The organism is Candidatus Accumulibacter phosphatis (genome assembly GCF_012939955.1).
Lineage (GTDB): Bacteria > Pseudomonadota > Gammaproteobacteria > Burkholderiales > Rhodocyclaceae > Accumulibacter > Accumulibacter delftensis.
The window spans coordinates 1-56,631 of the sequence record NZ_SPMY01000030.1; the positions used below are offsets into that span (position 1 = coordinate 1).

51 protein-coding genes and 4 pseudogenes (1 of these 55 only partly in view) are annotated in these 56,631 nt (G+C 63.8%); 32 read left to right on the top strand and 23 right to left on the bottom strand.

The genetic code is table 11. The features are described 5' to 3' along the window. The first annotated feature begins 91 nt into the window (after nucleotides 1–91). The 5 genes from E4Q23_RS11355 to E4Q23_RS11375 all read left to right on the top strand — a co-directional run bounded on the left by E4Q23_RS11355 (nucleotide 92) and on the right by E4Q23_RS11375 (nucleotide 5,569). Nucleotides 92–553 carry a YccF domain-containing protein gene (locus E4Q23_RS11355; protein WP_169066743.1) on the top strand — a complete coding sequence of 154 codons (462 nt, stop codon included), beginning with the start codon at nucleotides 92–94 and terminating at the stop codon, nucleotides 551–553. Nucleotides 554–843: 290 nt separating this feature from the next. Further along, entirely contained in the window at nucleotides 844–1,002 is a 159-nt protein-coding gene (locus tag E4Q23_RS11360; RefSeq protein ID WP_169066744.1) for a hypothetical protein, read from the top strand. A gap of 71 nt (nucleotides 1,003–1,073) precedes the next feature. After that, nucleotides 1,074–1,580: a hypothetical protein gene (locus E4Q23_RS11365; protein ID WP_169066745.1), complete on the top strand. Its 507-nt coding sequence runs from the start codon at nucleotides 1,074–1,076 to the stop codon at nucleotides 1,578–1,580. A gap of 99 nt (nucleotides 1,581–1,679) precedes the next feature. Then, nucleotides 1,680–2,909 carry a metallophosphoesterase family protein gene (locus E4Q23_RS11370; protein ID WP_169066746.1) on the top strand — a complete coding sequence of 410 codons (1,230 nt, stop codon included), beginning with the start codon at nucleotides 1,680–1,682 and terminating at the stop codon, nucleotides 2,907–2,909. Next, a complete protein-coding gene (locus E4Q23_RS11375) occupies nucleotides 2,906–5,569 on the top strand; it encodes an AAA family ATPase (protein ID WP_169066747.1) in 2,664 nt (887 codons plus the stop codon). The genes E4Q23_RS11370 and E4Q23_RS11375 overlap by 4 nt, the downstream gene beginning before the upstream one ends. A 61-nt stretch (nucleotides 5,570–5,630) precedes the next feature. Here the strand turns inward: E4Q23_RS11375 and E4Q23_RS11380 are convergent, their stop codons facing one another. Beyond that, nucleotides 5,631–5,981: a heavy metal-binding domain-containing protein gene (locus E4Q23_RS11380; protein WP_169066748.1), complete on the bottom strand. Its 351-nt coding sequence runs from the start codon at nucleotides 5,979–5,981 to the stop codon at nucleotides 5,631–5,633. Nucleotides 5,982–6,642: 661 nt separating this feature from the next. On the opposite strand from E4Q23_RS11380, the gene E4Q23_RS11385 reads away from it, so the two are divergent. Next, the gene (locus E4Q23_RS11385) at nucleotides 6,643–7,317 is read left to right on the top strand and encodes a lytic transglycosylase domain-containing protein (protein WP_248595390.1); all 675 of its coding nucleotides are present in this window, start codon (nucleotides 6,643–6,645) and stop codon (nucleotides 7,315–7,317) included. Between the two features lie 364 nt (nucleotides 7,318–7,681). Here E4Q23_RS11385 and E4Q23_RS11390 read toward each other — a convergent pair whose 3' ends face one another. Both E4Q23_RS11390 and E4Q23_RS11395 read right to left on the bottom strand, forming a co-directional pair. Then, a complete protein-coding gene (locus E4Q23_RS11390) occupies nucleotides 7,682–8,629 on the bottom strand; it encodes a 2-hydroxyacid dehydrogenase (RefSeq protein WP_169066749.1) in 948 nt (315 codons plus the stop codon). Nucleotides 8,630–9,138: 509 nt separating this feature from the next. Then, a complete protein-coding gene (locus E4Q23_RS11395; RefSeq protein ID WP_169066750.1) occupies nucleotides 9,139–9,369 on the bottom strand; it encodes a DUF2789 domain-containing protein in 231 nt (76 codons plus the stop codon). Nucleotides 9,370–9,837: 468 nt separating this feature from the next. On the opposite strand from E4Q23_RS11395, the gene E4Q23_RS11400 reads away from it, so the two are divergent. After that, nucleotides 9,838–10,761, top strand: a complete 924-nt coding sequence (locus E4Q23_RS11400; RefSeq protein ID WP_169066751.1) for an SHOCT domain-containing protein — start codon at nucleotides 9,838–9,840, stop codon at nucleotides 10,759–10,761. A 295-nt stretch (nucleotides 10,762–11,056) separates the two neighbouring features. On the opposite strand, the pseudogene E4Q23_RS23835 reads toward E4Q23_RS11400, so the two are convergent. Next, nucleotides 11,057–11,742: pseudogene (locus E4Q23_RS23835) on the bottom strand (hypothetical protein); the annotation flags it as partial. 174 nt (nucleotides 11,743–11,916) lie between these two features. On the opposite strand from E4Q23_RS23835, the pseudogene E4Q23_RS11410 reads away from it, so the two are divergent. From E4Q23_RS11410 to E4Q23_RS11445, 8 genes and pseudogenes are all read left to right on the top strand, one after another. Continuing rightward, a pseudogene (locus E4Q23_RS11410) lies at nucleotides 11,917–12,153 on the top strand (tyrosine-type recombinase/integrase); the annotation flags it as partial. Nucleotides 12,154–12,366: 213 nt separating this feature from the next. Continuing rightward, a complete protein-coding gene (locus E4Q23_RS11415; protein ID WP_169066753.1) occupies nucleotides 12,367–13,560 on the top strand; it encodes a nuclease-related domain-containing protein in 1,194 nt (397 codons plus the stop codon). Further along, nucleotides 13,545–16,295 (top strand): protein kinase domain-containing protein, encoded by a 2,751-nt coding sequence (locus E4Q23_RS11420; RefSeq protein WP_169066754.1) that lies wholly within the window; start codon nucleotides 13,545–13,547, stop codon nucleotides 16,293–16,295. Before E4Q23_RS11415 ends, E4Q23_RS11420 begins: the two co-directional genes overlap by 16 nt. Beyond that, complete coding sequence (locus E4Q23_RS11425) at nucleotides 16,292–18,070, top strand: hypothetical protein (RefSeq protein WP_169066755.1); 1,779 nt, start codon at nucleotides 16,292–16,294, stop codon at nucleotides 18,068–18,070. The genes E4Q23_RS11420 and E4Q23_RS11425 overlap by 4 nt, the downstream gene beginning before the upstream one ends. A gap of 33 nt (nucleotides 18,071–18,103) precedes the next feature. Next, a complete protein-coding gene (locus E4Q23_RS11430) occupies nucleotides 18,104–18,712 on the top strand; it encodes a nucleotidyltransferase domain-containing protein (protein ID WP_169066756.1) in 609 nt (202 codons plus the stop codon). Then, complete coding sequence (locus tag E4Q23_RS11435; RefSeq protein ID WP_169066757.1) at nucleotides 18,666–19,088, top strand: DNA-binding protein; 423 nt, start codon at nucleotides 18,666–18,668, stop codon at nucleotides 19,086–19,088. Before E4Q23_RS11430 ends, E4Q23_RS11435 begins: the two co-directional genes overlap by 47 nt. 1 nt (nucleotide 19,089) lies before the next feature. Continuing rightward, entirely contained in the window at nucleotides 19,090–23,019 is a 3,930-nt protein-coding gene (locus E4Q23_RS11440; protein ID WP_169066758.1) for a hypothetical protein, read from the top strand. Further along, nucleotides 23,020–24,048 carry an ATP-binding protein gene (locus E4Q23_RS11445; RefSeq protein ID WP_169066759.1) on the top strand — a complete coding sequence of 343 codons (1,029 nt, stop codon included), beginning with the start codon at nucleotides 23,020–23,022 and terminating at the stop codon, nucleotides 24,046–24,048. A gap of 87 nt (nucleotides 24,049–24,135) precedes the next feature. On the opposite strand, the gene E4Q23_RS11450 is transcribed toward E4Q23_RS11445, so the two are convergent. Genes E4Q23_RS11450 through E4Q23_RS11465 form a run of 4 tightly spaced genes read right to left on the bottom strand, consistent with a single transcriptional unit; the run spans nucleotide 24,136 to nucleotide 26,909 of the window. Next, nucleotides 24,136–24,546, bottom strand: a complete 411-nt coding sequence (locus E4Q23_RS11450; RefSeq protein ID WP_169066760.1) for a DUF2784 domain-containing protein — start codon at nucleotides 24,544–24,546, stop codon at nucleotides 24,136–24,138. 26 nt (nucleotides 24,547–24,572) lie between these two features. Then, entirely contained in the window at nucleotides 24,573–24,980 is a 408-nt protein-coding gene (locus tag E4Q23_RS11455; RefSeq protein ID WP_169066761.1) for an RNA-binding S4 domain-containing protein, read from the bottom strand. 25 nt (nucleotides 24,981–25,005) lie between these two features. Continuing rightward, nucleotides 25,006–25,572, bottom strand: a complete 567-nt coding sequence (locus tag E4Q23_RS11460) for a response regulator transcription factor (RefSeq protein WP_169066762.1) — start codon at nucleotides 25,570–25,572, stop codon at nucleotides 25,006–25,008. Between the two features lie 20 nt (nucleotides 25,573–25,592). Further along, on the bottom strand, nucleotides 25,593–26,909 hold the full coding sequence (locus E4Q23_RS11465; RefSeq protein WP_336511674.1) for an ATP-binding protein: 1,317 nt from the start codon (nucleotides 26,907–26,909) through the stop codon (nucleotides 25,593–25,595). Nucleotides 26,910–27,347: 438 nt separating this feature from the next. Between E4Q23_RS11465 and E4Q23_RS11470 the strand changes: the two genes are divergently transcribed. The 3 genes from E4Q23_RS11470 to E4Q23_RS11480 are packed head-to-tail and all read left to right on the top strand — an operon-like array spanning nucleotide 27,348 to nucleotide 29,798. Further along, nucleotides 27,348–27,638, top strand: a complete 291-nt coding sequence (locus tag E4Q23_RS11470; RefSeq protein ID WP_169066764.1) for a FeoA family protein — start codon at nucleotides 27,348–27,350, stop codon at nucleotides 27,636–27,638. Further along, the gene (feoB, locus tag E4Q23_RS11475; protein ID WP_169066765.1) at nucleotides 27,635–29,533 is read left to right on the top strand and encodes a ferrous iron transporter B; all 1,899 of its coding nucleotides are present in this window, start codon (nucleotides 27,635–27,637) and stop codon (nucleotides 29,531–29,533) included. The genes E4Q23_RS11470 and feoB overlap by 4 nt, the downstream gene beginning before the upstream one ends. Further along, nucleotides 29,526–29,798, top strand: coding sequence for a DUF6587 family protein (locus E4Q23_RS11480; protein ID WP_169066766.1), 273 nt, complete (start codon nucleotides 29,526–29,528; stop codon nucleotides 29,796–29,798). Before feoB ends, E4Q23_RS11480 begins: the two co-directional genes overlap by 8 nt. Nucleotides 29,799–29,837: 39 nt before the next feature. Here E4Q23_RS11480 and cyaY read toward each other — a convergent pair whose 3' ends face one another. Next, entirely contained in the window at nucleotides 29,838–30,158 is a 321-nt protein-coding gene (gene cyaY / locus E4Q23_RS11485) for an iron donor protein CyaY (RefSeq protein ID WP_169066767.1), read from the bottom strand. A gap of 36 nt (nucleotides 30,159–30,194) precedes the next feature. Here cyaY and lptM point away from each other — a divergent pair, with 36 nt between their 5' ends. After that, the gene (lptM, locus tag E4Q23_RS23840; protein ID WP_248595392.1) at nucleotides 30,195–30,371 is read left to right on the top strand and encodes an LPS translocon maturation chaperone LptM; all 177 of its coding nucleotides are present in this window, start codon (nucleotides 30,195–30,197) and stop codon (nucleotides 30,369–30,371) included. Continuing rightward, complete coding sequence (gene lysA, locus E4Q23_RS11490; RefSeq protein WP_169066768.1) at nucleotides 30,368–31,648, top strand: diaminopimelate decarboxylase; 1,281 nt, start codon at nucleotides 30,368–30,370, stop codon at nucleotides 31,646–31,648. Before lptM ends, lysA begins: the two co-directional genes overlap by 4 nt. 63 nt (nucleotides 31,649–31,711) lie before the next feature. Here lysA and gpmI read toward each other — a convergent pair. Both gpmI and E4Q23_RS11500 read right to left on the bottom strand, forming a co-directional pair. Continuing rightward, nucleotides 31,712–33,353, bottom strand: a pseudogene (gene gpmI / locus E4Q23_RS11495) (2,3-bisphosphoglycerate-independent phosphoglycerate mutase). Nucleotides 33,354–33,582: 229 nt separating this feature from the next. After that, entirely contained in the window at nucleotides 33,583–34,317 is a 735-nt protein-coding gene (locus E4Q23_RS11500; RefSeq protein ID WP_169066769.1) for a hypothetical protein, read from the bottom strand. Between the two features lie 515 nt (nucleotides 34,318–34,832). Between E4Q23_RS11500 and E4Q23_RS11505 the strand changes: the two genes are divergently transcribed. The 3 genes from E4Q23_RS11505 (at nucleotide 34,833) to E4Q23_RS11515 (ending at nucleotide 38,572) form a co-directional block, all read left to right on the top strand. Then, complete coding sequence (locus tag E4Q23_RS11505) at nucleotides 34,833–37,559, top strand: cation-transporting P-type ATPase (RefSeq protein ID WP_169066770.1); 2,727 nt, start codon at nucleotides 34,833–34,835, stop codon at nucleotides 37,557–37,559. Between the two features lie 32 nt (nucleotides 37,560–37,591). Next, nucleotides 37,592–38,008, top strand: a complete 417-nt coding sequence (locus E4Q23_RS11510; protein WP_169066771.1) for a hypothetical protein — start codon at nucleotides 37,592–37,594, stop codon at nucleotides 38,006–38,008. Between the two features lie 108 nt (nucleotides 38,009–38,116). Next, nucleotides 38,117–38,572, top strand: a complete 456-nt coding sequence (locus tag E4Q23_RS11515; protein ID WP_169066772.1) for a YaiI/YqxD family protein — start codon at nucleotides 38,117–38,119, stop codon at nucleotides 38,570–38,572. Nucleotides 38,573–38,593: 21 nt separating this feature from the next. Here the strand turns inward: E4Q23_RS11515 and E4Q23_RS11520 are convergent, their stop codons facing one another. Beyond that, nucleotides 38,594–39,934, bottom strand: coding sequence for a TRAFs-binding domain-containing protein (locus E4Q23_RS11520; RefSeq protein WP_169066773.1), 1,341 nt, complete (start codon nucleotides 39,932–39,934; stop codon nucleotides 38,594–38,596). A 232-nt stretch (nucleotides 39,935–40,166) separates the two neighbouring features. Further along, nucleotides 40,167–41,282, bottom strand: a complete 1,116-nt coding sequence (locus E4Q23_RS11525) for a hypothetical protein (RefSeq protein ID WP_169066774.1) — start codon at nucleotides 41,280–41,282, stop codon at nucleotides 40,167–40,169. 84 nt (nucleotides 41,283–41,366) lie between these two features. Between E4Q23_RS11525 and E4Q23_RS23845 the strand changes: the two are divergent. From E4Q23_RS23845 to E4Q23_RS11555, 6 genes and pseudogenes are all read left to right on the top strand, one after another. Further along, nucleotides 41,367–41,683, top strand: a pseudogene (locus E4Q23_RS23845) (type II toxin-antitoxin system RelE/ParE family toxin). After that, entirely contained in the window at nucleotides 41,683–42,000 is a 318-nt protein-coding gene (locus E4Q23_RS11535) for a DNA-binding protein (RefSeq protein ID WP_423753342.1), read from the top strand. Before E4Q23_RS23845 ends, E4Q23_RS11535 begins: the two are co-directional and overlap by 1 nt. A gap of 25 nt (nucleotides 42,001–42,025) precedes the next feature. Beyond that, complete coding sequence (locus E4Q23_RS11540) at nucleotides 42,026–42,259, top strand: hypothetical protein (protein WP_169066776.1); 234 nt, start codon at nucleotides 42,026–42,028, stop codon at nucleotides 42,257–42,259. 264 nt (nucleotides 42,260–42,523) lie between these two features. Then, nucleotides 42,524–43,957, top strand: coding sequence for a DEAD/DEAH box helicase (locus E4Q23_RS11545; RefSeq protein ID WP_248595393.1), 1,434 nt, complete (start codon nucleotides 42,524–42,526; stop codon nucleotides 43,955–43,957). A gap of 102 nt (nucleotides 43,958–44,059) precedes the next feature. Then, a complete protein-coding gene (locus E4Q23_RS11550; protein ID WP_169066778.1) occupies nucleotides 44,060–44,467 on the top strand; it encodes a YchJ family protein in 408 nt (135 codons plus the stop codon). A gap of 6 nt (nucleotides 44,468–44,473) precedes the next feature. Beyond that, nucleotides 44,474–45,325: a pseudouridine synthase gene (locus tag E4Q23_RS11555; protein WP_211203732.1), complete on the top strand. Its 852-nt coding sequence runs from the start codon at nucleotides 44,474–44,476 to the stop codon at nucleotides 45,323–45,325. Between the two features lie 60 nt (nucleotides 45,326–45,385). Here the strand turns inward: E4Q23_RS11555 and E4Q23_RS11560 are convergent, their stop codons facing one another. Continuing rightward, nucleotides 45,386–46,369, bottom strand: a complete 984-nt coding sequence (locus E4Q23_RS11560; RefSeq protein WP_169066779.1) for a CapA family protein — start codon at nucleotides 46,367–46,369, stop codon at nucleotides 45,386–45,388. Then, nucleotides 46,366–46,815: a hypothetical protein gene (locus E4Q23_RS11565; protein WP_169066780.1), complete on the bottom strand. Its 450-nt coding sequence runs from the start codon at nucleotides 46,813–46,815 to the stop codon at nucleotides 46,366–46,368. Before E4Q23_RS11565 ends, E4Q23_RS11560 begins: the two co-directional genes overlap by 4 nt. A 206-nt stretch (nucleotides 46,816–47,021) precedes the next feature. On the opposite strand from E4Q23_RS11565, the gene E4Q23_RS11570 reads away from it, so the two are divergent. Next, nucleotides 47,022–47,516 carry an OmpA family protein gene (locus tag E4Q23_RS11570; protein ID WP_169066781.1) on the top strand — a complete coding sequence of 165 codons (495 nt, stop codon included), beginning with the start codon at nucleotides 47,022–47,024 and terminating at the stop codon, nucleotides 47,514–47,516. A gap of 420 nt (nucleotides 47,517–47,936) precedes the next feature. Here the strand turns inward: E4Q23_RS11570 and prpC are convergent, their stop codons facing one another. Beyond that, a complete protein-coding gene (gene prpC / locus E4Q23_RS11575) occupies nucleotides 47,937–49,109 on the bottom strand; it encodes a bifunctional 2-methylcitrate synthase/citrate synthase (protein WP_211203733.1) in 1,173 nt (390 codons plus the stop codon). A 136-nt stretch (nucleotides 49,110–49,245) separates the two neighbouring features. Further along, entirely contained in the window at nucleotides 49,246–49,845 is a 600-nt protein-coding gene (locus E4Q23_RS11580) for a septal ring lytic transglycosylase RlpA family protein (protein WP_248595394.1), read from the bottom strand. 237 nt (nucleotides 49,846–50,082) lie between these two features. Between E4Q23_RS11580 and E4Q23_RS11585 the strand changes: the two genes are divergently transcribed. Continuing rightward, nucleotides 50,083–50,601 carry a YqaA family protein gene (locus E4Q23_RS11585; protein ID WP_169066783.1) on the top strand — a complete coding sequence of 173 codons (519 nt, stop codon included), beginning with the start codon at nucleotides 50,083–50,085 and terminating at the stop codon, nucleotides 50,599–50,601. A gap of 67 nt (nucleotides 50,602–50,668) precedes the next feature. Here the strand turns inward: E4Q23_RS11585 and lipA are convergent, their stop codons facing one another. The 5 genes from lipA to E4Q23_RS11610 form a co-directional block, all read right to left on the bottom strand. Next, nucleotides 50,669–51,670 carry a lipoyl synthase gene (lipA, locus tag E4Q23_RS11590; protein WP_169066784.1) on the bottom strand — a complete coding sequence of 334 codons (1,002 nt, stop codon included), beginning with the start codon at nucleotides 51,668–51,670 and terminating at the stop codon, nucleotides 50,669–50,671. Beyond that, nucleotides 51,667–52,227, bottom strand: a complete 561-nt coding sequence (gene lipB / locus E4Q23_RS11595) for a lipoyl(octanoyl) transferase LipB (protein ID WP_248595397.1) — start codon at nucleotides 52,225–52,227, stop codon at nucleotides 51,667–51,669. The genes lipA and lipB overlap by 4 nt, the downstream gene beginning before the upstream one ends. Nucleotides 52,228–52,391: 164 nt before the next feature. Continuing rightward, nucleotides 52,392–52,661, bottom strand: a complete 270-nt coding sequence (locus E4Q23_RS11600) for a YbeD family protein (protein ID WP_169066786.1) — start codon at nucleotides 52,659–52,661, stop codon at nucleotides 52,392–52,394. Next, on the bottom strand, nucleotides 52,654–53,529 hold the full coding sequence (locus tag E4Q23_RS11605) for a D-amino acid aminotransferase (protein WP_169066787.1): 876 nt from the start codon (nucleotides 53,527–53,529) through the stop codon (nucleotides 52,654–52,656). The genes E4Q23_RS11600 and E4Q23_RS11605 overlap by 8 nt, the downstream gene beginning before the upstream one ends. 34 nt (nucleotides 53,530–53,563) lie before the next feature. Continuing rightward, nucleotides 53,564–54,697 (bottom strand): D-alanyl-D-alanine carboxypeptidase family protein, encoded by a 1,134-nt coding sequence (locus E4Q23_RS11610; RefSeq protein ID WP_169066788.1) that lies wholly within the window; start codon nucleotides 54,695–54,697, stop codon nucleotides 53,564–53,566. Between the two features lie 194 nt (nucleotides 54,698–54,891). Between E4Q23_RS11610 and E4Q23_RS11615 the strand changes: the two genes are divergently transcribed. Then, a complete protein-coding gene (locus E4Q23_RS11615; RefSeq protein ID WP_272873670.1) occupies nucleotides 54,892–55,818 on the top strand; it encodes a GAF domain-containing protein in 927 nt (308 codons plus the stop codon). On the opposite strand, the gene E4Q23_RS11620 is transcribed toward E4Q23_RS11615, so the two are convergent. Continuing rightward, nucleotides 55,819–56,631 carry the 3' portion of a septal ring lytic transglycosylase RlpA family protein gene (locus tag E4Q23_RS11620; RefSeq protein WP_291996848.1) on the bottom strand. It continues 228 nt past the right edge of the window, so the window shows 813 of its 1,041 coding nt (coding positions 229–1,041); its start codon lies beyond the right edge, outside the window — the gene reads right to left on this strand; the stop codon is at nucleotides 55,819–55,821. It lies immediately after the preceding gene.

Genomic DNA, 56,631 nt, shown 5'->3' on the forward strand with positions numbered 1-56,631 from the left:
TTCCTCCTCCCTCCGCCCCCTTCTCCCGCGAGGGAGAAGGGAGTTTCGTGAGTCGCTTGCGCGACTTTCACATTAAGGAAAGGCAAGAGCCATGCGCGCAATCGGGAATCTTCTCTGGTTCATTTTTGGTGGCCTGGTCATGGGCCTCGCCTGGTGGCTCGTTGGCCTGATCGCCCTGCTGACCATCGTCGGCATCCCGTGGGCCAAGGCCGCCTTCGTGATGGGGCAATTCTCCTTCTTTCCCTTCGGCAAGGAAGCGATCAGTCGGCAAGAGCTCCACCAGCAAGAGGACATCGGCACCGGCGCGCTCGGCATGCTTGGCAACGTCATCTGGTTTGTCTTTGCCGGGGTCTGGCTGGCGATTGGCCACCTCACTTCTGCGCTAGCGTGCTTCCTGACAATCATTGGCATTCCGTTCGCCATTCAGCATCTGAAGCTTGCCGGCATTGCGCTGGCGCCGATCGGCAAGACCATCGTCACCACGGAGCTTGCGGACGCGGCGCGGGCGACCCAGGCGAGCGCCACAGTGGCACAGCTTCGCAGCGATGCTTAGGCGATTTCTGTCAAAGAACCTACCATCTAGCTTGTCTTTTCGCCCGTCTTCTGTGTTACGACAACAGTTACACAGTTCGACCATGCGCCTGTTGTCGCGCCTTGAAGCCGACCGAAAATCCGGCGCAATCTGGTACGTTCTTTTCCGGCAATCGCCTTAGAACTTGTCCGGGCTCACCAACGTGCAAACTTAAGCAATCGGCGAAACAGGCCCTTTAGGCGGCGCTCACTACTTTCGCGTCACCATCGCGTTCATACTGCGTCTTTTCTCGACCCTCAAGAGGAATGACCATGACCGTTTGCCCGATTGCCATCGTCGCTGGTTGCCAGAAATGCCCAGCCTTCAAGATCTGCCCGCTCAAGAGCGTACTCGGCGATCAGCCGGGTGCCGGCGAGCAGGGCGCCACGAGCAGTAGCGCAGCCGCGCAGGAAAAGGACGGCAAGAAGTAAGCAGCCGCCGACTGAGCAAGGATAAAAACCTGGCGTCGCACCGCGCTGCCGGCGCGGGATAGAATTCAGCCATGACAGCAAACGACAGCAATGAAGAGAGCGAAGCCGAGCTGCCAACGGCGGTGAATGAGCCGCGCCTGTGGATCAATAATGGCTGGACCGCCCGCGTCATCAAAAACGAAGACGGCGAAGGATGGGCCGTGGAAATGATCAAGGAAGGCGAAGCCGAGCCCGCCCTGGTCGGCCCATGGACCATGGGTCGCGACAAGAAGAATCCGAAACCGCTCGACGTATCGGCGTTCAACACCCTGGTGAAAACCGCGTCGGAAGTCCTCCGCCGCCACGAACAGCAGCTCTACGCGCAGTATCACAAGAGCATCACGATAGACGCCCCTTCCGGGCGAATCAAAGTGACGCTGGACATCGTTCCCGACGAATACGATCCGCATGCCCTGCTCGGCGCCTGTGACGATTTCGGCGAACAAATGGCACAGGTCCGGGTATCGCCTGGCTTCAAGCTCACCATGAGCAGCGCCAGCGCCTGGATCGACAATGACTTCCGCCGACCGGGCGCCTGAGGGCTGGCTTGCCCGCCGCGGCTGCGCGGGGGAGCCATGACCATCGGACTCATCGGCTTGATCAAGCACTCCTCGACCCGTGCCTTCAGGAACACCTGAATGCTCAGACTGTTGCACACCGCCGACTGGCAGATCGGCAAACTCTTCGGACAGTTCGAGCCTGACCAGGCGGCACTGCTCGCCGACGCTCGCTACAAGGCCGTTGAGCGCCTGGCGACACTGGCCAGCGAACAGGCCCTTGACCTGGTGCTGGTCGCCGGTGATGTTTTCGACGCCCAGGGCGTTGCCGACCGGACCATCCACCGCCTGTTCAACGCCCTGGCCGCCTTTTCCGGCCGCTGGGTCATGCTGCCGGGAAACCATGACGCCGCGCTCTCCGAATCGGTGTGGACCCGCGCCGCACGCCTGCACGCGATTCCCGGCAAGGTCACGCTGTGCCTGACGCCCGAGCCCCTGCTTCTGGAAGAGCTTGGCGTCGCGATCCTGCCCGCGCCGCTAACCCAGCGCAACACCTTCAGCGATCTCAGCGAGTGGTTCGCCAGCGCCGAAACGCCGCCGGAAATGCTGCGCATCGGCCTCGCCCATGGCAGCGTCCAGGGAATCCTCGCCGAGGCGATCGACTCGGCCAACCCCATCGCCGCCGGCCGCGCCGAACAGGCGGGGCTCGACTACCTGGCCCTCGGCGACTGGCATGGCACCCGCCAGGTGGACGCACGCACCTGGTACAGCGGCACGCCGGAGAGCGATCGCTTCCGCGCCAACCAGTCCGGTCAGGCGCTGCTCGTCGAATTGGCCGGAAGGCAAGCACTACCCGCGGTGACGCCGCTGAACATCGGACGGCATTGCTGGCGATCGGATGCCCTGACGCTGCAGGTGCCAAGCGATGTCGAGCAGGCGCTGCAGCATATTGCGAAATTTTCCACCGACGACGTCGTGCAGCTGAGCCTCTCCGGGCAGACCGACCTGGCCGGCCACCGCCGCCTGCGCAACGCCATTGGCCAAGCCGAGGGCCGCGTGCATAGCCTGCTGGCCGACCTTTCCGCGCTGCGTCTCGAACCAACGGCCGACGACATCGACGCCCTGCAAGCCGACGGCTACCTCGGCGAGGTCGTCGACGAGCTGCGCACGCAGCAAGAGGGAAGCAACGCAGAAGTCGCCCGCGACGCCCTGACGCTGCTGGCCGGAATTCTCGACGAGCGGCGAAGAGACGCTGGAAGAGCGGCCAATGCGGAGGCCAGCGTGGGGGCTAGGGCAGGGACCGCCGCGGATCCCGGCGCAGGCACCAGAGCAGGCGGCCCTGCGGGCATCATTGCTGGCGGCGCCTTGTGAAGCTCAGCCGCATTCGCATCGAACAGTTCCGGCAGTTCCGGCAGGCGCTGGAGATCCGCGATCTCGACGCCGGCATCAACCTTTTCACCGGCGCCAACGAAGCGGGCAAGAGCACCATCGTCGCGGCACTGCGCGCTGCTTTCTTCGAGCGCCACCGCTCCGGAAGCGTCGATGATTTTCGCCCCTGGGGCGATTCGTCGGCATCGCCCAGCGTCGAACTCGATTTCACGCTTGGCCACCAGGATTACCGCCTGACCAAGAGCTTCCTCGGCAAGAAGCGCTGCGAACTGCAAGCCGGTAGCCAACACCTGGATGGTGCCGACGCCGAAGACCACCTCGCCGACTTGCTCGGCTTTCGCTACGCCGGACGTGGCGCCAGTGCCGCCGAACACTGGGGCATCCCGGGCCTGTTATGGATCCCGCAGGGCGGCGCGCAGGAGGTCCGGGAAGCGGTGGCGCATGCCACTGACCATCTGCGCAGCGCCCTGAACGAATCGCTTGGCGAAGTCGCCAGCAGTGGCGGCGACGAAGTGATGGCCACCGTCGAGGCCGCACGCAACGAATTGCTCACTCCGGCGACCGGCGCTGTCCGCGGCATATACGCCGTAGCCATCAGGCACGAAGCCGCTCTGGCAAGCGAGCTTGACGCACTCACCACCGCGATCGCCAGCTACCGTCAGAAGGTCGATAGGCTGAGCTCGCTGCGCCGCGAACACGCGATCGACGAAGACGAGAAGCCCTGGCTGCACTTTCGCAAAGAGCATCAGGCGGCCATCGACAAACTTGCGGCCATCCAGCGCATCGAAGAGACACAAGCCGCCGAGAAGCAGCGCGCCACCCAGATCGATGGGCAGATCAAGCTGCTGCGCGAACAACTCGCCAGTTTCGCCGCCCGCAAGCAAGAAGCCGAGACGCGGGCGACAGCGCTCGAAAAAGCTCGCCAGGAACAGTCGAGCAACGCAGCGCTCGTCGTGCAGTGCTTGGAGAAACGCGTCGAGGCGAGCGTGCGTTACGAGGCTGTGCGCGAGATCTTGCGCCTGGCGCGCCAGGAAGACACGCGCCGCAGTCTGGCGCGAGAGCTCGACGAGATCCGGCAGAAAGCGGCAAGCGCGGCGATCGCTCTGGCCAAGGCCGAGGCCGAACAGACCACCCTGCTCGAACGTCAGCGTCTGGCAGCCGCCGCGGAGATCAGGCCCGCCGACCTTGAAAGTCTGCGCCAGCAGCACCGGCAGATCAGGGAACTGCACATCCACCGGGCCGCTGCCGCAACCCGCCTGCGCTTCACCCTCGACGACGAACGCCGCATGGTGATCGGCGACGAGTCACTCAGCGGCAGCGGCGAACGTCTGCTGCTCGCAGCAACAGAAATTACCCTGCCCGGCTTCGGCAAGCTCGAGATCGCGCCCGGCGGCAGCGACCTCACGCAACTCGGACGCCAGGAAAGCGAACTAAGCGACCGCCAAGCGGCGCTGTTGCAGCGGCTGGGGCTCACTTCTCTGGACGACGCCGAAGCCCGCCAGCAGATCTACAGCGAGCGACTCGGCGAAGTCAAAACAGCCACCGCGACGCTGAAGGCCCTGGCCCCCAAGGGGGGCGACGCGCTGCGCAGCGAACTGGCCAGCCAACAGGCGCGCGGCGGCGACGTCGAAGCCAAGTTGCGCCAACTACCGCCGGCCGTCGACGGCTCCTCCTCCGCCGCCGCCTTGCCATCGGTAGGCGAAGCGGAGGCGGCCGAAGAAGGCGCCGGGAAATCACTGACGCAGATCAGCGAGCAGCTGCACCAGGCGCAGCTCGCCGCAGCCAACGCCCAGACAAACTGTGAATCGGCGGCGCGCGAACTGGCCGCTGCCAGAGCGCTCCTCGATGCCCCCGACCGCGCGGCACGCGAGGCAACAGCGAGTCGTGATCTGGTGGACGCACTCGCCGAGCGGAGCACCCTGACTGCCCGCATTGCCGCCTTGCAGCAGCAGGTCGGCGAAGCGCGGCCGGACATCCTCAAGCAGGATGTCGAACGCTTCGGCAAGAGCGCCGAGCAGCACGAAAAGCGCTTCGGCGAGCGCCGTGACACGCTCTTGCGCCTGGAAGTGGAGTTGCAAGCCGCCGGCGCGCAAGGCCTGGAAGAGCGCAGCGCCAAACTGGCGCGCGATCTGGCGCAAGCGCAGCGCCGCGGCGAAGAACTGCGTCGGCGTGCCAGCGCCCTCGACCATCTCCTGCAACTGCTACGCGACAAACGTCGGGCGCTGACCCGCAAGCTGCAGGCACCGCTGCAAAAACACCTCAACCGCTACCTGCAATTGCTCTTCGCCCAGGCCAGCCTGGAAATCGACGAGAACCTCAGCCCCGGCCCGCTGACCCGCGTAGGCGCCAAGGGCAGCGAGTCGGGCGCCTTCGAAGCGCTGAGCTTCGGCGCCCGCGAACAGATGGGCGTCATCAGCCGCCTGGCCTACGCCGACCTGCTGCAGGAAGCCGGCCGCCCGACACTGATCATCCTCGACGACGCCCTGGTGCACAGCGACGACGAGCGCCTGGCGCAGATGAAACGGGTCTTGTTCGACGCTGCGACGCGGCACCAGATCCTGCTGTTCACTTGTCATCCCGCGAACTGGCGCGACCTTGGGGTCGGAGCCAGGTCGCTGGAGACGCTCCGGGCGGCGTGCTGAGGAAGCGAGAGGAGCAAGGCCGTGGCTACCGACGAGGCCGCTGCGGCAACCTTGCACCCGCTCAAGCGATGCGCACCGCCGTTCCGCTGACCGCCACCATCAACATTCCGTTGGTCTCGCCAAGCACTTCGTAATCAAAGTCCAGTCCGACAACGCCGTTGGCGCCCATCTCCTTGGCGGCCTCGATCATGTCTTCCAGCGCCGCATCGCGGGCGCCGGAAAGGGCGCGCTCGTAGCCACCGGCACGACCACCCACCACGTCGCGAACCGACGAGAACAAATCCCTGAAAATGTTGGCGCCGATGATCGCCTCGCCATTCACGACACCCAGGTATTTCTCGATGCGCATACTGTCCGTTGCCGGCACCGTCACGAGTAAGAAATCCTTGTCCGCCTTCGAAAACCAGCCCATGCTGCCTCCTTGGTCAATCCTGCGTTGTTGAATCGATAGCGGAGAAAGCCTCACGGCCTCCGCGCACCCCTTGTCGCCGGAGGAGTGGGATAGGTATCCGGCGCTTCCACTATTGGCCAGCGGAGTCACGGAGGAAGGGACTCACCTCTGACCCCGCGACACTCTTCCGCGGTTCTGCTCGAAGCTGCGGATGGTATGACCTGCCCTCATGTAATGTAATGTACCCCAAATCGGCGGCCGATCTCGAGCATCGCCGCTCGCCACGGGAAGTCACGCTGGTCGCAGAAGCAGCCTCGGCAGAGCAGCTCGTGACCGAGGGCGAATCATGCCTTGTGGCGCGGAACCCTGTCCGCATGGCGGTCGGCGCGGCCCAGGAAGGGTCAATGGCGACGGAAATTGAGCCTGCCCGGCTTCTTTTCAAGAGCAGTCCACAGCGCTGCGCTTGCCTGCTCTGGCTGCTTGCGCGCTATCATGGTGCGCTCCGCAGGCCTTCTGCCGCGACAATCATGCGCCGCATGGCAGTCGGCAGCCGCACGAACGGCGTGGCGCGAAGGCTACGACAAGGCAGGTAGCTAGCGAATGCAGATTCTCGGTTTTCTTCTCGGGCTTGCCCTCAGCCTCGTTTCGGCGGGCGTCCAAGCCAACATCTATGGTTACGTCGATGAGCATGGCGTGGCGCATCTTGCCACCGAAAAAAATCGACGCTCGCTATAAACTGTTCGCGCGCGGCGATGCACTACAGTCGTCTTCCTCGCCGGTAATGGACGCCGAAAGACGCGCGCTGCTGCGCTATTTGTCCCGACATCCCAATCTGAAGAAATTCGAGCCTTTCCTGAAAGCGGCGAGCAAGGAATTCGCTGTCGATACCGCCTTGCTCAAGGCAGTCATGGCGGCCGAATCGGGTTTCGATCCCGCTGCGATTTCCCCCAAGGGAGCCATTGGCCTGATGCAAATCATGCCTGCCACTGCCGAGCGCTATGGCTTGCGCGCTGACCAGCAGAAGACCATTGCAGAAAAGCTGACCGACCCGGGAACCAATATCCGTTTGGGCGCGCGCTACCTGCGTGACCTGCAGCGCATGTTTCCAGATCAGCAAGACCTGGTGCTGGCTTCGTACAATGCCGGCGAAGGCGCCGTCCAGCAGTACAAGAACACCATTCCGCCGTACCCGGAAACTCGCAATTACGTGCAACTGGTCACGCAGATCTATCAGTGGTATCAACCCACGCCAGCGACACCAAGACTAAAAGCCAGCGTCTTCAGCACGGGAGTCAAGAGCAAGCGCCTGTCCATGACCATTCCCGCAAAAGGCGCGAAAGAAAACAAGGTCGACTAAATCAGGGCGGCGCTTCATGGCGCGCGGAACCAGGCAAGTTTGCCAATTTTGCCAAGCTGTCGCAGCTTTCGACACGGGCGATGCCCATTGAGCGCCTGTCCTCTAACCTACCCGCTGCTTGGCGGTTCGCCCTGCTCGCAGTTCGCCTTCCGGAAGCAGTTCTTCTTTCCCCTTTCTCCGCGGACAGCCCAAGCTGGCCAACAAATGGCGGCCAGTCACTTTTTCGAGAAGCCCGGACCAAAACAGGCAAAAAGCAAGACCTGACCCTGCGAGTGCACTACTGCGAGTGCACCGCGAATGCATATCACCGCCAGCCACAAGCGAGCGAAGCCAGAGCGAGCGGCCTTCCTGAGCACACGGCCATTCAATACCCGCGCACGGCGTCGACAGACGCTGGAAGTTCGCCGGTGTCACGATAGCGGCGAATGTTGTCCGCCACGATCCGTGACGCTGTTTCCCGATCCGTCTGAGCCGAACAGTGCGGCAAGACGGTGACCCGGGGATGTCGCCACTGCCATTGATCTGTCGGTAGCGGTTCGCGCGCGAAGACATCCAAAACCACATGTTCAAGCCGTCCGCTGTCCAGAACCGCGCGCAAATCCTCATCGACGATAATCGGTCCGCGGGCAAAGTTGATCAGTGAGGCCCCGGTTGGCAATCGCGCCAGGCGATCCGCGCTGAGCAAGCCTCGAGTTTCGAGGGTGAGCGGCAACAGGCAAATCAGGATGTCGGTCCTGGCGAGCATCCCCGCAAGCCCGGCGTCGCCAGCAAAGCATTCGACGCCGGGCAGAAATCTCTGCTGCCGACTCCAGCCGCAGACCTTGAAGCCGGCGGCCAGCAGGCGTTCGGCGCTGGCTGATCCCAGGGCGCCCAGGCCAAGCAGGCCCAGGGTTCGCTGTTGAGGCCGGATATAGGGGCGTGGCTGCCAGAGTTGTTGTGCTTGTTGCCGCGCATAGGCGGGCATTTCCCGGTGCAGGAAAAGGCTCCAGGCCAGGACGGCTTCGGCCATGGTCGCAGCCAGTTGCGGGTCAAGCAGGCGGACGATATGCAGCCGGGAGTTCTCCGGATCGGCAAGCAGGCGCTCGACCCCCGCCCAGACGCTATGCACCCAGCACAATCTTGGCAGCCGGCGCAGATCAGCCGGGTCAGGGTTGGCGACAATGGCCAGCCTTGCCTCGCTCCTGGCCTCTTCGTTCAAGTCCTTGAAGGTGACGATGCGTTCGTCCGGCATCGCAGCCCGCAACGCACCTACCCACTCCGCGGCTTCCGGCGACTCGTTGGCGGCAAGGAAAGGGATGGGTGCATTGGACATTCTTGCGGCATCGCTCCTGCGGGAAAACCAGCCTATCAAGCGGCAACGGCTACGCGGCCCTGTCGGGCTTGCTGAAAGCCCCGTCAGGCATGGTGAATGGAGAATAGTGAACGGAGAACACGGCTCCACACCAGCCCCCAGGTCATTGCGAGGAGGCGCAGCCGACGTGGCAATCCAGTTCCATGCCCTCACTATTTCCCGCCGCATTGACATAGTGGCAACGCGAAAAGCCAAACCGCCGGATTGCCACGTCGGCTGCGCCTCCTGGCAATGACGGGGGGGCGGGAGAGGGTTGCCAAAAGTGTCATCAAGAAGGCAAAACTACAGTAGCGGCGCGATTACGCTTCTTGCCCCGGCAGGCTTTGGTCTCGCGCGAATGACAGGGCCTAACGGTCGTGACATGTCGCGATACGCCAGATCATGAAAGTGATGACCGTCTTCCCTCTTTCCCAGCCCTTCTCCCGCAAGGGGCGAAGGGAGATTGGTGAGTCGCGCAGGCAACTTTCATATCAACGCAGCCTGCCATTCAGTTCATCGATCACCCCTGCCCAATCGGCATCCTCGATGATCTCCTCCTTCAGAAAGCTTCGCTGCGAATCCGTCCAGAATGAGGCACGGTAAAGAGCAATCTCATTCCCCAAGGGGCGGTGGCGGCTGATGAATTCTTCGATGGCAGCTGGATCGGCGGGAAGCCCGAGCTGTGCGAAGAGATTGCTCATGGTGTGCAGGTTAGCGTCCATCCGATACCTCCTGTTAGTGTGAAAGTCGCGCAAGCGACTCACGAAATTCCCTTCTCGCCTCGCGGGAGAAGGGTCGGGGAAGAGGGCGAAACGGTCATGACTTTCATGATCCGGGGTATCTCGACATGTCATGACCGTTAGTGTGTCGCCAGGGCTGAAAGCCAGCGAACAATGAGACGGGATCGGGACCAAACAGTTCCAATATTGCGCGCCAACCGGGCCGGCGGAAAGCTGAGCGTTCTGTCGTCGCGGCTGAAGCGGTTCGACTTGCAAGGCGCGTTCCCCTGCGCCCGTTATGCACCGGCGGACGAGCGAGCGATTGCGCAGCTCATGGGGATCGGCGTAAACTCGCGTTCCGCCGTTCCCACGGCACCACCAGTACCCGCGCATTCGCCTGAGCTGCCCCTGCACTCGGCTCGCTCCGTCCAGGCATGTTCAGCGGTGTCGGTTGCAAGATCAAGGCTCAGCATGCGACAACTTTCCCCCAGCGGCCAGCAGGCCATCGACAATATTGCCCAGCGCCATGGCTTCAGCGCCAACGCCGTGCACAGCATGCTCGAGTCGGTGATCAACGGCAACGGCAGCATGGCGCAATTCTCTCATCCCGAATTCTCCGGCTCCGGTCAATGGATGCGTGGCGGCATGATCATGGTCTCGGACATGTTCGACAACTATCTCAAAGGGCGCATTGGCGGGCTGTGCGACGAACTGTCGAACCTGGTCGCCAGCCAGCCGGACCTGATTCGCAGTGGCAGCTTCCAGTCGCAAAGCCAGGGCAACCAGGGCGGCTACAACGCGGGGCAAGCACAGTGCAATTTCGGCGGCGGGCAGCAACAGCAGAGCGGCGCGGGGCCAATTGGAGCGGTCAGCCTGTTCGTACCGCCCGCGCCCGGCAGCTCTGGCGAATGGTGGCCGGGCGAGCTGCGCAGCCCGAGCAGCACGGGTGCGCAGAACGGTGTTCGCTATGCCTACTTCGCGCAGGCGCGGCGCCTGGCCATCGATGTCGGCGGCACGGTCACCGTCTATGACACGCTCGACCACCAGATCGGCGGCTTCTCGCAGCAGCAATCGGTCGGTGGCACGCTGAGCTTCAGCAGCCAGTATGGGCTGATCGACGTCGCGAGCCTGCCGGTAGTCTTGCCGACCGAACAGCCGCCGGGATCGCCTTCCGCGCCGATACCATCGCTACCATCGATACCAACGACACCATTGACGCCACCGGCAGCGCCCGTTCATCAGGAGAGCAAGGCGTCGCAGGCAGCCATGCCAGCAATGGGTAAGGAACAGGATATCTTCGCGGTAATCGAGAAGCTTGCCGACCTCCGGGCCAAGGGGATCCTCAGCGACGAAGAGTTCTCGGCCAAGAAAACAGAATTGCTGAGCCGACTATGATCCCGCTCGTGCGCCCGGCGCTACTGGAGCCGCTGCGCGACAAGGCGGCTGAGCAGGCTTCATTCTTGACTGCAGCCCCTTGACGGCAGAGCCGCCTCAAGAGGGGAGCGGTTGCTTGGAATCAGCAGGCGGGCTGGCGTGTGCCGCGCGAGAAGATTCGAACGCCCCCTTGACCAGGCTCGGCGAGTGGGCAAGCCCGTGGCTGCCGCCCATTGCCCGCCGGTCATCTCTGTAGAGCGGCTGGCTTCTATTCCGCCTGTACGTCCGAATGAACGTGGTCGCACAATTCCGGCTCCTACTGCCCCGTTTGCGTCTGCTCGTCGACCATCTGATCCTGGACCATCTGCTCGTCGACACGCGGGTAAAGCGCTGCCGCCTGCGGCGAACTGCTGGTGCTGTCAGGCATCACGACATGGTGTAGCGGCGCGTCCGCCACCTCGTGCTGACCCGGCACAGCTGCACAGGCCACGCGACGATTACTGCGCGACCACAGCGGCGGCTCTGGCAATACGGCCAGCGGCAGCGAGGCCAGCGCCAACAGCATACTGCCGCGCCCGATCAACCAGACCCGGCCGTACCGATCCGACAGTCTGCCAGGGGGCCACTTGACCAGCATGCCACCCGAAATGCGCCTTTACATGACAAGCCACCAGTTCCGTGAACAGCTTTATACGCTTCTCGTACAGCGGCGCCGTGTGGCGAGCGGCGGGGTACAAATTGCGGGTCAGGGCAACCGGCTCCAAGCACAGCGAAAAGCATAAAGCCACCAACATCAGCAGCTCGATACCAAGCATCCGGGGATGCGACCAGCACCAGGCGCCCCAAAACCAGGCCAAGATAAGAAGCCGCCATGTACCCGGAAAACGCCTGGCCAGGCTGATCGACACTGGACTCCTCGTTGAGCCAGCTTTCGATCACCATGTACTGGCACATCATGCACGTGACGACGAGCGTGCGCAGCGGCAACCACACCGGCAACCAAGCCTTGATGTACCGAAAATTGCCAATCCGATCCGCCTGGACAGTTCATCCCCGCGCCTGCGGGGAGCGCCTCATTGACGTAGCTGTAGGCCACCGGCCGCCTGCTCGAAAACGCCGATGAAAGCCTGCTGGCGATGCGACCAGGCCATGTACGAGTTCTTCTACTCCTCCGGCCTGCGCCTGGCACGACGCGGCCTGGCGCAAGCCCTGCCGGCACGGGTCCACCCGCACATGCTGCGCCACTCCTTTGCCTCGCATGTCCTGCAATCGGCGGGGGACTTACGCGCGGTCCAGGAAATGCTCGATCACGCCAGCATCGCCTCGACGCAGGTCTACACGCACCTCGACTTCCAGCACCTGGCCGCGGCCTACGACAAGGCGCATCCGCGCGCGAAGCGGAAGACGGATTAGTGCCGACCGTCCGAAAGCGACCTTAGCGAAGCAATACTGAGCGGGGAGTCGGCGGGAGGCCGCGCCTTTGCCGCGAAAGGAGGTGCCGCAGATACATCGCCCTGCTCAGTGGAGCAATGCTGCTCTTGCCCGACGAACAAGGCTCCCTGTTTTTTTCTGTCCGTCCACTTCCCGCTAACGCCACCGCTTACAATCCATCCGGGTTGAGTACCAATGTTTCCGGAGGCGGTATGGCAACATCAGGCTTCAGACACATTCCCTGCGGAGCGCCGGTCAACGCGAGCGAGGGGCTCGCAATCGAAAAAAGTCAAGAGCAAGCTACAAGGCCTCCAAGGCCCTTGGGTGCTGCTCTCCAATATCAGCCATTCCAGCCATGCCATGCGCCTTTCCGACGAGATCGATCAGGTCGTCATCGGCCCTCAGGGGGTGTTCGTGGTTGAGGTCAAGCATTGGGACTCGGCTTGGCTCAGGCAGAACCCTCATGTCGCCGAGGGCGAAGCCGATCGCATCAACGACAAGGCCAAGCGTGTCGCCGGGAAACTGAAAACCGCCTTCGATCCCGGCTTCGTCGCTCCTCGCTTCTTGCTCACACGCGGCGGAAAAGGCATGCAGGCAGGACAGCGCATCAATGTGCGTGGCGTTCAGGTATTTGGGCTCAGCGAGTTGCATGATCTGGTCAATGCCGATGGGGCCTCGCAATTGGCTCCCGAGAACATCGAACGTGCCGCCTTGCTCCTGGAACCGGCAGCGCGGGTCGCGCTGACCGGCGACCTGCGCAGCTTCGCCGGGCTGATCAATCTGGAGCGCTTACCAACGCCAGATGCCCCATTCCACCGCACCTATCGCGGCCAGCATCCCACCCGGCGCGACAAGGTGATCCTGCATCTCTATGACCTTTCCGCCACTGACGAAAAAGACGCAGAGAACCGCGCCCGGCGTGAGTATGAAGTCCTGCAGCAGTGGCAGAAGTCGCCCTACCTGCCCAGTTTGCTTGATTCGTTTCAGGAGGCCGAACGTTTTCCTGGCGAGTTGTATTGGTTTTCTCTGATTGATCCCGCCGCCCCCACACTTGCCCATCGCGCGGAGGATCCGGATTGGAGTCTCAATGACCGATTGCGCTACGCGCGCGAAGCGCTCTTGGCTCTGGGCAAATTTCATCAGCCTGACGACCAAGGGCTGCAGCGTATCCTTCATCGCCACATCACTCCGCGCACCTGCGGGTCCGTCACAACGGCTGCCCTCTGTTTACGGATTTCAGCCTGGCCCGCCTTGATCAGGCGCGGACCATTTCGGTGGCCCGCATGGACTTCGGCGAGGACACTCGGTTTGTTGCTCCGGAAGTCCGTCAAGGCGGGTTGGGTGCTGCGGACGCCCGCTCAGACGTGTTTGCCTTGTGTGCCAGCCTGATGACGCTGTTCCCGCCGGACGAGCCCCGTGCCCGGGATACGCGTGAATTCCTTGAGCAAGGCTGTGCTCTGAATCCCGAGGGACGCGAGTCACTTGCCGAACTGGCGTCTGTGCTGGAACGAAATACCGCGCCACTTGCCAAGCCAAAGCCCGAACTTCCAGCGCCAGAATACTGGGACGAAGACACGGTAGTGCCTTTCCAGCGCGCCCAGTTCAAGATCATCAGTCGTCTTGGGCGTGGCGGCATCGGCCAGACCTTCAAAGTCATCGAGGTGGATGCACAGTCCGATGAAGTCTATGGAAGCTACGTCGCAAAACTGATCCATCACCAGAGCGATGCCGAACTCGCCTTGCGCGCCTATCGAAAAGCGCGCGCTTATACCGTTCACCCGCACCTTTCCGCCATCCACGAAATCGCCCCCGAGTGGCAGCCAAACCGCTTCGTCGCCTTGATGAAATGGGTGGAAGGCATGCCGTTGTCAGATCTTGCCGGCGTACTCGCCTTGCATGCTGAAGAGTTGGGCGAAACCAGTCTGCAAGACTTGCTGCTACGTTGGTTGCGCGATCTAAGCAACGCCCTTTGGGCACTGCATCAGGTTGGTCTGGTGCATGGCGACGTCAGCCCGCGTAACATCATCGTCCAGGGTGGGGAAGTGGTGCTCACTGATTACGACACGGTCACTGAAAGCGGCAGCCAGGTACGCAGCCGAAATCCCTTGTACGCCAGCCATGGCGTCGAAAGCACGGCTTCGATTCAGCCAGGCGATGATCTTTTCGCCTTGGCCGCCAGTTTCTTCCATGTGCTGTTCGACAAGACTCCCTTTGACTTCGCTGGGCAGCGCATCAAGAACCGCGGTCTGAATTGGGAAGACGTGGAAATCACCGGGGTCGAGCAAGCAATGGAGTTCATGAGGCGCGCGACCACGCCCATCGAGGGCGAACGATTCGAAGACGCCCGCGCGGCACTCTCGTTTCTCGCGGGAGCGACTACCCGGGAAGTCGGCGACCTGCCGGTCACGCCGACGTTCTCCGCCAACACGGCACCGAGGCTGGCCGAACTGCTCTCGGCCTACCCCGGCTCGCGCCATGGGAACAGCGAAACGCGCGGCCTCGACTCCGTCTTCGCTGCTAGCACCTACGTGGAAACACGTCTGGATGAGGTTCTGCGGCAGGAGATCGAAGACGATCGGGTCAAACTCGCGATCCTTTTTGGCAATGCCGGCGACGGCAAAACGGCGTTCCTGCAACATCTGCTGGCGGCCTTGGGTATGCCGGATGTCCACTCTTCGCAGCGCGTGCAGGAACGGCGTCTGCTTGATGGGCGCATGTTGAAAGTCAATCTCGACGGCTCAGCTGCGTGGCGGGGTCAGTCGGCCAACGCGCTGCTCGACCAATTTTTCCAGCCCTGTCATGAGCTGGGTTTCGATGGCGCCGCACGCCATCCGCGGATTCTCGCGATCAACAGTGGCAAGCTGCTCGAATGGCTGGATACCCAGGAGGATACGCCGCTGAGCGAACAACTCTCCGCGGCCCTGTTCAAGAACGAAGAGGACGATCACGCGGTGATCGATCCGCGCATTCGCCTGATTGACCTCAACCAGCGTTCCCTGGTGGGAGGAATTGCCGATGGCGCGCTGCGCGTTGAGTTCCTCAATGCCCTGCTGGACCGCTTTCTTGGCGTTAGCCAGGATCCGGATCCCTGGGCGCGCTGCGCCAGCTGCACCGCCCAACACCGTTGCACCGCCAGGTATTCGGTGCGGACATTGCGCGACCTGGGTACCGGCCCACGCCTGCGGGCCCGAATGGCGGATGTACTGCAAGCCGCTCATCTGCGCGGCGAAGTCCATATTACGGCGCGCGAACTGCGGGCGGCGCTGGCCTTCATCTTCTTTGGCGTGCATGACTGCAGCGAACTCCATGCCGAACCGGAATTGACGCCACCCCGCTATTGGGATCGCGCGTTTGCCGCCGACGCGCCGCAACGGCAAGGCGAGCTGCTCTCGGAACTCGCCCGTTTCGACCCGGCGCTGGACAGCAATCCCTTACTCGACCGGCACCTGCTCAGGGAGACCCCGCATGGCCCGGACGACATCGCCGCCGCGCTGGCCTCTGCCCGTCGCCGCGCGTGGTTCGAGTGGGATCATGCTTGCTACGCGGCATTGCAGCTTCCCATCGATGCCCTGCCTTTGTTCGGTGGCCAGCATCTGGATCGTTTCCGCCGTGTGCCGCTGATGAACGAGGACGAGCGCGCTGACCTCTGCCGTGAACTGTGTCTGGGCATCGCCCGGCTGGAGGACCTGCCCGAGGCCGCGTTCTCTCGCGAGGCTGGCCTGCCGCTGCGCATCCAGCCGCGAACCCCCACTGAAAGTGCCTTCTGGGTGGTCAAGCCCTGGGAGCGCTTCCGTCTGGAAGCGCGCCTGCCTCCTACCGCTGAAGGCCTGGAAAGCCTGCATACCCATCTGCTGCTGATCTATGGCTACGCGGCGGGTGGCGAAGAGCGCTTGCCAATAGGCCTGGAACTTTTCCACCTGCTGCTGGCGCTGAAAGATGGCGCTCAGCTATCCGGAGCCGGGCAGGAGGGCGTGTTCGCCCACCTTGAAATCTTCACTCAGCGCCTGGCGCAGGAAGACGCGCGCGAATTGCACGGCTGGCACCCCGGCGATGAAGCCGGCATGTTCCGGGTTCGCGTGGAGGCGCGGGATGGGAGGCAGATACTGGTGAGAGAAGCCGCGTGAACGCCAAGACCATCGTCGAGAATGTGCTGACTCCGGCGCGCGCCAGGGCTTTATGGAGCGCCAACTATCTCCCGGCGCTGCCTTTCACCCCGCAGCACTTCGAGGTGGGGAGCCTGTTGCCAGCCATGCTGTACATGGCGCGCTGGGGTCAGCGCCGAGGCAGAGGCCACTTCGTTGAGGCCTTCGGGCGGCAGGATTCCCAGGGCAGTCGACAGTCGCCCCGGCTGGTCGATGTTGCCAATGGTTTGCTGACTCGCGCTGGCGGCGATTTTGATGGCTTTGCCGACAACTGCGGCCCGGCCATGCTGGCCGATCTGCTGCTCAGCTATTGCCTGGAGAACAAGCAGCATGACCTGGGGCATGAGGAGGTGGTGCAGCGGATTTTCCCAACGCATTATCTGGCGAGTTGGATCGACTTGCCTGAAAAGGTGGCCGATTTACGTGGTGTCCCGGAACTACTGACCACGCTGCTGGCATGGCAGGACCGGGGCGAAGCACTTGTGCCAGAAGCTAGCCGGAGCCGTTTCCCGGTAGGCGTCGGTTTCGCCGAGAATCACTTGCTGAAGCAGTTTGCCCGGCACATGTCGGTGCATGGTTCCGCTGCAAACCTGGGCTCCGACCATTTTCAGGAGGGGACGGCGGACGACCTCGGCGTGGACGAACTGCTGGCGGTACGTCTGGCCCAGACCTGCGGCCATGCGCCTGATAGACTGAGGGGTAGGGAGCAGTCGCAGATCGCCAATCGCTGGCCCATCGCCAAAGCTGCCGCCAAATGCCTGCGCGGGGATCTGGCGACCTTCATCGAGGTCTATGGTATGGCCCTGCCGCGCCAGGCCTTTTTGCCCATGCTCGAAGCGGGTATTGGCCTTGGCATGGTCAACCTGCTGTTGTCCACGGCAGTGTGCTTGTCCGAATGGGAGCGCACCGGCGGCATACCGAAGGAACAGACGCCGATGCCCTTGTTGGTGGACTGTTCGCACGGACTGGACAGCAAGCTGCGCAACGCCTCGGAAGCAGCAATGAGTGAATGCCAGGCCCGCTACGAGCGCCTGCCGGTGCTGATGATGCTGGCGCGCCTACTGGATGATCGAGTCAGCCACCATTCCAGGCTGAAGAATGAACTCCCGCGGCGGCAGCCCGATCCGACAGCCTGGTTGAATCTGCTTGGCGACATTTATCACGAACGGCATGAGCGGGCGGAGTCGATCAGGGAAAGACTCGACGAAGATTGCATCGGTCTGGCCAATAATCTGGAACAGACGGATGAGGCGCTGGAGGTGGCGCGGGCGCTGCGTAACGACCAGAACCATCCAGCCTTGCGCTTGGCGGAAGCTTTGGTTGAGTTGCACGGGCATCACCAACAGGGAGGCCAATTCGTGAGGGTGTTGGATAGCAGCCTGATGCCCAACCGCCCCAATGGCATTGCCTTCAAACGCCGCGTCTCGCGCAGCGAAGCCGGCACCAGGAAGGCGGTAGACCTACGTTCGATTGTCCTCTCCAACGCGCTACTGGATTTTCTCGTCCATCGCCATCTGCGCAAGGACGCCGAAGGCAAATCCGCGCGCCCGCTCACCCTGCCCAGGTTCCTCGACATCCTGCGCGACCACTACGGCCTTCATGTGGACCGCGAACCCCCGGGGATGTCCGTTCCCCAGGACCTGCTGCGTGCCAACAAGCAGTGCCTGGAAAGGCGACTGCGCGACCTTGGGCTGCTGGTCGGGGTGAACGACGCGGAGTCGATGAAGCGATTGCGCGCACGGTTTGATGTAGCATGAACGGCTTCAATCGTATCGAAAACGGCTACAACCATGCTCAGCTCACTTCTCTTCGGCGAATACCGCCAGAAAGTGCTCGCCCGCTTGCTCCTGCACCCGGAACAGCGTTACCACGTGCGCGAAATCGCCCGCCTGACCGGCACCAGTGCCGGTACCTTGCACAAGGAACTCACACGCCTCGCCCAGGCAGGCGTGCTTACCCGGGAGGAGATTGGCAACCAGGTGCGCTACGGCGCCAATCGGCAGTGCCCCATCTATGCGGAACTGGCCGGCATCCTGCGCAAGACGGCCGGACTCGCCGATGTGTTGAAGGCAGCCTTGTCCCCCTTGAGCGAAAAGCTTGCCCTGGCACTGGTGTTCGGTTCCGTGGCGCGTGGCGACGAAGGACCGGGCAGCGATGTTGATGTCTTGTTGGTAGGCGAAATTGGCTTCGCCGAGGCAGTACGAGCGCTGCATGAAGCCCAATCCAGTATCGGCCGGGAGATCAACCCGGTAGTTCTGTCGCCCGCCGAGTTCCACAACAAGCTGAACGGCGGCGACGCCTTTCTGGCCGAGGTTCTGGGCGGGAAAAAGATATTTCTGATTGGAAACGAGGATGAGTCTGGAAAACTTGCTGGCGATCCAGCGTCTGGTTCGGCATGAGGCCGGGCGCGCCGCCGTTCTCAAGTTACTGGCGGCGGCGGGACGCAATCTCGCCGACGCCAGGGTTGCGGCGATCAGCGCGGAGAACCGCTTCGATGCTGCCTACAAAACCATCCTGCAATGCGCGATGGCCGCCCTCGCGGCCAAAGGCTACCGCACCTCGACCAGCCAGCCAGGCCACCACCAGACCGCCATCCAGACGCTCCCGCTGACCTTGGCCGTGGACAGCGCCACCGTGATCGTTCTCGACGCACTGCGCAAGCAACGCAATCTGACCGACTACACCGGCGACGGCGTGAACGATGCCCTACTGGCAGAATGTCTCGCGCAAGCTGAGGCCTTGTTGCGCCACGCCCATGCCACCCTCGGAGATTGACATGCCCCTGATCGAAAACACTGCGCCAACGCTGGCGCGTTCCTTGAGCGATCTGTTGGGGCCTGCACTTCCCGGCAGCATGGCGTTCATTCGCTGCCTGCCCGGCGAGGTCGCGCGAGAACTGGCGGCAGACGAACGCTTTGCGGTCCAAGGCTGGCAGATCGCCTTGGTCAGCCATGCTACTAAGGACGCGGCCACTCGCTCGATCACCGCCGACAAGGCAGTGGAGTGGCGCGAGGATAAAGCGGAAGCGGTGCTCTTGCTGGTGGACGCCGTCCATGCTGGAGCGGGTATGGACGGTATCTACAGCGCGGCACGGGAGATTATCGAGGCAGAACTGTTCGCCAAAACAAAGGCCTTGGCGCGCGACAAACTGCCGCACGGCGGCAAGAGTTTTGCCGACAAGGCCCTGTCCAAAGCGCGCCGGCTGGCGCGTAACAAAGCCTTGTCACCCTGGCGTGAGTTCGCCTATTTGTGTCGTGGGGCTCGGCGCCTGGAGGATTTGGGGGCGGCCTTGCCGGAGATCGGCCTGTGGCCGGTGGCGGTTGACGGCAAGCCAGACGACGGCGATCTGGAGAAGTCGGCGCTTCTGGTGGAACGTCTGCTGGCCCGCCAGGGCAACAGGCAATCGGCGGAAGCGCGGGTCGACGGCCTGCAACTGCCGGTGGCGGATGCAGCGGTCGGGCGTGGGTTGGCGGAGTTCCTGCGTGCGGCGGACAGCCTTTCCCGGCTGGACGCGCTGGCCCGCCTCGAAGAGCAGGAATCCCTCTGGCTCAACCGTTTGCGCCCTGGTCTATTCGATAGCCAGAGCTTGCAGTCCATCCGTTGGGTCAATTGGCGCCAAAGAAACGGCAGACCGTACCAATGGTCCGGCCTGGCTGTGGATGACGATAACCGTCTGACTTTCAAGCTGGCGCTCGTGGACAATCCTCAGCAGCGAGTCCGGCTGGAAGTGCGCTGGGAGGTCGAACCGGCCACCCTTGCCAAAGGCGCCGTGGACTACATCGTTGACATCCGTGCTGGTGGCGACGCGCTGGCGGAAAAAACCGTCACCCATGCTGGCCGAGGGCTGCAGAAGTGCGTGTTTACTCAGGACGATTTCGGCGATCTCGAAGGAAACGAGCGCTTCGAAGCGGAGGTGACCATTCGGGCGCTGACGGCCGAAACCTCGCGGGAAGGCGATGCTGAAGCAGGCTCACACCAGGTGGTCAGCGAGGATTTCATCCTGTGCTTCGGCGTCACCAGCCAAGCAGCCAAATCCAGCGCCGGAAACGTTTTCCCCAGCCTCGCATTGGCCGCCATTCAGGTGGCGAAAGACGACGAAACATTCCAACGGCTCGCCGACAATCCAGATGACAGGCAGACGTTCAGCGCCGACAGAAAAGGCTACATTGCCTGCCGGGTGGACGGCAAGGCGGCGCGCGTGCTGTGCCCGAAGCTGCTGCTCGACCTGGCGGCCGATTGGGCAGTGCAACAGGGCAATCCGGGGCGCTGGCAACTGAAGGTCAGGGCGGATGGCTCGCCGGACGGTGAGCCTGTTTTTCTTCCCTTTGGTCCGGCCGGTGACAGAGTGGGAGAACGTTTCGCCAGAGCCTCGCGCGATTTCTGCAGTTGGTTGCTACGTTCCAGCCTGGGTCCGCTGGCAGTGCTCTACAACGACCGCCCGGTGTTCAACGAGTACGTGAATGCCGCCACCGCCTGGTGGGAGGGGGCTTCCGCGCGCGCGACGCAGATTCACACCCTCGAAGTTGTTGGCGTCAGCGGCAAACGTATCGGCCTGATCGTCTTGCCCACACATCCGCTGCGCGTCGCGTGGCAACAGGGATTCGACATGCTGGTGTGGCGTCACCGATACGAGGAAGGAACGCCGCCGATCAAGGTGGCGAAGCTGCTGGGCTCGCTGATCGGCGCCCATTATCCGGCGATGTTGCCGGGTTTCGCACAGGGCGAAGCCTTTGTTTTCGCCGACAGCCTCGGTTTTCATACCGTGGCGATGACCGCTACCGACGATCCGGAGCCCAAGGCTACCGTCGCCCTTCTGTCCCGCCTGCTGGGCGATGGCGATGCCAAGAGCGAGGAGTTGATGGCACCCTCGGTAGGCCGGAGCGCATCCGAACTGCTGGGCGAAGAAGTCGCGCGCTATCTCAATTTGCACCCGGAAACCCGGCGCGTGCATGTGCACGCCCTGCGCCCCGGCGATGCCATGCCTGCCGCGCGTGCCCTGGGCTGCGCCTTGCGCGAGGTGGAAGCAACAGAAGTTGACGAAGAGGGCGAAGCGCGCGAAGAGGTTGTAAAACGAGCTTTTGTGCTTGATCTTTACCCTGCCGATGGGCGAACCAGCATGCTGGGGCGCTTCCTGGCGGCTACTGCACAACGCCGACGCAGCGGCGCTGGTGTGGTACCAGAGGAGGATCGTTGGCTGCTGGACAGCGTCACCCGCCCGGGTGGCGTAAACCTGCCACGCCTGGCATGGGCGCGGCGCGATAGCGAAACCCCGACCACTCCGGCGCATCTGGCTTTGGCCTTCGACATCTTTACCACTCACGTTGAATGCGTGCCAATGACCAGCGTGCCCAATGGCGCGCTGGAGGTCCATGGTCTGGCCTTGACTCCGGACCGACGTTTCGAGGCCGCCCCAGTGCCGCGTTGGCGATCGTCCATCTCACCCATGCCGGAAGGCGAGAAGCATCCGGTGGCACGCGGATTTTCCGAGAGACTGGTCAAGGCGCATTCGGCCTTGCTGCGCTGCGTTGCCAAACGCATGGGCGCAGGTGATAACGACTGGCCGGTGTTGATCACGGAAGTCTCGCCGGACCGTAGTGAAATGCTGGCAGCCCTACACCGCCTGTGTGATTGGGTGGTGACGGTGGACCGGCATGCCGGCGTCGAGTATTTCGATTCTCCGCGCGACCTGCCGAGCCTGTACGAGGCGTATCTGATCGACTGCGTGCCGGAGCGTGACGACCTGGGTTTTCTGCAGCTCATTACCTCCACCAGTTCCCTGGATGAGATTGTGCGCCTGCTGGACACCGCCCTGGGCGAAATGGGCTTGTCGGCAAGCCCTCGTAACTGCATCTTTCTGCTGGATGCGCTGAAAGCGCTCAGCGGCCGCCTCGCCTTGCGCCTGACGCAATCGGGCTCGGTGGCGCAGGAAATGGTGGCATTGGCGCTGACGCAAAACCACTGTGCGCTTGGCGGCGAAGAGGGTGCGCCATGGTTGTCCCTCAAGGAGGGATTTTTCGTTCCTCTCGACGACGTGCCGGAATTGTTCCGCCCGGTTGGTGAGAACAAGGAGAAGGATGCCAGTGGGCAGCGCGCCGACTTGCTGTATGTAACGGCGGCTCGGCGTGGCGGGTTGAAATTTTCGTTCGTGGAAGTGAAGTTCCGCCGCTACCTCAAGACCGCCCGCGCGCTCGATTTGTTGAGCATCATCGAAAGCCAGCTCGATGCGTCCTGCCAACGCTGGGAAAAGCTGTTTGGACCGGACACCGCGCTGCTCGAAAAGACCGTGCAGCGCGCCCGTCTGGCGCGGGTGTTGCGCTTCTACGCGCGCAAAGGGCAACGGCACACGCTGACCGACGAAGCCTTCGAGTTCATCGAAAGGGAACTCGTAAAGCTGGCGCGTGAAGGTACCGCTTACGCGCTGCCGGCTTTGTTCGACCTCGATCGGGCCAAAGTAGGTTTCGTCTTCTGTCCCGAATATGGCGGCACCACGCCGGTAGCAATTGGCACGGATATCTGGTTGTTTGGCCCGGCGCGTCTACCTGAGACACAGCGTAGCGCAATGCCCTTAGGGGAGGGGATCAGTTTGCTTGAGGCGACTACGCCGTTGGCGGTGCAGGATGAAGCGAACGCCGTGGAGCAGCTCTCGCCGCCAGACCTTCTCCTGACCTCTGGAGACAATCTGGCAGCGGCACCGAAAACCGTCTAGTTGCTGCTCGGTCAGCGCGATGGGAGCGATGAGCCGGTGCGTTGGCCAGTGAGCATCCAGGGCAATCCACACTTGCTCATCGTCGGCCTGCCTGGCATGGGCAAGACTACCTGCCTGATCCAGCTGTGCCGACAATTGATGGAATCGGGGATCGTGCCGATCGTGTTCTCCTACCACGAGGATATTGACGAGAAACTCGGCGCCCTATGGGGCAATGCGCTGCACAGGGTGAGTTATGCCGGGCTCGGCTTCAACCCGTTGCAAGTGGTAAGTGATGCGCCGCTGGCCTACATGGACAACGTTACCTTGCTGCGTGACAACTTCGCGGCGATCTTTCCGGATCTGGGCGACGTGCAACTCGGTCGCGTGCGCGAGGCGATCAAGCAAAGTTACGCCGACCGCGGCTGGGCCTTGGGCAAGCGGGGAGAAATTCCCGCCTTTGGCGCGTTTTATGAGCTGCTCAAAGCCGACGCCAAACCGGACAAAGGACTGATGACTCGGCTGGCAGAACTGGCGGATTATGGGTTGTTCGAAGCCACTGCAGGTGCGCCAAGTCTTCTCGACAGTTCCACTCCCGCTTTGGTACAGATCCACAGCTCGCAAAATGAAGTGCTGCAACGAGCGTTTTCGACCTTTGTTCTGCACAACCTTTATCAGTCGATGTTCAGGCGCGGCACGCAGAACCGAATCACCCACGCCGTGATATTCGACGAGGCACACCGCGCCGCGCGCTTGAAGCTGATTCCAACCATGGCCAAGGAATGCCGCAAGTACGGGCTATCCTTCGTCGTAGCCTCGCAAGAGGCGAAGGATTTCGACCCTTCGCTGTTCACCGCAATCGCCAACTACCTGGCGCTAAGAGTTAGTGAGCCTGATGCCAAGCTGATGGCGAAAATCTTCGCGCCGTCGGACAAGCTGACGCTATACACCGACCGGATCAAACAGATGGCCAAGTTCAAGGCGTGGTTCTATTCGGAAGGGATGCGCGCGCCAACGCCCGTTGCCCTGGGCAATACCCAACACGATTGAACACAGCCTTCATCCTGCTTTCAGCCTTGGGACCGGCCTGCCAGACCAAGCCATCGTGCCTCGTGATCCAACTGTGGCGGTTTTTTTCTATGGCGCTGTGGTCTTCTGCCCGCCAACTCCCTCGCCGACAGCTGGCGATCGTCGCCAGCGATACAGCAGCCAGCCGTAAATACCGAGGTTGACGACGATCACCACCGCCGCCAGAACGAACTGAATGTCGCGGGTCAAGCCGACGGGATAGATGATCGGCAGCAGGTAGTGCTCGATGAAGCTGCCGGCGTAGCCGGCCTCGCCGGCGGCTTGCCGCCAGGCATTTTCCAGCGGCGTCAGCGGGCACATGCCAGCGCTGATTTCGATGAAAGCTCCCCAGCAGGCGGCCGGAAGATGGAGCACTGCGAGCCTTGGCCAGAGCAGCACCAGACTACCACCAAGAACGACGAAGACGATGAACAGCAGATGCGCGAGGACGACAGCGTCAGCCAGCAGGCGATAGCTCATGGGTTGGCGGCCAGCTTCCCAAGCGCTCAGAAATTATCGGTGAAACCGCGGATCATCCGGCGCGCTTTCTTGGTCGGCCGACCACGCAGATCGCTGCCCGGGACCGGCGCCAGGCGCCGGGCCTCCTGCTGCGCCAAGCGGCGCGCGCGGCTGTCCTCGGTTTCCTCGTAGAGCCGCTGCGCTTCGACGGCCGGGCGGCGCTGCGCGTTGAGGCCACGCACGACGACGCTCCAGACGCTGTCGCCGACGGCGATTTCGAGGCTCTCGCCGACGTGCAGCTCGCGCGCGGCTTTTACAGCTTGCCCCGCGAGTCTGACGTGGCCGGCAGCAAGCGCCTGCGCCGCCAGCGAGCGCGTCTTGTAGAAGCGCGCCGCCCACAACCACTTGTCGATGCGCATCCGCGCCGCGGCGCTGAAATCTGCTGTTTCTGCCATGACGACTCCCTACTCCCCTACTCCCCTACTCTCGAGTGGGCCGCTTGCCGAGCTTGCGCTGCAGCGTGCGGCGGTGCATTTTCAGGGCGCGCGCGGTGGCCGAGACATTCCCCTGCTGCTCGGCCAGGACGCGCTGGATGTGCTCCCATTCAAGCCGATCCACTGACAGCGGCGAGCCGGACACCGCTGTCGCCGAATCGCCTGCGCTGCCCTTGTTGAGTGCCGCGACCACCTGATCGGCGTCACAGGGCTTGGCCAGGTAGTGAATGGCGCCAAGCTTGATCGCCTCGATGGCGGTGGCGATGCTGGCATAGCCGGTGAGCATCACCACGCGCGTGTTCGGATCCAGCTCGATCAATTTCTCGATCAGCACCAGGCCCGACGTCCCGGGCATTTTCAGATCGACGACGGCATATTCGGGCGGCTGCTCGAGGGCGCTGGCGAGGGCTTCATCGACCGTCGCCGCGACGCTCACTGCATAGCCGCGGCGGTTGAGGGCGCGCGCCAGGACGCGACGGAAGACATCGTCGTCGTCCACCAGCAGCAGGGTCGAACGCTCGTCGTCGGGGAGTTTCGGGAGTTTCTCGGTCATCACAGGCATCAGTTCAGTTCTCAGCTTTGCGCTTTCAGTCGGGCCAAAGGCAGGGTGACGCGGGTGCAGGCGCCGCTCTGTGGCGGCTCACGGTTGAAGAGCTCAACCTTGCCGCCGAGGCGCTCGAGCGTGGCGTTGCTCAGGAACAGGCCAATGCCGAGGCCGCCGGCACGCTCGCCGGCGTCGACCTTGGTGGTGAAAAAGGCCTCGCCCTGCCGCTGCCGCGCTTCGGCGTTGAGCCCGGGACCGGCGTCGAGGATCTCGATGCGACAGCGGTCGCCATCCCAGGACGCCGTAAAGCGTAGCACTTCCTGGCTGGCACCGTTGGCGTCGGCGGCGTTATCGAGCAGATTGAGCAGCGCTTGCTCCAGGGTGCGGTCAACGGCGATCAAGGGCGCTGGTTGCGCACCGTGCAGCGTCACGCTGAGCCGCGCGTGCGGACGAATCAGCTGCCAGTCGTCAAGCACGTGCTGCAGGTAGGCATCGAGCGCCAGCGAGCGCAGACTTTCCTCGCGCCCCTGACCGGAAGAGGCGAGAATCTGCGAAATCGTCTGCTTGCAGCGATCGACCTGTTCGCGCAGCAGCAAGAGGTCCTCGCGCAACTCGGTGTCGCCGCTGCCATGGTTGAGCTCAAGCTCGCGGATGACCACCGCCATCGTCGCCAGCGGCGTCCCCAGCTGGTGCGCCGCGCCAGCGGCGAGGGTGCCCAGCGAGAGAATCTGCTCGTCGCGCAGAACGGCTTCGCGGACCACGGCGAGTTCGCGTTCACGCTGCTTGAGCGCTGCCGCCATGCGCGTCAGGAAAAAGGCAACGACGCCGACGCTGATCACGAAGTTCAGCCACATGCCGAGAATGTGCAGGGCAAAGCCGCTGCTGTGGATGGCGTGTTCGCTGGCGCCGCCGGTGGCACGGGCGAGCAGCGCGTCGAACTGGGCGAGATCGCCTTGCGGTGGCGGCAGCGGCAGCTTCCAGAAGATCAGGAAAGTGTAGGCAGCCAGCGTCATCGCCGCCATGGACCAGGCGTAGCGGGTCGACAACATCGCTGCAGCCAGCGTGGGTGGCAGCAGGAACAGCGAAACAAAGGGATTGGCCGAACCCCCGGCAAAATAGAGCAGGACGCCAAGGGCAGCGACGTCGATCGCCAGATGGGCGAAGACTTCGCCTTCGCTGGCCGCAGCACCGCGGGCCAGGCGCCAGCGGGTGAGCAGATTGACCGCGGCGAGCAGGGCGATGACCGCCATCATCGGTGCGACGTCGAGGGGGATCTTCAGCCACGCCACCGCCAACAGCAACACCACGGCTTGCGTCAGCACTTCGATGCGCCGCAGCACGAGCACGCGCGCCAAAGGATTCGCGCTGCCGGACACGAAAGCCGGTGCCCGCTCTTGCTCCTCTCCTGGCTGCTCCTGAAAGGCTGGAAACATCGTTGTTGGCGGCGCTAGCGAGCGGTCGAAAGCAGCAATTTTACGCCTTGCCTCTTGTCCTTGCCGAGACTGCGGCGATCTGCCGCAGGGAGGTCACGGCCATCGCCGCTTGTCGCCAGCCTGCGCATACCTCCGCCGGCGACAGCGAAAGCTGCGAAATAACCACGCCAGGGCATTTCGTTGCGAATGATTCTCATGTATATTGCAAGCCTGTGCACTCGGGCTCTTGTCGCTGGTGCACTGCACTGACAGCGACAACGCCCCGCAGAGGCCAGACCTGACTGTCTTTTTTTGAACGCTGGCAAGCGTTCGCAGCGGTATCGATGCACTAGCCGGAAGGTGGCAGACGACATGAATGGCCCATTGGAATTGATTTCCCTTTTCGACCTTCCGCGGGGTCACGAAGGTACTGTAAGCAGCGGCGACCTGGCCACCGCTGGCGATGCTGCCGAGCGTGAGCTGGCGCTGCGGCTGTACGAAATCGGCTTTGTCGACGGTGAGCGGGTGCGCGTCGTCGCGCGCGGCTTCCCGGGAGGCGAGCCGATCGCGGTACGCGTCGGCAGCACGATTTTCGCCTTGCGTCGCTTCGAAGCCGAGCGCGTACTGGTCGCCCCACTGCGTAACGGGAGAGCGACGGCATGAGCAGCGCCAGTGAAGCCATGAGCCTGGTCCTGCTGGGCAACCCGAACTGCGGCAAGACGGCCCTCTTCAACCTGCTCACCGGCAGCCGGCAGAAGGTCGCCAACTATCCTGGCGTCACCGTAGACCGCAAGGAGGGGCTGCTGACGACGCCAGCCGGCCGACCGTTCCGTATCCTCGACCTGCCCGGCGCCTACAGCCTCAACGCCGTCAGTATCGACGAGGAGATCACGCGCGATGTAGTTCTCGGCACGCTCGCCGGCGAGCAACGCCCGGACATGATCGTCTGCGTCAGCGACGCCACCAACCTCAAGCTCAACCTGCGCCTGGTGCTGGAAGTCAAACGTCTGGGATTGCCAATGATGCTGGCGCTGAACATGACCGATCTGGCCAAGAAGCGCGGCATCACCATCGACGTCGCCGCCCTGCAACGCGAGCTCGGCATGCCGGTAGTCAATACCGTCGCCGTCAGACGCGGTGGCGCCAGCGAACTGCTGGCCCAGCTCGAAGCGAGCGTACCCATGACGCTGCCTCACACCGCCGCCGAGCTGCCGCCACCGGCCGCCTGGCTGGCCCCCGATGTCGCCGATGTCAGCGCCACGCAGCGCGAAGTGCGCCGCATTCTCGCCGCCAGCGTCCGCGAGCCGGCGATCGACACCCGCTTCGACGAACGCATTGATCGCGTCGTCCTGCACCCGGTGTGGGGACTGCTGATTCTGGCGGCCACGCTTTTCCTGATGTTCCAGGCGGTATTCAGCTGGGCCAGCCTGCCGATGGAGATGATCAGCGCCAGTGTCGACGCCTTTGGCGCATTCCTCAGCGCCCACATGCCGGAAAGCCTGCTGCGCAGCCTGCTCGTCGATGGCATCGTCGCCGGCGTCGGTGGCGTGCTGGTCTTCCTGCCGCAAATCCTGATTCTGTTCCTGTTCATTCTCGCGCTTGAGGATTCTGGCTACCTGCCGCGGGCGGCCTTCCTGCTCGACCGCCTGATGGGGACCGTCGGCCTGTCGGGGCGTTCGTTCATCCCGCTGCTCTCGAGTTTTGCCTGCGCCATTCCCGGGATCATGGCCGCGCGCACGATCAGCAACTGGCGCGACCGCCTGGCGACGATCATGATCGCCCCGCTGATGACCTGCTCGGCGCGCTTGCCGGTCTATGCGCTGATCATCGGCGCCTTCATTCCGCAGACAACGGTCGGCGTCTTCAACCTGCAGGGCCTGGTGTTGTTCGCTCTCTACGTCGCCGGCGTGGTCAGCGCCATGGCCGTCGCCGCGGTCCTCAAGATGACCGTCAGCAAGGGCCTGCAGCATCCACTGCTGCTCGAACTGCCTTCCTACCGCCTGCCGCACGGCCGCAATCTGCTGCTCGGTCTGCTCGAACGCGCGAAAATCTTCCTGCTCCGCGTCGGCAACATCATTCTCGCGCTGACCGTGCTGCTGTGGTTCCTGTCGACCTTTCCCGGCGCACCGGAAGGCGCTACCGGCCCGGCCATCCAGTACAGCTACGCCGGCATGCTGGGCCAGGCACTCGAAGTGATCTTCGCGCCGATCGGTTTCAACTGGCAGATCTCGATCGCCCTGGTCCCCGGCATGGCCGCGCGTGAAGTCGCCGTCGGCGCGCTGGGTACGGTTTACGCTCTCTCGGCAACGGGTGACGACGTGGCCGGGCAACTCGGCCCGCTGCTGGCAGCCGGCTGGTCGCTGCCAACAGCCTTCTCGCTGCTTGCCTGGTTCGTCTTCGCGCCGCAGTGCCTGGCCACGCTGGCCGCGGTCAAGCGCGAGACCAACTCCTGGCGCTACCCGCTACTGATGGCCGGCTATCTGTTCGCCCTGGCCTACCTCGCGTCGTTCATCACCTATCGGGTGGCGCTGCTCCTTACTGGAGCCGGCCATGCTTGAGGATTTGATCGTGTACGCTGCGGTCGCCTGCGCCGCTCTCTACGCCGGCTGGCGCCTGCTACCGGCAGGCGCCCGTTTCTCGCTTGCCGAGCACACGGCCACCATGGCGCTAAGTCTGGGCTTTGCGAAAGCCGATCCCGAGGCGGTAGCGCTACGCCAACGACGCGCCGCGGCGCGCTCAAAAAGCGCTTGTGGCGGCTGCAGCGGCTGCGCCGGCAAACAAGGAGCGCAGCCCGTGCGCTTCATCAACAAGGGGAATTTGTAGCGTGTTCCTTCGCCACCATTCCCGCAACACAGCCCTACACTAGTCGCGCAGGGATACCCACTCCCCGGCCTGCTCCGAAAGCAGCCTCGAGAGGGCGGTCATCAGGTCCTCGCCGCCGCGGGTATCCTGCCAGCAACTACCGTCCCAGCGGTAGTGAAAACCGCCGGACCGGGCGGCCACCCAGACTTCCTTGGCCGCGTCATGGCGGTTGACGATGATCTTGCCGCCATCGGAAAACTCGATTTCGAGCAAGTTGTCGCCGACCCTTTCAAAGTCCAGATCGGCGCCGCTACGCTCCAGTCCGGCCTCGATCTCCTGCAGCGCTGCGTCGGCAAGCGCGTTGAATTCGCTATCATTCATCCTGTGCTAACATTTCCCGTTTTGGCGATTCGACCTATGCGGCAATATCTCGCGCTGGCTTTGCTGGCAACCCTCGCGCTCGCCGGCTGCGGCAGCAAAGGCGGACTGACGCTGCCCCCGAAAGCGGTGCCCACGACACCGTCGCCAAGCCCGGCAACGGCTGCGAGCGATTCTAGCACGGTGCCCGCGAGCGCCGAGAAAGCGACCAAATGAAGCGCGACGCGATAACCCCGCTGACCCCACTGCCCCCATTCCACAGCAGCAAGGGCGTGTTGCACGCCGAGTCGGTCGCGCTGAGCGACATCGCGAGCGAGTTCGGCACACCGTGCTGGGTCTACTCGCGCCAGGCACTGGAGAACGCACTCGACGAGTTCCAGCACGAACTGGCCGGGCTTGACGCCCTCGTCTGCTACGCCGTCAAAGCCAACTCCAACCTCGCCGTGCTCGACGTCCTGGCCCGCCGCGGCGCCGGCTTCGACATCGTCTCGGCCGGCGAACTGAAGCGCGTCCTGGCCGCTGGCGCCGATCCGCAGCGCATTGTTTTCTCCGGGGTCGGCAAGACCGCCGCCGAAATGGAACTGGCGCTGAACACCGGCATCCTGTGCTTCAACGTCGAATCCGCGCCCGAACTCGAACGCCTGAACGCCGTCGCCGACAGGCTCGGCAAGACCGCGCCGATCAGCCTGCGCGTCAATCCCGACGTCGACGCCGGTACGCACCCCTACATCTCGACCGGCCTCAAGGAAAACAAATTCGGCGTCGCCTACGACGAAGCACGTGCCCTCTACCGACAGGCTGCCGCACTGGCGCACCTCGAAGTCAGCGGCATCGACTGCCATATCGGTTCGCAGCTGCTCGATGCCGCGCCATTTGCCGAAGCCCTCGACAAGCTGCTGGTACTGGTCGATCAGTTGGCCAGCGACGGCATCGTGCTGCAGCACATCGACCTCGGCGGCGGCCTCGGCATCCGTTACAGCGACGCTGATGTACCAACCAGCGTGCACGCCTACCTGCAACCGCTGCTCGAAAAGCTCAAGGGGCGACCCCTGCGCATCCTGCTCGAACCCGGTCGCCGCCTGGTTGGCAATGCCGGCGTGCTGCTCACCCGCGTCGAGTATCTGAAGCCCGGCGAAGTCAAGAATTTTGCGATCGTCGACGCGGCGATGAACGACCTCTCCCGACCGGCCTTGTACGGCTCGTGGCACGACATCGTTCCCGTGGCAGTACGTTCAGGCGACACGGCAAAATGGGAGATCGTCGGCCCGATCTGCGAATCCGGCGACTTTCTCGGTCACGGCCGCGAACTGAAACTGGCCGAAGGCGACCTGCTGGCGATCCTCTCCGCCGGTGCCTACGGGATGGCCATGAGTTCGAACTACAACACCCGCCCGCGCGCTGCCGAAGTGATGGTCGATGGCCAGCATGCGCATCTCGTTCGCCGCCGCGAAAGCGCCGAGGAACTCTACGCGCTGGAGCAGCGCCTGCCCTGACGAAAACGGCCGCCTTGCGGCGGCCGTGTGGACTGGCGACTTGCCCGAGCCAGTGACTCGGCGCTACTTGACGACCAGCAGGCTGTCGTCCCACTTGGCGTGCTTCTCGAAGCCGAGCAGGTTGGCAATCGTCGCCGCAATGTTGGAGAGGCCGGCAGTCTCGCTCGCCTGCAGGCCAAGCTTGCCGCCGGAAACATTGTCGTAGAGGATGAACGGCACCGGATTGAGCGTGTGCGCCGTCTTCGCCTTGAACGAACCATCGGCATTCTTCGCCGGCTGCTTGCTCTTCTTGTCGATCTCGTACATCTCGTCAGCATTGCCGTGGTCGGCAGTAATCAAGGCCACGCCGCCGAGCGCATCGATCACTGGCAGGATGCGCGCCAGTTCCAGGTCAACCGCCTCGATGGCCATCGTCGCGGCGCGGAAACTGCCGGTGTGGCCGACCATGTCGCCATTCGCGAAGTTGCAACGTAGCGTCTTGTACTGGCCACTCTTCAGGGCGGCGATCATCGCGTCGGCAATTTCGGCGGCCTTCATCCACGGCCGCTGCTCGAAGGGCACCACATCGCTGGGCACCTCCTGGTAGGTTTCCCCGTCGAACTTGTTCGAGCGATTGCCATTCCAGAAATAGGTCACATGGCCAAACTTCTGCGTTTCCGAGCAGGCGAACTGGGTGATACCGGCCTTGGCAAACCATTCGCCCATGGTGTCGAGAATGGCCGGCGGATCGACCAGGAAGCGATTCGGCAGCTTGAGATCGCCGTCGTACTGAAGCATCCCGGCGTAGGTCACGCGGGGCACGCGGACGCGATCGAACTTGTCGAAATCGGCGTCTTCGAAAGCGCGCGTGATCTCGATCGAGCGGTCGCCGCGGAAATTGAAGAAGACCACCGCGTCGCCATCATTGATCGTTCCGACCGCAACGCCGGCGCTGCCGATGACGAATGCCGGCAGATCCTGGTCGATGGTGCCGGGGAATTCCACCCGCAGGGCCTCGATCGCGGCAGCCGCACTGTCATATTGCGGGCCTTCACCGAGGACGTGCGTGTGCCAGCCCTTGTCGACCATGTTCCAGTTCGCCTCGTAGCGATCCATGGTGATGTTCATGCGCCCGCCACCCGAGGCGATGCGGGCGTCGAAGCGGTCATCGTTGATCTCGCCCAGGAAAGCTTCGAAGGGCAGTACATAATCAAGCGCGCTGGTCTCGGGAACGTCACGACCGTCGAGCAGGATGTGAATTCGCACCGCTTTGACGCCCTCTTCCTTGGCGCGGACGATCATCGCCCGCAGGTGGTCGACGTGGCTGTGCACATTGCCGTCGGAAAAAAAGGCCGAGGAAGTGCAGCACGCCGCGCCCGCCCTTGACGCTGGCGACAACTTCCTGCCACGCCGCGCCTTGCCAGATCGAGCCGGCGGCAATGGCGTCGGCGACCAGGGAGGCGCCCTGGCTGTAGACCTGGCCGGCGCCGATGGCGTTGTGGCCGACTTCAGAGTTACCCATGTCGTCGTCGGAAGGCATGCCGACCGCAACGCCGTGTGCGCGCAGGGCGATATTCGGATACTTGGCAAAAAGACGATCCAGGGTCGGCTTTGTGGCGGCGGCGATGGCACTGCCGACGTCGGATTTGGCGATCCCGTAGCCGTCCATGACGATGGTTACGATAGGTCCCTGAATGCCAGGGAAAGAAGCAGATTTCTGCAGCATGATGGTGGATTCCTGGGGAGTGGAGAGGTCAGAAGCCAGGTCGCAGGAATCGGGACAAGCGACAAACCCGCGACGTCAGCGCCAGTATACCCCCAAGCCCTGCCGACCGGAATCGACGAGGAGTCGTCGTCGCAACGAGCGCTGACTGGGCCTCTCCCGCCTCCGCCAAGCATGCGCGGCGCGCCGTGGCAGGAGCACGCCGCCCACAGGACAGCAGCGCCGCCAGCACCTACGCGGACGGCCGCAGCCTGATTCGGGTACGCACGCGCTTGAGCTTGATGCGCGCGCGAGTACGGAGGTGCTTTACCTTGGGCTGTGCGCTCGATTTGAGCCGCAGCAAACGCCGGCGTTTGCGCGGGGTGGCAAGCACCAGCGCGATCTTGCCGATCAGCGCCATAAAAACCAGGACCCAGAACAAGGGATACTGAACGACGCGTACGCCGAGCACAAGCAGATCATGCAGCAGATTGGAAGAGCTGGGCAGCGCTCCCTGCTCGGCGTCGCGGACCGCATCAAGCGCCGCGATCCGCCGCCCAAGCTGGGCACTCCTGTCCTGGTTGAACGCCAACACCGTATCGCCATACCCCAGCGACACCTGCCCGCTGCCAGTGCTGACGTGAAAGCCTTCCACGCCAGCCATGGAAAAAGTGACCCGACCGTCCTCGTCGACACGCGCGTCGAGGGCTTCGCTGAGCACTTCGGCAAGCCCTTCCTCCATTCTCAAAACCGCCGCAGCGATCTCGTCTCCCAGGATGGGGGTAAACGGGTCGAGCGGCTCCGTAGGCACAACCACCGCTGCGGCGGAAGCTCCCCGCTGCCGTCTGGCAGTGACGTTGACCACCGCTCGCAGCGCCCGGCCGAGGGGGTCAGCTTGCGCAGGCTTGGCAAAGTCCACGTCCTGGCGCGCATCCGGCGAAGGGTCGACGAACAAGGGGACGGGAGCCGCGCGGTCGACGCCGGGCAAGGACCCGGTCGACCAGGTGCCAGCGCTCACGGCCGCGGGCAACTCGGCAAACGCGTCGCGACTGACAGCGCCGTGCGCTGCCCGATCATAGTCGTCAAGTGGATATGCTGCGACCTGAGTTGCAACAAGGACCGCGGCGAAAAGGCCGAAGACCCCATGCGGTCGCTTGAAAGCTGCCATCATGCCCAGGATCCGAAACATTAGAAACAACCCAAGCAACAACTGTGCCGATATTTAATACAACATTAAATCATAGCGCCTTATTGAAAACCACAAGCACCCGCTTATACGCTGTCAAATATTCCGACACTATCGCCCGGCACCAACCCACAGGTGCTCGGCGACGTGCGCCAACGGATGCGCGACTGCACTGCCACCCCGCCTTGTCCAGGCAACATCCGCGAATACGTGTCCAGGGCTGCTTTATAATCCTCAACACAGCGCTAAACGCGATTCTGAAGAAGGCAGCTGCCAAGACCAGAAGCCCGCGCACCGATAACGGTCAAGGGGGAAAAATGAACGAGAGATCTCGCGAACGGGTCGCCTGGCATTTCATCGCCGCTGACGAAGCGGCGACGCGCTTGCAAGCGAGCTACGACCAAGGGCTCGCCGCAGGCGAAGTTCTCAACCGCCGCGCGCTGCATGGGGAGAACCGGATTACCCAAAAGCCAGGCAAGGGGGCTCTGCTGCGCTTCGCCCTGCAGTTCGTCCAGCCGCTGGTGCTGGTGCTCCTGCTGGCCGGCGTGGTTACTGCCGTCCTCGGCGAATGGGTCGATTCGGGAGTGATCTTTGGCGTCACCCTGATCAACGCGGTGATCGGCTTCATCCAGGAGGGCCGCGCCGAGGATGCGCTGGCGGCGCTGGCGCGCTCGGTCAGCAGCGAAGTCACCGTCCTGCGCGACGGCTGCAAGCAACGTCTGCCATCGACCGAACTGGTTCCTGGCGATGTGGTGCTGCTGGCCGCCGGCGACAAGGTGCCGGCCGACCTGCGCCTGTTCCGCGCCAAGGACTTGCAAGCCATCGAATCGGCACTGACCGGCGAATCGACGGCGGTCGCCAAGCACGGCGACGTGCTCCCCGAAGCCACTGTGCTCGCCGACCGCTGCAACATGGCTTATGCCGGCACGGTGATGATTACCGGCCGCGGCGCCGGGGTGGTGGTCGATACCGGAGACCGCACCGAAACCGGCCGCATCTCGCAACTGATCGCCGAAGCACCGGACCTGACGACGCCACTGACGCGCAAGATGGCGGTTTTCAGCAACTGGCTGCTCATCGCCATCGGCCTGCTGGCGGTACTCACCTTTATCGTTGGCATGTGGCGCGGTTCGTCGGCATTCGAAATGTTCATGGCCGCCGTCGCGCTGGCCGTCGGCGCCATCCCCGAAGGGCTGCCGGCGGCGATGACCATCACCCTGGCCATCGGCGTCGCGCGGATGGCCAAACGGCGGGCAATCATCCGCAAGCTGCCGGCAGTCGAAACCCTGGGCAGCACGACGATCATCTGTTCCGACAAGACCGGCACCCTGACCGAAAACCAGATGACCGTCCGTGAGCTGTACGCCGGCGGCGTGCAGACGACGGTCAGCGGCAGTGGCTACGCGCCCGAAGGCAAACTCGGCGACGGCAGCGAGATTGCTGGCGCCTTGCGCGAGTGCCTGCTCGCCGGCGTACTGTGCAACGATGCCGCGCTGAGCAAGGAAGAGGCCGGCAGCGAAGGCAAGGACCTGCGCGAACACGGCGAACAATGGACGATCGTCGGCGACCCGACCGAAGGCGCGCTGATCGTCGTCGCCCGCAAGGCCGGTCTCGACGAGGCGACGCTGCACAAGCGCTTCCCGCGCCACGACGAAATCCCCTTCGATTCGACGCGCCAGTACATGGCGACAGCCCACGAAATCGACGGCCAGCGCCTGGCATACTTCAAAGGGGCTCTCGAACAGTTGCTGCCGCGCTCGCGGCAGATGCTCGACGCATCAGGAGAGCCGGTGGCGCTACGCTCCGAGGAGATCGAGAACGCGGCGCGCGCCATGGCCAGGGAAGGCCTGCGCGTCCTGGCGATCGCCCGCCTCACCAGCACTACCACAAAGACGCTGCCAGCGCTCGACGAGCACAGCGCCGATGCCGGCCTGGAGTTCATCGGCCTGGTCGGAATGATCGACCCGCCGCGCCCGAAAGCGATCGCCGCGGTGGCCACCTGTCACGCCGCCGGCATCACGGTCAAGATGATCACCGGCGATCACGCCGTCACCGCCCTGTCGATCGCCCGCAAACTCGACATCATCAAGGACGGTGAGACGGCTCTCACCGGCGTCGAACTGGCGGCTTTCGACGATCAGCAGCTGCGCCGGGTGGTTACCGAGGTCAACGTCTTCGCGCGCGTCGAACCCGAGCAGAAGCTGCGCCTGGTCAGGGCGCTGCAGGCCAATGGCGAGGTGGTGGCGATGACCGGCGACGGGGTTAACGATGCGCCGGCGCTGAAGCAGGCCGACATCGGCATCGCCATGGGCCTGGCCGGCACCGAAGTGGCCAAGGACGCCGCCGACATGGTCCTCACCGACGATGATTTTGCCGCCATCGAAGCAGCCGTCGAGGAAGGGCGCGGCGTCTACGACAACCTGGTCAAGTTCATTACCTGGACGCTACCCACCAATTTCGGCGAGGGCCTGGTGATCCTGGCGGCGGTCGTCGCCGGCGCCACGCTGCCGATCACGCCGCTGCAGATTCTCTGGATCAACATGACCACCGCCGTCTTTCTCGGTCTGATGCTGGCCTTCGAACCGATTGAGGCGAATGTCATGCAGCGCAGCCCGCGCCGGCCGGGGACCCCGATTCTCGACAGCGCGCTGGTGTGGCGGATCGTGCTGGTCAGCCTGCTGCTGCTCGCCGGTGCCTTCGGCCTCTTCCTGCGCGAACTGTCGCTCGGCAATCCGCTCGCCGAAGCGCGTACGGTCGCCCTCAACGTCTTCGTCGTCGTCGAAGCGATGTACCTCTTCAACTGCCGCTCGCTGACCCGCTCGGCGCTGCATGTCGGCCTGTTCTCCAATCCGGCCATCTGGTACGGTGTGCTGACCATGGCCGTGCTGCAGGCGCTGCTGACCTACCTGCCGCTGCTCAACCGCCTCTTCGCCACCGCGCCGATCGGCGTTCGCCAATGGCTGGAAATAGCCGCGGTCGGCTTGCTCGCCTATATTGTCGTGGGCGTCGAAAAACGCCTGCGCGAAGTTCGCCAAGCCCACTGATGCCTGCCACTCACCTGAAAGCATCCCGCTCGATGAAACAAATTCTCGCCCTGCTTTCCCTGATCTCGCTGCTCGCCATGACCGGCAGCGGTGCCGCCGCGATGTCGAGCGACAGCGTCGCCCAGGAGATGACTTCGCTGTCGCTCGATCAACCAGTCGCCGCCGACGATCCGGCCGTAGCCAGGGCGCGGGCTATGCTCGAGCAGATCAGCAAGCGCAGCGGTGACGACGCCACGGCCATTTTCGCGGCCTGCCGACGCTACGCCGGCCATCTGCGCGACGCCGCCCACATCAAGGCCAGCCAGCTCGAACTGCTGGCAGCACTCGATACCTATGGCAAGACCGGTCAGTCGATCAACGACACGCTGCAGGCCTATGTCGCCGCACGCAAGGCGGCAGCGGACAAGACGCACGCCGCCGCAATGGCGGCACTCGCCAGGCAGAAGTAGGCTGCAGCCGCGATACGCGCGACAGCGGCAGCAACGGCAAGGGGGATGGCGAAGCGCTGGCCAGCGCTGTCTTTGCCAGCATGGCGGACTTCATGAAAGTGGCAACGAATGCAAATCTGGGTTGACGCCGACGCCTGCCCCGGGGTGATCAAGGAAATCCTCTTTCGCGCTGCGCAGCGGACGCGCATCATGACCACGCTGGTCGCCAATCAAATGCTGCGCGTACCACCCTCGCCTTACATCCGCGCGCGCCAGGTGCCCGCCGGTTTCGACGTCGCCGACCAGCGCATCGTCCAGGACGTGCAGCCCGGCGACCTGGTGATCACCGCCGACATTCCCCTCGCCGCGCTGGTCATCGAACGCCAGGCACACGCCCTGAATCCGCGCGGCGAGTTCTACACCCCGGAAAACATCCGCGAACGACTGACAATGCGCAACTTCATGGAAGAGCTGCGCGGCAGCGGCGTGGACATCTCCGGGCCGGCGGCTTTCAGCCACAGCGACCGACAGGCGTTCGCCGCGCAGCTCGATCGCTTTCTCGCCAGGCCGCACGGGCCGGGCTAACGGTCAGCGCCGCCGCGTCTGTCAGCCGGCCGCGCGCTTGTCGAGTTCGTCCTCGATCACTGCCGCCCAGGCGACTTCATCGCCGCGCGCCGCCCGCGCGGCGCGGATCAAGGCCAGGTTGCGCGCCGTCGTTTCCGGCTCCCACGATTCGCGAACGGCGGCCAGCGCATTGCCGGCAGCCTCCATTGCCGCGTCTTCGTCCTTTTGCAGGACGGCCAGTTCGAGCAGCGTCGCATGGTCCCAGTAGTCCGGAGTGCCGTGCGCCAGGCGTCGCTTGACCGCATAGCCGACCACCGGCAGCAGCTCCAGCCGGCGCGGGTCGGGTGGGTTCTTCAGCTCCATCAGCGTCACCGCGTTGATGCCCGGGTAAGCGTCGCGCCAGTCGGCTTCGAAACCCTTCAGGTAGGTGTCGATCGCCTTGCTCAACGCGCCCTTTGCTTTGAGCAGTTCGTTGGCGTTACGCGCCTCGTCCCAGCGGTCCTTGTACACCCGCCCGAGCAAGCCATTGGTTTCGCTGCTCGCCCCGTGCTCCTTGATCAGCTCGACCAGCAACTCCTCGGCTTCGTCGCGACGCTTGAGACGATTGAGGGCAAAGCCCAGCTGTTCGCGCACCAGCACGCTGCGCGCCAGCGGTGCCGACATTTGCGCCACCAGATCGACCATCGCCTGCCAGTCGCTGAGCGCGCGATACGAGAGAAAGAGATCGATGACCACCCCCGCTTCGAGATCCTGCACCTCGCCGAGAGCACCCGCCGCCTTCTTGAGTGCGTCCTTGCCGGCGCGCCGGGCGTCCGCGAGCTGCTTGCGCGCCTCGACCGCATAGTGCGCGCAATCCCGAAAGACATCGGTTTTCAGGCGGGCGATATCCGGCGCGGTGTAGCCCTCGAGCAACTGGAAAACCGGACTGTCGGCACTCTCGTCTCCGCGCGCAGCCCTGGCGGTTTCGAGCAGCTTGGACAAGGCCTGGCGTGCGCCCTCGACATCGGTCGGCTTGCCGTCCGCGCCCAACTGGTAGGGCAAGGCACGCAAAGGCGCGACGTCAAACGGCATGCGTTCGCTGCCCGCGTAGAGCAGGACGGTGGTCGCAGGGCGAACGCCGTGACGCAAGCCAAGCTCATAGAAGACATTGGCGTTGGCACCGGTGAGGTCGGCGACGGCGAAGTCGCAGAGAATCAGCCGCTCGTACATCGGTTTGTGAATCACCCCGCCGCTGACCTCCTGGTCGGCCCGCAGCGCCTCCATGCCCGCCGCCTCTATCGCCGGGGCGATCAGGTCGTGGTAAACGGCGTCGAAGTCGACCGTGGCCCCGGAGGGAATGGCCTTCTTGCCGAAGGGCATGAGTACGAAACATAGCGGTAGCATCGTTCTTCTCCTTGAAAGAAAGCGCATCAGCAAGCTTGCATCAGGCCGCGTGACCGCTGAAGCACCCGGCGACGTGGATCAGCGCCACGGTAGTCGCGCCAGCGGCGCTCCTTGTCTATTCTGAACTCAGCCACCAGCCTGGCCAAGCGACTCGCGAAGATTCGCGAAGCCGCAGCCGCGATCGCTCTGCCCGGAAAAAGCTGCCAGCAAACCTGAGGTCTGCGCTCAATCCTCAACCCGCCAGGCTCGCTCGATCAGCCAGCGGCGCATCAGCGGCACGCGCAGGACGCATTCCCCCCGCGCTCTCGACGAGCAGCAGACGGCGGCGTAGACGGCGGCGTAGCGAGGCGTACACGCGGGGGTCAGCCGGCGGCGGCTGACGCTCGCTGCCCGCAAAGCGGCGCAGATACTCCCATTCACCCGGCAGCCGGCTCTCGCGCCGCGACAACTCATAAAGGACGCTATGCCCCTTGACGATCGCCTGCGCCAGCGCCTGGTCGAGAAGTGCGGCATCGAGCTCGCGGCGATCGCTGTCGTTAACCAGGTCAATCGCCGTTTCGGCGATCAGCTGCACCAGGTGCGGCCAGCCGCCGGCTTCGGCATGGATACGTTCGATGCCGTCTTCGCCCCAGAAGGCGCTGGCAAAGCGCGGCCGCTGGCGGTCTTTCTCGCACCAGAAACGCGAATGCTGCAGGTCGGTGATTTCGTGGCTGCCGACGAGGCTCCAGGTGATCTGCCGGTGCGACTGAATCGACTCGCGCAGCGTGTCGAGCAGCTCCTGCGGCAAGACGCCTTGGCCGATCTTGTCGTCGATCATCTCGTATTCGTCCAGACCGATCAGCAGGCGACGGTCGTCCTTTTCCAGACTCCGGTTCGCTTCCCCGAGAAAGGCGAACAGTTCGGCCAGGCCGACCGCTTCGGCGGTGATCGGCACTGGCGGCGCCACTGTGCCCAGCGCCTCGCGAATGCGGGTGATCAGCAAGCTGATCAACGACGCAAGCGAAGCAAAGGCCTTGGGGTCCTGCATTGACAGGCAGACCGGCAACACCGTGGCCGGCAGAAAGCCCCCCAGGTTGAGGAGCACCGTCGACTTGCCGGTACGACGCCGGCCGTAGAGGACGATTCCCGGGCAGCCGGTGCTCAACATCACCTGACGTTCGAGCTCGCCGAAAACTTCGAGGCGGGCAACAAAAGCCTCCTGCTCGCGGCGCACCGGATCGCCGGCACGAAAGACCTGCGGAGTCGGTTCGCGATCGCGGCAACGCCTGACTTCCTCGCGCTGCCGACGCGCGATCGCCAGCCAGTTCGTCGCCGCCCGACGAAATTCGCTGGCCAGCGGCTCGTGCAATCCGGCGATGCGATGCGCGAAGTTGTCGACTTTTTTCGTCGTGTTTGCTGGACAAACATTCGCTTATAAGCGAACATAACACTCATGGAGATCGCCCACTACCTCACCGCAGACGGCCATGATCCGGTGCAAGACTGGATGGACGCCGTGCGGGACATGCGGGCGCGGGTGGCAATCCTGCGGCGACTTGAACGGATGAAAGTCGGCAACTTCGGAGACCACAAGTTCTGCCGTGACGGGGTGTGGGAACTGCGTATCGATACCGGGCCCGGTTACGCGTGTACTACGCGCAGGCGGGCGAGACCCTGGTGTTGCTGCTCTGCGGCGACGACAAGCGCAGCCAGCGTTCAGATATCGAACGGGCGGCAGCTTACAGGCAGGACTGGGAAAGGAGGACATGATGAGCGGCAAATCAAGAGCGCATGAGGACGCGACCATCGAGAGTTTTCGCAACGACCCGGTTTTTGCGGCCGAGTACCTCAACGCGGTACTGGCAGACGGCGACCAGGCTGAACTGCTGACTGCCCTGCGCTACATGGCAGCGGCTTTTGGTGGCGTGACCGGATTGGCCGATCAAACCGCGCTGAACGCGACGACGCTGTACCGCACCCTCTCGCCACAAGGCAATCCCGAGTTGCGCAGCCTCACCGCCATTCTCAAGGCGATGGGTATGCGGCTTGCCGTTCAGCCAGATGTCGGGCCGCGATCGGTGGTATAAAAGGCCAGATTTGAAGGAGCAGAAAATGGACGCAGAATGGGTTCTCACCACTCTCACCGACGCCATGGAAGCACTCGAAGAAGCGATCGGCGAACTGGAGTCGGATCCGGAGGCGGTCGACGAGCTGTTGCCACAACTGCTGCCGGCGATATACGCCAAGCTCAATTACGCGTGGAATAGCCGCGAGCTGGGGCCGGAGGCGATTGACAAACTCGACCACGACGAGCTGATCGGCTTTCCGAAGGATTTGCCAATGTAATTGGCGAAACGGTGTTCGTTGGCGTGCTGGCGGAGGCCGACTTCGCCGACGCACGCGCCTTTTTTCGTCACCCTGCGCCAAAGCGTGTATAGTGCCGCCCAGAACTGAGCCGCGTTTCATCCGGTCGGCAGCTCGTTCTCTCGCGGTTGATCCGCCGTCGGCACTTGCCGATCGCCCCGCAGCACACCCATCCCCCTAGTTCCAAGCGCCTGAACCGGCTCTGTTGGCATCATGCCGCAGCAGGTCGTTCACCGGAGATTCACCTTGACCCAATCGTTTTCCGCGCTCGGCCTGTCGGCCGAGCTCACCCGTGTTGTCGCCGAACAAGGCTACACCGAGCCGACGCCCGTACAGGCGCAGGCCATTCCATTGATTCTCGAAGGACGCGACGTCCTCGCCGGTGCGCAAACCGGCACCGGCAAGACCGCCGGTTTCACGCTGCCGCTACTGCAACGCCTGGCCACCATGCCCGCACGCGCTGGCGCCACTGCGCAGCCACGCCAGCGCGTGCGGGCGCTGATCCTGACCCCGACCCGCGAACTCGCCGCGCAGATCGAAGAGAGCGTGCGCACTTACGGCAAGTACATGTCGCTCAAGACGACGCTGATCTATGGCGGCGTGAACATCAACCCGCAGATCGACGCCTTGCGCCGCGGCGTAGACATCCTGGTGGCGACACCCGGACGCCTGCTCGATCACCTGCAGCAGAAGACCGTCGAGCTGTCGAATGTCGAAATCCTGGTACTCGACGAAGCCGACCGCATGCTGGACATGGGTTTCATCCGCGACATCCGCCGCGTTCTCGCGCTGCTGCCGGCGAAACGCCAGAACCTGCTTTTCTCGGCGACCTTCTCGGAAGAAATCCGCAAGCTGGCCGACGGCCTGCTGCACAACCCGGCGATGGTCGAAGTCGCACGCCGCAACGCCGAGTCCGAACTCGTCGCGCAGCGCGTGCACCCGGTCGATAGCTGGTGCAAGCGCGATCTGCTGGTGCATCTGGTGTCGTCGGGCGACTGGCAGCAGGTGCTGGTATTCACGCGCATGAAGAGCGGCGCCAACCGCCTCTCCGAATACCTGTGCAAGGCCGGTATCGAGGCTACCGCGATCCACGGCAACAAGAGCCAGCCGGCGCGCACGCGCGCCCTGGCCGGTTTCAAGAACGGCACGGTGCGCGTCCTGGTGGCCACCGACATCGCCGCGCGCGGCCTGGACATCGAAGAGCTGCCGCACGTGGTGAACTTCGAACTGCCCAACGTTCCCGAAGATTACGTGCACCGTATCGGCCGCACTGGCCGCGCCGGCAGCTCCGGCGAAGCGCTGTCGCTGGTTTGTGCCGAAGAGCGGCCGCTGCTGGCGGCAATCGAGAAGCTGCTCACCCGGCGTATCGAGAAACAGGTCGTCGAAGGCTTCGAGCCGGGCACGACTCCTGCGCCAGCGGTGACCACTCCGGCGCCGCGCGGCAGCCACGACGGCAACCGCCGCGGTGCGGGCCCTGGCCACGACGGACGCGCGCGCGCGCCGGCCAAGGCACCGGCCAAGGCGGCAACGCCACCAACGCGGCCGGGAGCGCCTTCGTCCCCCGCCCGAGCCAATACGAGCGCAGCGCACAACCCACCGCGCGCACCGCAACGTCCGCGCGCGGATGGCGGCGCCGCTACGGCAGCGCTGTTTCGCGGCCCGGCGCGGCGCGGCAGCTGAGGGCGATGGGCGGCGGCCTGGACCGACGCCCGTGCCGACCGTGCCAGCCATGCCACTCCCGGCCCGCCTTGATCCATCGCAAGCTCCGCTCAGGAGTCGGCAATGAAACAGACTGCGAAGAGCGCTTGCCCCTGTGGCAGCGAGCGTCCCTACGCCGAATGCTGCGGCCCCCTGCACGATGGCGCCGCAGCGCCGGATGCGGCAGCGCTGATGCGCTCGCGCTACAGCGCCTACGTACTGGCCATCGAAGCCTACCTTCTCTCCACCTGGCACCCCTCCACCCGGCCGACGCAAATCGACCCTGATGGCGCCCTGGCGCCGCAGTGGCTGAGCCTGCAAGTGCGCCGCCACGTGACGACCGGACCGGAAACGGCGATCGTCGAATTCGTTGCCCGCTACCGGGTAGGCGGCCGCGCGCAGCGGCTGCACGAAGTCAGCCACTTCGTGCAGCAAGCCGGTCGCTGGTACTACGTCGATGGCGAGTTCCCTGCGGCGACGAGCAGCAAGTGAGCCCCAATGATTGACGCCGGGAGCGCCGTGCTGCCCATCATTTATCAAGACCAGCACCTGGTCGCCATCCACAAGCCGGCGGGACTGCTGGTCCACCGCAGCCTCATTGACCGAAGCGAGCGACGCTTTGCGTTGCAGATGCTGCGCGATCAGCTCGGCCAGCGCGTCTACGCGGTGCACCGCCTCGACAAGGGAACCTCCGGTGTCCTGCTCTTCGCGCTGAGCAGCGCCGTCGGGCGGGCGCTGAGCACGAGCTTCGAACAGCGCCAGGTCGGCAAGAACTACCTGGCGGTGGTCCGCGGCCATCCCCCGCTCGCGGGCGAAATCGACCACCCCTTGCGTCGCCACTTCGACACGGAGGGCGCTCGCGCCGCCGCTGCCACCGCTGACCTCAACTCGCCGACGCAGGACGCCTGCACCCGCTACCGGAGGCTGGCCACCATCGAATTGCCGCACCGCGTCGACCGCTATCCCTCGAGTCGCTACGCCCTGCTTGAACTCGAACCGCTGAGCGGGCGTCGGCATCAGCTGCGTCGGCATCTCAAGCACATCGCACACCCGATCATTGGCGACACGACGCACGGCAAGGGGCGCCACAACCGCCTGTTTCAGACCCTCTTCGCTTGCCACCGGCTGCTGCTGGCCTGCACCGAGCTGCGTCTGGCGCACCCGCTGACCGGCGCGGAATTGACGCTGCGGGCACCGCTGGCGAACGATTTCCACCGCCTGCTGGCACGTCTGGAGTGGACCAGCGCCGTACCGCCGCAGTGGCTGCCGGACGGCGCTGCCCCGGGGCTGGAGGAAAGCGATGGCGATGACGGCAGCGCGACGATCACTGCCCCCTGCGATCCGGACTGAGCACGCTGGCCGCGCGCAGAAAAACAACGCGCGGGAGCGGCGCCGGAATCCGAATACGCTTCAGGGTTTATTGACGCACTCGCCGACAACGCTGTCCCCGGCGCGACCGCAGGGGGTCGCGACGCCAGCTCTCGGCTGCGGGCTGCCGTCCTCGTCCATGTGCGCGGCCAGGGTCTCCCAGGCGAGCAGTCCACTCTTGTCCAGGGTCAGGCGCAGCAGCCAACCGGTACGCGTGGCGGCATTGTCGAAACCATCGAAGACAAAATTGCCCAGGCTATAGACGATCAGCTTGCCGCGGTAATACTCGGCGCCCTGCGTGACATGCGGGTGGCCACCGACGACGACATCGGCGCCCGCATCGATCATCGTCCGCGCCAACTGCCGCTGCCGCTCGCTCGGCTGCTCTTCTCGCTCCCAGCCCCAGTGCATGAACGGAATCACCAGGTCGGCACCGGCCGCCCGCGCGGCCCGGATGTCGGCGACGACCTGGCTGTCCTCGCTCCAGGCGATGCCAGGCCAGTCAGCCCCGGCTTCGAAGGAACGCGGCTTGAATTCGTTGTAGGCCAGTACCGCAATGCGCAAACCGCCACGCGCGATCCACAGTGGTCGGTGCGCTTCTTCGAGATTGTGGCCGCCACCAAGGGCGGCGATTCCCTGGCCGGAAAGATGGCCGAGCGTTTCCAGAAAGGCCTGCTGCCCGTAGTCACCGGAGTGATTGTTGGCGACCGCCAGCGCGTCGAAGCGGCCCTTGAGCAGGGGCGCCACGCGCGGATCGGCGCGAAAGCTGTAGATCTTGCTGTCCAGGGCTTGACCCTGCGTGGCAATCGGACATTCGAGGTTGCCGATGGTGTAGTCGGCGTCCTGCAACTGCGCCGCAAACGCCGCCAGTGGATCGCCACCACGGCTGATCAGACGGCCTGGCCCGTCGTCGAGCATGACGTCGCCGACGAAGACCAGGCGCACGCTCTCGGCGCCAGCCGGAGCCGCCAGCGCCAGGCCGAAAGCGAGCGCCAGCAATGCAAGAACACGGCTTCCCCTGCTCATTGTTGCTGGCCCGCGGAGCGCGAGTCCCGCAACTCGCCCAACCACTCGCACCAGTAGCTCAATTCGCCGTCCCTGAGCGGCTCATAGACGTGATTGAGCCCGGTGAATCCCCACGGCGCAGCTTCCACCAGCAGCGGTGGATAAGCGTGCGTCGCCTGATGGATCGGCGTCGGGCCGCTGTCCTTGGCGGCCAGCACATAGACCTTGATCGCCGCCAGATCGGCAGGCTCCTTCTGAAAAACGACGCGGAAGAGAAAATACGAACCCACTTTCTCGACCGCGACGCCGTAGGGCGAAACAACGGGCCGCGCCTGCAAAATCCGGGTTTCGCCGCCGTAGCTGACGTGGCAAGCGACGCTTTCAAGGTCTGCGGCTCGCGCCGGAACGGCCAGCAGCTGCGAGCTGAACAGGCCAAGAATAAAGAGACAGAGACGAGGGGCAGGCATGCGAGCAGACAGTGGTTGCGAAGGGCGGAGTATCGGGAGCCGCCGGAAGCCCGTCAAGATATATAGATGAATTGAACGCTCGCCAGCACAACCATCCAGGGAGAATCATTGCTAAACTAGAAGGCTCGCGCCTGGGGAGTCATCTCCCGAATCGGGCGCCGTCTCCCGCATTAAGGGCCGTGTCTCGACCTGCAGGTGCATCAAAAATGCCTCCTTACCTTCGTCTTCGCCTCATCTGCCTTGCCGGCGCCATACTTCTCAGCGCCTGCACCACCATCGACCAACCCGTGAGCGAGCCGGTCACGGTTCGCGAACCAGTGCCGGTAACACCCGCAGTCCCTAACACGCCTTTCGCCGACGAACCCGAGAAGAGAACGGTCTATTTCGGCTTTGGCGAGGCGCGGATCGGCCACGAAGGCGTCGTCGTTCTGCGCGAGAATGCCCTGCACCTGAAAAATGATTCGCAGCTGATCGTGACCCTGGTCGGCCATACCGACAATCTCGGCAGCGCCGCCTACAATCTGGCGGTTGCGGACAAGCGCATCGAAGCGGTGAACGACAAGCTGCGCTCGCTCGGCGTGGCCAAGAACCAACTGCGGCGCCTGCCGCTCGGCAGCGAGCAGAGCAACAAGGAGGCCTGCGACAGCGAGGCCTGTCGTCAGACCATGCGCAAAGTCGAACTGGTGTACGAAAGGCGCTGAGTTCGCACTGCGCAGCACCGCGGCCGTCGCCAGATTGGCGACCAGCACAGGCGATCACGAAACCGCGGCAGCCGTGACTGGACGGCTGCCCCTCCACTTGCAGTGCGCATTCCGGCTTTCACGCCGGAATCGTTCGCCGAGCGGGGAGCATGCTCCCCGAATTCCCCGCCCCCCCGGCCCTTCTCCCGCAGGGGGAGAAGGGAGTTTCGTGAGTCGCTTGCGCGACTTTCACATTAACGGTCATGACACGTGGAGACNNCCCAAATCATGAAAGTAATGACCGTCTCCCCTCTTCCCTNGCCCCTTCTCCCGCAAGGGAGAAGGGAGTTTCGTGAGTCGCTTGCGCGACTTTCACATTAACGACGAAACAGCGACTGCGGGAGCCTTTTCGGCCGCCTGCCAGATGCGCGCGACAGGGCTCTATTTCCGTTGCGCCAGGGGAACAAATTCCTGCACCTCCGGCCCGACGTACTCGGCCGACGGACGAATCAGCTTGCCGTCTATGCGTTGCTCGATGATGTGTGCTGCCCAGCCACTGATCCGCGCCATCACGAACAGCGGCGTGAACATCGGCGTCGGCACCGCCAACATGTGGTAAACGACACCCGAGAACCAATCGACATTGGGGAACATCCGCTTCTGCTCCCACATCACCTGCTCGATGCCACTGGCGATGTCGAACAGCGCCTGATTGTCGCCATCGCTGCACAGTTGCTGCGCGACGGCACGGATCACCTTGTGGCGCGGGTCGGCGATGGTGTACAAGGGGTGACCGAAGCCAATGATGATTTCCCGCCTGGCCAGCCGGCTGCAGATGTCACTCTCGGCGTGCTGCGGATCGTGATAGCGGCTCTGAATCTCGAACGCGGCTTCGTTGGCGCCGCCGTGTCGAGGCCCGCTGAGCGCCCCGATGGCGCCGCTGACCGCGGCGTAGAGGTCGGCGCCGGTGCCGGCGATGGTTCTCGCGGTGAAGGTCGAGGCGTTGAACTCGTGCTCGGCATAGAGCACCAGCGACTTGTCGAGGCTGCTGGCGTGCAGCGCCGAAGGCGCCTTGCCGCAGAGGAGGTGCAGAAAGTGCGCCGCGATCGAGTCGTCGTCGGTCTCCGTTTCGATGCGCCGGCCATTGTGCGACCAGTGATACCAGTACAGCAGCATCGACCCGAAGCTGGCAATCAGACGGTCGGCGATCTCGCGCGCGCCACCGGGGTTGTGATCCTGCGCCTCGGGCAGAATGGTACCCAGCGCCGAGCAGCCGCTGCGCAGCACATCAGTCGGGTGCGCCGACGCCGGCAGGTTTTCGAGCACCGGTCGCAGGCGCACCGGCAGCCCGCGCAAGGTCTTCAGTTTCTTGCGGTACTGGTTGAGCTGGTTCAGACTCGGCAAGCGCCCGTAGAGCAGCAGATAGGCCACTTCTTCGAAAGTGGCGTGCTCGGCCAGGGCGATGACATCGTAGCCGCGGTAGTGGAGATCGTTGCCGAGGCGGCCGACCGAACAGATCGCCGTGTTGCCGGCCACCACGCCCGACAGCGCGACCGACTTTTTACCTTTGGGCACTTCGCTCTCGGGCACTTGGTTGTTGAGCACCTCGTTCATCCCCCCTCCTCTGGTCAGCAAGCCGGCACGCTGCCGACGAGTATTCCCGAGCTTGGCACTCGCGGTCAAGCGCCGCTACGCGCTATCGACTCGATCGCTTGACGGTGGCCGGCATGCGCCCGCCCACTCGCGGATCTCAGTCCCCGAAGTTGTCCGACTCCTGGCCCCCGGCAAGCCGGGCGTCAGCAGCACTGTCCGACCGCAGACCTTCTGCGGCGGGCAGGCGTGGCGGTGGCAGGAAGGCCAGGGTGCAAGCGCGTTCGTGCCCCAGCAAGGGTTTTGGCAGCGGAACGATTTCCACATCGGTGACCCCCACTTCGACCATTCCCAGGAACTCGGCCGCGGCCCGCGACAGGTCGATGACACGGCCGCGATGGCCCATGCGATCGTTGATCCTGACCACCACGCAGGAGGCGGAAAAAGGGCGGCGAACGGCAACCAGCGTACCGAGCGGGAAGCGATTACTGGCCGCCGACAGGTTCTCGTGATGAAAGGCCTTGCCAGAGGCGGTCTTGCGGCCGGTAAATCGTTTCCCGTAGAAACTCGCGCGACCGGCCAGGATTGACGGCTTTTCCGGCCACTCACCACTCATCTTGAGGACCGTCGATGATTCTCCCAGGGCCATTCCCGAAAACGCGGCGAAGGTCAAGGCCAGGGCGAGCAGCCCGAACAGCCGCTTCACCGAACGCTGACCCTGGCCAGCATCGCCGGCTGCGGCCTGCCAGCTAGCAGCCAACGGCGGCCGGCGCCAAAGCCTGCGCATTGCTCGGCAGAGCGTTTACAATCCCAACTTTGTGCAAAACGGCGCATGAAAACTCCCTCCGCGGCGGCACCCGCTGACCAGTAATGGTGCGACCGCGTAAGGATAGCCTGCTCGCGGGCGCCCGCACAAGCCGCAAATCGATCGCCGCGGCCGCCGGCTTGCCGCCAGCCGGCAAGCCACTGAAACGCGGCACTACCCTGAAATGCGCAAATGAAAACTCATCTGCTTCCCAACCGCCTGCGCACGCTGCTGATGCGCAGCGTCGGCTATCGCCACTATTCGCTGGTCGTTGCGACCATCGCTTTTGTGACCACGATCACCTTCAGCTTCCCCTTCGTCGCCGTACTGATCCCGGCCGTGCTCCTGGCACCCCGGCGCTGGCGGACACTCGGCCTGCTCTGCGGCCTGGCCAGCGGCTGCGGAGCCGCCGTGCTGGTCGAGATCTTCCAGTACCTGGGCGGGGAATTCATCGCTGCCCGCTACCCTGAACTGGTGAGCATGGAGGTCTGGCAGCGGGCCAGCGAATGGCTGCAAGACTGGGGCCTGCTGGCAGTCCTGATCATCGCCGGCTCACCGATGCCACAAACCCCGGCGCTGCTCTTCTGCGCGCTGGCCGACGTCTCGTCGCTGGGGATTCTCGCCGCGGTGGCCATCGGCAAGACCGCCAAGTATCTGTTCATGGCCTGGGCCACGGCCCACTACCCGACGCGCTTCATGCGCTACAACTGAGCGCTGCGGATCAGGCAAGCGACCCAGCCAAGCAATGGTTCAACCGCCTGAGCGCACGGACCCGCGCTCAGGCGACGCCAGCGCTTTCCGCCTGCACGTCCGCCCAGTAGCTCGAACGCACCATCGGCCCGCAGGCAGCACCGGTAAAGCCCATCCCTAGAGCCTGCTGCTCGTACATCTTGAAGACATCCGGATGGACATAGCGAGCGACCGGCAGGTGATGGCTGGATGGTGCCAGGTATTGACCGATGGTGAGCATTTCGACATCGTTGGCACGCAGGTCGCGCAGCACGTCGAGAATCTCATCGTCGGTTTCGCCGAGGCCGACCATCAGTCCCGATTTGGTCGGAATCTGCGGGTAGCGCGCCTTGAAGCCTTTCATGAAGGCGAGCGAGTGCGCGTAGTCGGCGCCCGGGCGCGCCTGCCGGTAGAGCCGCGGCACGGTTTCCATGTTGTGGTTGAGGACGTCAGGCAAGGACTTGCCGAGCACCTCGAGCGCGATCTCCATGCGCCCGCGGAAATCGGGAACCAGGGTTTCGATGGTCGTCGTCGGCGAGCTGCGACGCACGGCGCTGATCACGTCGACGAAGTGCTGCGCGCCGCCGTCGCGCAGGTCGTCGCGATCGACGCTGGTGATCACCACGTAGCGCAACTGCAAGTGGGCAACGCTATCCGCCAGATGCGCCGGCTCGTCGACGTCCGGTGGCAGCGGCTTGCCATGGCCGACGTCGCAGAACGGACAGCGGCGCGTACAAACATCGCCAAGAATCATGAAGGTCGCCGTGCCGCGGCCGAAGCATTCGCCGATATTCGGGCAAGCAGCCTCTTCGCAAACGGTGTGCAACTTCTGCTCGCGCAGCATTTTCTTGATCTCGCCAAAGCGACCCGTTGAATTCCCGGCCTTGACACGAATCCAGTCCGGCTTGCGCTGCGGCGCCTGCGCAACGATCTTGATCGGAATGCGCGCCGTCTTCAACTCGCCCCGCTCCTTGACTCCGGCGACCCGGGCGGCCGGCTTGCTTGCGCTGCGAGTCTGCTCCTGATCGTGATCGTAATCCTGATTGCTCATTGTTGCCTGCACTCCAGTTGTACTGCCAGATGTTCAGCCAGGGCCATCGCCGCTTGCGACGGGGTCAGAAAAATGCCCAGGTCCCTGGTCTGCGTGACCGGCAGACCGGGAAAGCCGCATGGATTGATCGCTGCAAAAGGCGACAGCTCCATGTCCACGTTCAGACTGACGCCGTGATAGCTATAGCTCCTGCGCACGCGCAAACCAAGCGCCGCAACTTTGGCCGCGCCCACATAGACTCCCGGCGCGCCAGCATGCCTTTCGGCCAGCACCCCGTGCGCGGCGAGAAGCTCAATCACCGCCTGCTCAATGGCGCTGACCAACGCGCGAACTTTCAGCCGCCGCCGACTCAGGTCGAGGAGCACGTAAATCACCACCTGGCCAGGACCGTGATAGGTAATCTGGCCGCCGCGATCGCTCTTCACCAGCGGGATGCCGAGATCGCTCAGCAAGTGCTCGGCTCGACCGGCCTGACCGAGGGTGAATACCGGCGGGTGCTCGCAGCACCACAGTTCGTCGGCGGTCGAGTCGCTGCGCGCGGCGGTGAAGTCGATCATCGCCTGCCAGGTCTGCTGGTAGTCGACGCGCCCGAGATCACGAACCAACAACGAGGGCTGCACAGCGCTGCCCAGCGGCGTGTCGCGCTCACCCGCGCACCGACAACACTCTCCCTCGTTCTCCTCGGTCGCTGCCCGCGACGCAAGGCGCCGCACATCGTCGCTCATAGGACGATCTTGACTAGCGGATGGCTGCTTAGTTCCCGGTACAGGGTGTCGAGCTGGGCGCGACTGGTGGCATTGATGGTGCAGGTCAGGCTGACGTACTTGCCGCCACTCGAAGCGCGCATGCACATCGTCGCGCCGTCGAAATCCGGCGCGTGCCGCAGCACGACAGCGAGTACTTCCTGGGCCAGGGCGCTGTCGGCCAGACCCATGATCTTGAGCGGAAAAGCGCAGGGGAAGTCGAACAGGCTGTCGCGTTCTTCAGACATCGCCGCGACCACCGCCCTCACCTTCGCGCGCAACCCGCTGGCGGTAGGCGCTGTACCAGGCCTGCATCTTGCGTACGGCCGGGCCGGGCTTGCCGGTGCCCACCGGGTGACCGTCGAGACGGGTGATCGGCAGGACTTCGCGGGTCGAGGAGCTCAACCACAACTCATCGGCGACGCGCAATTCGGCGTCGGCAATATCACGAAGCTGGCATGGCATACCATGCGCTGCCGCCAGTTCGAGAACCAGATCGTAGGTAATACCGGCCAGCATGCGGTGGTCCCTCTGCGGCGCCAGCAGCACGCCGTCCTTGACCACGAAAATATTCGACGTTGCCCCCTCGCTGAGGATGCCGTCGCGTAGCAGGATCGTTTCGGCGGCACCGACGTCGATCGCCTGCTGACGCAGGAGCACATTGGGGAGCAATGAGACGGTTTTCAGGTGGCAGCGCAGCCAGCGGTTGTCGACCGCACTGAGAACGGCAATGCCGTTCTCGCGTTGCGCAGTTAACACCGGCAAGACCGTCGAGAAGATGAAGACCGTCGGCGGCAGGTCTTTCGGAAAGCTCTGCTCACGCTTGTTGTCGGCACCACGCGTCACCTGCAGGTACACGGACTGATCGTCGAATTCGCTGGCGCTGATCACCCGCTGCAGGCGTTCCTGCCACTCACCGGCGCTATGCGGATTGGCCAGCGCAATACCGTCGAGAGTGCGCTGCAGCCGCGCCAGGTGTTGCTCGAGCCGGAACGCCCGCCGGGCATAGACCGGGATCACTTCGTAGGCGCCGTCGCCGAACAGGAAGCCGCGATCAAGCGGCGAAATCCTGGCCTCATCAAGTGGCAGGAATTGCCCGTTGAGATACGCTGTCATCGGCCGCTTCCCTTCATCACTTCAAGCGCGCTGCCTAGTTGAACCACATGCGTACGGTGTCCACCACCCGGCCAATGATTCCCGCGACGGGCACCGCTTCGAGGGCGACAACCGGGTAGTCGCCGTAAGGCTTGCCATCAACGCTGACTTTCAGCGTCGCCAGCGTCTGCCCGACACTCACCGGCGCCAGCAAAGGCTGTTGGGAAACCAACTCGGTCTGGATCTTCGGCCCAAAGCCCTTCGGCACAACAATCACCAGATCGTCGGCAAAGCCGATATTGACCGTGGCCTCCTTGCCCTTCCAGACTTTCAGATTGGAAACCGGAGCGCTCTTGGCATACAACTGCACGCCGTCGTAGAACTGGAAGCCGTAATTGAGCAGCTTGAGCGACTCCTGGATGCGTACGCTCGGAGACGATGCGCCGAGGACCACCGACACCAGGCGACGCGGACCGCGTTTCGCCGACGACACCAGACAGTAGCCAGCGGCGACGGTGTATCCGGTCTTGAGACCGTCGACCGTCGGGTCGATCCACAGCAAACGGTTGCGATTCGGCTGCGTGATGTTGTTATAGGTATATTCCTTCAGGGAGTAGTACTTGGCGTACTCCTCGGGGAAATCGCGAATCAAGGCGGCGGCCAAAGTTGCCAGGTCGCGAGCCGTGGTGTAGTGATCCGGGTCGGGCAAGCCGTTCGAGTTGCGGAAATGAGAACCCTTCATGCCCAGTCGCTGCGCTTCGCGATTCATCATCTGTGCGAAGTTTTCTTCGTCACCGGCAATGGCCTCCGACAAGGCGACGCAGGCGTCATTTCCTGACTGAACGATCATGCCCTTGATCAGATCCTCGACTTTGACCTCGCTACCGACCTGGATGAACATCCTGGAACCGCCTGTCTTCCACGCCTTGCGCGAAATCAGCACCTCCTGGTCGAGCTTGAGCGTTCCCTGCTTGAGTGCCGAGAAAGTGAGATAAGCGGTCATCAATTTGGTCAGAGACGCCGGTTCGAGGCGCTCATCGGGCGCCTGGGCGGCCAGTTCCTGGCCTGACGTCACTTCGACCAACAGCCATGACTTGGCGGCCAAGGCTGGCGGCGTCGGCAGCGCTTGCGCAAAGGCCAGGACGGGGAGACAAAGCAGAGCAGAAAACAGCGATCGTAGCTTGAGCATGGCGAGACTCACGGCAAAAGGGCGGATTATAGCAAGCCCTCCTCCGCCGCCCTGCATGCATTTTTTGAGCAGTGCGCAGCGGAAGGTGCCATCTTCCGTGATTTAACGCACACGCGCGCCCGCTTCCCGGCAAGTACGATGATGGTTGTTTCCTGGCACCCCTGCCAACTCGAAAGTGGCTTTCTCCGGACCACATGTTGCCACCATCCCGACCTCTCGCAAGCTCTCTCGACCTGCAAGGCGCCTTCGCGCAGCTGTCGCGAGGCAACTTTTCCAGCGCCAACCTGGACGACTGCTTGCGGCAACTCACTGTGGCGACGGGACGCATACTCAACATCGAGCGCGTCAGCCTGTGGGGACTTACCAGCCAACGGGAAAGTCTGGAGTGCATTGATCTCTATGAGCTTTCGCACAACCGCCATAGTGTTGGGGTAACCCTGCAGGCGCTTCGCTACCCCGAGTACTTCCGGGCGCTGGAGCGGGGCGAGCCAATCGTTGCCGATGATGCGATGAAGCATCCCAGCACGCAGAGATTCGCCGAGGACTACCTGCTGATGAACGGGATCAGCGCGCTGATCAACACGCCAATTCACGTCAACGGAGAACTGCAGGGCGTACTGAGTATCGAGCGCGTCGGACCACACTCGGCATGGACTTCGGTACAGCGCCTGTTCGCGCACGCGGTGGCCAACCTGGTCAGCCTGGCGCTGGTGCAGCACCAGGTGCTGCAAATGGAGGAGGATTTGCGCGATGCGAACAGCCTGCGACTGGCGCTGTTTGCCGGCGCTCGCGACGCGATTCTGATTTCCGATGCCAGCACCGGGCATATTCTCGACGCCAACCCGCAGGCCGAGAAATTGTTCGGACGACAGCTGCAGCAACTGCTCGGCCTTCTGCAAAGCGAGTTGCATGCCGCCAGCGACGGCCTGGACCCGCGCCAGTTGCTCACGCCGACTCAGGCCAGCGGCGCCGCAGTGGTACGCAGCACGGTCGTCAACCGCGACGGCAAGATCATCCCGGTGGAGATCATCGGACACGAAATACAGCTCGAAAAGGGCCGCAAGATCGTGCAGGGCGTTTTCCGTCCCCTGGCGGCGCTCGACGACCCGACCGAGTGCTGATCAGCGCGTGACCAAGGTCGGCCTGTAACCCAGCGCCAGACGAATGCGTTCGGCGACCTTCTCGGCGTCGGCTCGACTTTGATACGGCCCCATGCGCACGCGGTGCATGCCCCCACCGGCGTTGATCTGGATTCCCTCGTTGAGCCAGTCCAGCTCGCGCAGCAAATGCACGCGCAGACTCTCGGCGTTTTCAGCACTGGCGAAAGCACCCAGCTGCAGGAAGACGCCGGACAGCGCCACTGGCATGGCCGGCAGCGCTGCGGCCGGGAACGAGAGCGGCACCGGCCGCTCTGCTACAGGCACCGGTAAGGGTATTGCTGCCTCTGCCGGCGGCGCCACCACCACGGCCTCCGCGCCCATGTTGGCCGCCAGCCGTTCAATCTCGTCGCGCTCGCCGGCAAGCTGCGCTTGCCGCGGCCGCGGCGCCGGCATCACCTGCGCATAAGTCATGCTTGTCGCGCCATCCGGCACGATCGAATCGACCTGCACCAGAGTGCTGCCGTTGTCCACATAACCCAGGCGGTAAGCGGCGGCGTACGAAAGATCGATGACTCGGTCGGCGTGGAAGGGACCGCGATCAATGACCCGCACGACCACCGATTTGCCGTTGCTGACGTTGGTCACGCGGACATAGGAGGGAATCGCCAGGGTCGGATGCGCCGCCGTCATCGCGAACATGTCGTAGCGTTCGCCGGTCGACGTCTTCTGGCCATGAAACTTCTTGCCGTACCAGCTGGCAATACCGCGTTGCTGGTGTGCTTCGAGGCTGGTTTTCGGCTGGTAGGCCTTGCCGAGAACGACGTACGGCCGGTT

Coding starts and splice junctions, on each gene's coding strand:
- E4Q23_RS11355 (WP_169066743.1), top strand. CDS start 92: ATGCGCGCAATCGGGAATCTTCTCTGGTTCATTTTTGGTGGCCTGGTC.
- E4Q23_RS11360 (WP_169066744.1), top strand. CDS start 844: ATGACCGTTTGCCCGATTGCCATCGTCGCTGGTTGCCAGAAATGCCCA.
- E4Q23_RS11365 (WP_169066745.1), top strand. CDS start 1,074: ATGACAGCAAACGACAGCAATGAAGAGAGCGAAGCCGAGCTGCCAACG.
- E4Q23_RS11370 (WP_169066746.1), top strand. CDS start 1,680: ATGCTCAGACTGTTGCACACCGCCGACTGGCAGATCGGCAAACTCTTC.
- E4Q23_RS11380 (WP_169066748.1), bottom strand. CDS start 5,981: ATGGGCTGGTTTTCGAAGGCGGACAAGGATTTCTTACTCGTGACGGTG.
- E4Q23_RS11385 (WP_248595390.1), top strand. CDS start 6,643: ATGAGCATGGCGTGGCGCATCTTGCCACCGAAAAAAATCGACGCTCGC.
- E4Q23_RS11390 (WP_169066749.1), bottom strand. CDS start 8,629: ATGTCCAATGCACCCATCCCTTTCCTTGCCGCCAACGAGTCGCCGGAA.
- E4Q23_RS11395 (WP_169066750.1), bottom strand. CDS start 9,369: ATGGACGCTAACCTGCACACCATGAGCAATCTCTTCGCACAGCTCGGG.
- E4Q23_RS11400 (WP_169066751.1), top strand. CDS start 9,838: ATGCGACAACTTTCCCCCAGCGGCCAGCAGGCCATCGACAATATTGCC.
- E4Q23_RS11415 (WP_169066753.1), top strand. CDS start 12,367: ATGTTTCCGGAGGCGGTATGGCAACATCAGGCTTCAGACACATTCCCT.
- E4Q23_RS11430 (WP_169066756.1), top strand. CDS start 18,104: ATGCTCAGCTCACTTCTCTTCGGCGAATACCGCCAGAAAGTGCTCGCC.
- E4Q23_RS11435 (WP_169066757.1), top strand. CDS start 18,666: ATGAGTCTGGAAAACTTGCTGGCGATCCAGCGTCTGGTTCGGCATGAG.
- E4Q23_RS11440 (WP_169066758.1), top strand. CDS start 19,090: ATGCCCCTGATCGAAAACACTGCGCCAACGCTGGCGCGTTCCTTGAGC.
- E4Q23_RS11450 (WP_169066760.1), bottom strand. CDS start 24,546: ATGAGCTATCGCCTGCTGGCTGACGCTGTCGTCCTCGCGCATCTGCTG.
- E4Q23_RS11455 (WP_169066761.1), bottom strand. CDS start 24,980: ATGGCAGAAACAGCAGATTTCAGCGCCGCGGCGCGGATGCGCATCGAC.
- E4Q23_RS11460 (WP_169066762.1), bottom strand. CDS start 25,572: ATGACCGAGAAACTCCCGAAACTCCCCGACGACGAGCGTTCGACCCTG.
- E4Q23_RS11470 (WP_169066764.1), top strand. CDS start 27,348: ATGAATGGCCCATTGGAATTGATTTCCCTTTTCGACCTTCCGCGGGGT.
- feoB (WP_169066765.1), top strand. CDS start 27,635: ATGAGCAGCGCCAGTGAAGCCATGAGCCTGGTCCTGCTGGGCAACCCG.
- E4Q23_RS11480 (WP_169066766.1), top strand. CDS start 29,526: ATGCTTGAGGATTTGATCGTGTACGCTGCGGTCGCCTGCGCCGCTCTC.
- cyaY (WP_169066767.1), bottom strand. CDS start 30,158: ATGAATGATAGCGAATTCAACGCGCTTGCCGACGCAGCGCTGCAGGAG.
- lptM (WP_248595392.1), top strand. CDS start 30,195: ATGCGGCAATATCTCGCGCTGGCTTTGCTGGCAACCCTCGCGCTCGCC.
- lysA (WP_169066768.1), top strand. CDS start 30,368: ATGAAGCGCGACGCGATAACCCCGCTGACCCCACTGCCCCCATTCCAC.
- E4Q23_RS11505 (WP_169066770.1), top strand. CDS start 34,833: ATGAACGAGAGATCTCGCGAACGGGTCGCCTGGCATTTCATCGCCGCT.
- E4Q23_RS11510 (WP_169066771.1), top strand. CDS start 37,592: ATGAAACAAATTCTCGCCCTGCTTTCCCTGATCTCGCTGCTCGCCATG.
- E4Q23_RS11515 (WP_169066772.1), top strand. CDS start 38,117: ATGCAAATCTGGGTTGACGCCGACGCCTGCCCCGGGGTGATCAAGGAA.
- E4Q23_RS11520 (WP_169066773.1), bottom strand. CDS start 39,934: ATGCTACCGCTATGTTTCGTACTCATGCCCTTCGGCAAGAAGGCCATT.
- E4Q23_RS11535 (WP_423753342.1), top strand. CDS start 41,683: ATGAGCGGCAAATCAAGAGCGCATGAGGACGCGACCATCGAGAGTTTT.
- E4Q23_RS11540 (WP_169066776.1), top strand. CDS start 42,026: ATGGACGCAGAATGGGTTCTCACCACTCTCACCGACGCCATGGAAGCA.
- E4Q23_RS11550 (WP_169066778.1), top strand. CDS start 44,060: ATGAAACAGACTGCGAAGAGCGCTTGCCCCTGTGGCAGCGAGCGTCCC.
- E4Q23_RS11555 (WP_211203732.1), top strand. CDS start 44,474: ATGATTGACGCCGGGAGCGCCGTGCTGCCCATCATTTATCAAGACCAG.
- E4Q23_RS11560 (WP_169066779.1), bottom strand. CDS start 46,369: ATGAGCAGGGGAAGCCGTGTTCTTGCATTGCTGGCGCTCGCTTTCGGC.
- E4Q23_RS11565 (WP_169066780.1), bottom strand. CDS start 46,815: ATGCCTGCCCCTCGTCTCTGTCTCTTTATTCTTGGCCTGTTCAGCTCG.
- E4Q23_RS11570 (WP_169066781.1), top strand. CDS start 47,022: ATGCCTCCTTACCTTCGTCTTCGCCTCATCTGCCTTGCCGGCGCCATA.
- prpC (WP_211203733.1), bottom strand. CDS start 49,109: ATGAACGAGGTGCTCAACAACCAAGTGCCCGAGAGCGAAGTGCCCAAA.
- E4Q23_RS11585 (WP_169066783.1), top strand. CDS start 50,083: ATGAAAACTCATCTGCTTCCCAACCGCCTGCGCACGCTGCTGATGCGC.
- lipA (WP_169066784.1), bottom strand. CDS start 51,670: ATGAGCAATCAGGATTACGATCACGATCAGGAGCAGACTCGCAGCGCA.
- lipB (WP_248595397.1), bottom strand. CDS start 52,227: ATGATCGACTTCACCGCCGCGCGCAGCGACTCGACCGCCGACGAACTG.
- E4Q23_RS11600 (WP_169066786.1), bottom strand. CDS start 52,661: ATGTCTGAAGAACGCGACAGCCTGTTCGACTTCCCCTGCGCTTTTCCG.
- E4Q23_RS11605 (WP_169066787.1), bottom strand. CDS start 53,529: ATGACAGCGTATCTCAACGGGCAATTCCTGCCACTTGATGAGGCCAGG.
- E4Q23_RS11610 (WP_169066788.1), bottom strand. CDS start 54,697: ATGCTCAAGCTACGATCGCTGTTTTCTGCTCTGCTTTGTCTCCCCGTC.
- E4Q23_RS11615 (WP_272873670.1), top strand. CDS start 54,892: ATGTTGCCACCATCCCGACCTCTCGCAAGCTCTCTCGACCTGCAAGGC.